This is a genomic window from Marinilabiliales bacterium, assembly GCA_007695015.1.
Classification (GTDB): Bacteria; Bacteroidota; Bacteroidia; order Bacteroidales; family PUMT01; genus PXAP01.
The window spans coordinates 1-57,671 of the sequence record REEN01000052.1 but is presented as its reverse complement, the minus strand read 5'-3'; the positions used below and the strand labels follow the sequence as shown (position 1 = coordinate 57,671).

The following is a 57,671-nucleotide window of genomic DNA, read 5'->3' as shown; positions in this document are numbered from 1 at the left end:
AATAGATACCGGGTGTGAGACCATTATCCAATTCAAATTCAGGGCCGGTTAGTTCACCTGAGTAGATCTTACGTCCATTCAGGTCGAATAAGCTGATTAAAACATCTGAATATAGATCGATTCCATATATTGTAACTACTGCATTACCACTTTTCAGCGGGTTGGGATATATCCTGAACTTATTATCTCCCTGGCATACATCCGTAAACCCTTTTATTTCTGATACTCCGACAGGTTCATACACTTTTGCCGTTACGGCAATACGGTTCATTATACTATTGCTGCCATTGTAAGAAGCTTCAATATAGTAGGTGGTTGTTTCAGAAATTTCAGGAGTAATGAACCTTTCACCTGTATGTAAAATCTCACCACCGGCCGGTGCTGCATACCAGTTTACTTCGCCAAAATTGGATTCAGCCCCCAGTGTCGCTGTTCCTGAATTGCAAACTGATCCGTTTGCAGTGCTCAGAATCCTGGGAAAGGTGTCTTTTTCGATGGTGATGACACGAGGATTGTTGTAAACCTCTATGAGGTGATCATCTGAATTCTGTTCAAAGACAAGATTGTACCATGATGCGAAAAGAGCCCAGGGTGCATCATAATCGAGAGAAGTATCAATGTAGGGGATCGGGCCGTTTTCAGTCATTGCCACTATTTTTTTACCACCTGCAAGTTCGTGGTAAATATCGAATATGTTCTTTTGTGTTGAGTAGTTATAGTTTCCTGGATATGAATCATGTCCTACAATATCAACCTTATCATTACCCGGGTACCAGTCAGTTTCGGGAGTTGACCATACCCAGATCAGATTGTCCAGCTGATGGTGATTTGTCATCCGGTCAAAGATTATATCATATAATTTCAGGCAGGCTTCGGGTCCCTTTGCTCCCCACCAGAACCAGCCACCACCTGCTTCGTGCAATGGCCTCCACAATACAGGAATATTGGCTGTCCGGAATTTCTTCAATTGAACAGCAATGGCATCAATATCCCTTATAATCAGGTCATATTCGGGTGTACCCTCTTTAACAGCTTCGCGCACATCAAAAGTAGTCTGACTGGTGTAAAAGGTGTTGGTGCTTACCTGACCGCCGGCTGGTGAATGCCAATGCCACTGAAAACCAACAATACCCTTCCTGCCGCTGTTATTATACCAGTCTATGGCATTTTCGACGTTCCTGGCATTGGGATTTGCTCCAAAAGTGTGACCCCCGTCACGCCACAAGTATGGATATCCTTCCGTGTATTGTTGGAAATCCCATGTTTTATAAAGTGGCGACTGACCAGTGAGTTCTTTAACCTGATAATAAGTTGCACCATCGGTCTGCCCTGAAATAATACGTTCACCGTAATGAGACAAAATATAGTTGTAAACCGATCTGGCAGCAACGGTTGAGTTTTCAACAACCAGTTCAGATACCAAGTCGTCATAATTGTTCAATGTTGTGGCATGAACATCGAAACGGTCAATTTCAGTCCATCCCCAGTTGTGTGTCAGCTTAATTGAGTTTTTACCTTCGTTGAGCATATATTTACCAGCATCGGCAAATTCCCATCCGCTTGAGCCCGGAAATTCAACCTGCGAGTCCCCAGTGTCATTTATATTAACATTCTGAATTTTCCTGGTTGCAGAATGATACCTGATAAGAATCTGATAGAAAGCAGTTTTGGGTACAGAAACAGTTACGGTAACACCATCGCCGCTGTTTCTGATATTGCCAACGTAACCTGTTCCCGAATATCCGGAAATTGAAGTTTGTATGGCACTTCCGCCAAGGAGTTCGCCATCTTCGGCTTCAGCCGAATCGACCAGTGTGTTGTTTTGTGAGAATCCCGGAAAGTTTAATGCCAAAAAAAATGCAATCAAAATACAGGGAGACATTATTGAAGAAATGCATTTGTTGATATTTGTATTTGTCATATGGTTGTTTGAAGTGAAAAACACTCATTTAAACAGAGGCTATGAAGTCGGCGCAAATGGCAAATTTAAACAGAAAAAAGTATCTTTGCCGTCAAAACCCGGGAACTATGATAAAAGCTGTGATTTTCGACATGGATGGGGTGCTGATAGATTCCGAGCCGCTGTGGCGTGAGGCTGAGATAGAAGTTTTCCGGAAAGTGGGTATAAACCTGAATAGTGAGCTGTGCCGCCAGACCACCGGGCTCCGTACCGACGAGGCCGTGGCGCACTGGTACAGCTACAAACCATGGAAAGGAAAATCACAGGAAGAGGTAGGCAGGGAGATCGAAGAGGCCGTATGCGATATCATTGATAAAAAGGGTGAAGCTGCCCGCGGCGTTACCGGGATCATTGGCTTTTTCAAAAGCATGGGGCTACCCATGGCACTGGCCTCGTCGTCATCACCCGGAGTGATCGGCCGGATTTTAAACAGGCTGGGACTCCTTGATCAGTTCGGGATAATCCATAGCGCCGCACATGAGGATTACGGCAAGCCTCATCCTGCCGTCTATATTACCACGGCCGTGAAGCTGGGTGTTGATCCTGCACACTGCCTGGCAATTGAAGACTCACTTGCAGGGCTTATAGCAGCAAAAGCGGCAAGGATGAGAGCCATGGCCGTACCTGAAGAAAGTAACCGCACCAACCCCAGGTTCGGTATTGCCGATATCTGCCTCGACAGCCTTGCCGATTTTACAGCTTCGCACTGGGAAATGCTTAACTCGCTAAACGGCCTGAATGAATAATCCAACCGGAAACTTAATGCCGGCTTTCGCCTGAACAACATCATTCCACAGGTTCAAGCTGTATCGTAAAATGCCGCATTATAGGCGCCTCCTTAACGATCCTGTATCCCCTCTTTATCTCATCCCGTCTGTCGTATATATTCTTCAGTGCTGCTGCAACCACATCCATATGGTTGTTCGTATATACACGCCTGGGAACGGCCAGCCTTACAAATTCGACTGCCGGATAACGGTTCTCTCTTGTTACCGGGTCCCTGTCTGCCAGCAATGTGCCGATCTCTGTAGCCCTTACACCCGCTTCCCTGTACAGCTCAACCACCAGGGCCTGCCCCACAAACTCCTCCCTGGGCAGGTGCGGCAAGAACCTGCCTGCATCAACAAAAACGGCATGTCCGCCAACAGGTGTCTGAACCGGGATGTTGTAATGCCTCAGCAACCCGTCCAGGTATTCAATCTGCCTTATCCTTGTGCGCAAATACTCATAATCGGTCCCTTCCACAAGTCCCTGGGCAAGCGCGTTCATGTCGCGCCCTGACATTCCCCCGTAGGTAATGAAACCCTCAAACATGATGCTGTATACCGAAGCCCTCCTGAACCACTCCTCCCTGCGGAATGCAATGAATCCACCCATATTGACAATCCCGTCTTTTTTGCTGCTCATCGTCATTGCATCGGCATATGAGAACATCTCGCGCACTATCTCATTAATACTTTTATCGCTGTAGAGCTTTTCCCTCTCCTTTATGAAGTATGCATTCTCGGCAAACCTTGCAGCATCGAATATAACAGGAACCCCGAAGCGGTTGGCCATTTCTCGTACAGCCCTCAGGTTGTCCATCGATACCGGCTGTCCTCCGCCGGAATTGCAGGTAATGGTAACGATAACGAATGGAATTCGTTCGGCCGGGTAGCTGCTGAGCACATCTTCGAGTTTCAGCAGATCGATATTGCCCTTGAAGGGGTGGTCTAGTGTGGTATCTTCTGCAGCATCAACAGTGCAGTCCGCCGCCGCCGCCTTCCTGAATTCAATATGGCCTTTTGTTGTGTCAAAATGGGAGTTGCCGGGAACAATGTCCCCCTCCTTAACTAGTGCTGAGAACAATACGTTCTCGGCAGCCCTGCCCTGGTGTGTCGGCAGGAACCATTCAAACCCGGTTATATCTTTGATGACATCCTTTAGTTTGTAGTAGCTCGATGCACCTGCGTAACTCTCGTCGCCAACCATCATGGCCGACCATTGCCTGTCGCTCATCGCGCCGGTGCCTGAATCGGTAAGCAGGTCTATATAAACCTGCGCACTGGTAAGGTTGAACACATTATATCCGGCCTCCCTGATCCATTTTTCACGTTCATCGCGGGTACTTCTCCTGATGGCCTCGACCATCTTTATCTTATATGATTCTGCAAATGGAAGTTCCATATAATTAATCGTTTGTAAAGGTTTTAAATTAAAACGGGCGTCGGTTTCCGGCATGATCATAAAGTAAGCTGCCGGGTGGCTTGTCAGAAGCGCAGGAAGTGACAGGTATCCCTCTTCTTTATATTGAGATAAAGAAACTTGGGGGTCGTGTATATATAAATAAACGGGACCATTTCTGCAAATTTATTACAAATTTCCAGATTTCAGTTCACGCTGAACCGGAGTTTCATGGTTTTTCGAGTGCCCTGAAAACCTTTGATTCGCTGGTTGTACCCTTTGCCAGCGCCATTGCCGATTCGATGAGTGCAAGGTGCGAATATGCCTGCGGAAAATTACCGAGCAGCCTGTGGGTGCCGAACTCAATGTCCTCGCTGAACAGTCCCACGTGGTTACTGTACGTAAGCAACCTGTTGAACATCTCTTCGGCCTCGTCTCTCCTGCCGATCCTGCACAGGCTGGTCACAAGCCAGAAATTGCAGATTGTGAATGAGGTTGTGGGCAACCCGAAATCATCCTCATTCCTGTACCTGTACATAAGTCCGTCATTCAGCAATTCCCTTTGGATGGCCTCTACCGTGCTTATAAATTTCGGATCCGATGCCTCCAAAAAGCCGTATGTTTCCATCAGCAGGTTTGACGCATCCATATTATCGCTTCCGTAGGATTGTGTGAAGGCCTGCAATTCCGGGTTCCAGGCTCTACTGTGTATCTCGTCGCTTATCGTGCGCTTCAGACTGGTCCAATCCCTTACATAATCACCCATTCTCAGTATCTGCGCAATTCTGATGGCCCTGTCAACCGCTACCCAGCACAACAGTTTTGAGAAGGTAAAGTGGCTGCCCTCCGAACGGATCTCCCAGATCCCCTTGTCAGGTTTCTTCCAGTTAACCTCTACCGATTTGACTATGCTGCGCACAATCGTCCACAGCTCTTCGGCATGTTCGGTTGATACCTGGTACATCGTCATATCCTGGTAAATCACATCCATCAGCACCCCGTAAATATCATGCTGCTTCTGTTTGTAGGCGGCATTTCCTATCCTGACCGGTTTTGATCCGAAATAGCCGTCGAGGTGATCAAGGAAACGCTCCTTCAGCCTTCTCTCTCCCCTTATGCCGTACATTATCTGTATCCGTTCATCCTTTGCCGGGGTAACGTCGATGATGAACTTCAGAAAACCCAGGGCCTCGTTTGTGTGGGCTATCTTATTGAAGATCCTTATGGTCATTGCTGCATCCCTTATCCAGCAGAACCGGTAGTCCCAGTTTCTCACTTCACCAATTGCCTCGGGCAGTGACGTTGTTGCTGCAGCAAGAACAGCGCCGGTCTTTTGAAAGGTGAGCAGTTTGAGCACCAGGGCGCTCCGGTTTATCTCCTTGTCATACATGTTGAGGTGGATGGTCCTCTCCGACCAGTTGAGCCAGTATACCTTAGTCCTTTCATATTTGAGATATACCCTGTTAATATCCTGTGCACGGATCTTCTGGTTGTATGACATCAGGAAAAATGCATTTTGCTCCAGGGTGATCTCCCTCCTTTCGATTATACTCTCTTTATCAAAGTCCGTATAAAGATAGACCGATTCATATTTTCCTTCTGTGCTGAAGCTCTTGATATAATTATCGTTTGCAAAGGTCTCTGTTTTCCCTTTTGCATAGTTCAGCCTCGGGTCATACACTACCCTGAACCGGGGTTTCCCGGAAATATGCACGACGTAACGGACAATATCGGGAGGAGCGTAGTATCCCCCGTCTTCATTGTAATAACGCGGCATGAAATCGATCACCTCGAACCTGTCAGCGCCCTTCTCAAACCTTGTAACCAGTATATTGGTAGAAGGCAGGTATTCCTGTTCTGTTTGGTAGCCGCTGTCGCATTCAAAGCCGAATGTGCCTCCCTTCCCGGCATCGAGTATTCTCGCAAAAACCGATTGCGATCCGAAATCGGGCAGGCAGCACCAGTCGATCCATCCATCCCTGGATACCAGTGCTGCACTCATGCAGTTTCCTATAGCACCGTAATCAAGATTATTCATAATGCCTCTTTTTGAATATTTTCTGTACACTGTAAATTTAAAGGAAATTTAGGGCTTTTGAAAGAAACTGACCGTTAAGCTTGTTATCTTTACATCGTAATGGATAAGCCCGGAACCGTTAAGGAAAGCCTGTTCGGAAAAACCCTGGAAGAGCTGAAGTCAGTTGCAAAAAACCTGGGAATGCCCGGATATTCTGCTCTGCAGATAGCAGAATGGATATACGGAAAGAGGGCTGCATCTGTCGGAGAGATGACCAATCTTTCAAAAGCTTTCAGGGAAAAGCTTTCGCAGCAATATGAAATGGGGGTGACCCCTTTCAGCAAGTTTGTCTGTTCGGCCGACGGCACAAAAAAATATCTCTTCCCCACCAGGAGCGGCAAATTTATCGAAGCAGTCTTTATCCCCGAAAAAAACAGGCACACACTCTGCCTGTCAACCCAGGTTGGGTGTAAAATGGGGTGCCTGTTCTGTGCCACCGGCAAACAGGGTTTTCAATGCAACCTCACAGCAGGTGAGATACTCAACCAGCTCAGAATGATTGAAGAAAGCAGCAGCATAACCAACATCGTATACATGGGCATGGGAGAGCCATTTGACAACACTGCCGAGGTAATGAAGAGCCTGGATATACTTACTTCTCCCTGGGGCTTCGGCTTTGGTGCCCGCCGGATTACTGTTTCCACTATCGGGATAACCAGCGGGATACGAACTTTTCTCGATCAGAGCAACTGCCATCTCGCGGTCAGTCTTCACAGCCCCGTTGAGGAAGAACGCCGCGAACTGATGCCGGTAACAAAAGCATTCCCCCTCGGGACAATGATTGGGATGCTGAAATCATTCGAAGCCGGCAGGCAGAGGAGAATTTCGTTCGAGTATATAATGTTCGGGGGACTGAATGATACACCCTACCATGCCAGGGAACTGGTCAGGCTGCTGAGCGGACTTCGCTGCAGGATCAACCTTATCAGGTTCCATCCCGTGCCGGGTGTGGAGCTCGTACCGGCAGACGAAAGGACCATGGTAAGCTTCAGGGACCGGCTCAGCAGGAAAGGTATCACCACAACCATAAGGCAGTCACGCGGTGAAGACATCCTTGCCGCCTGCGGTATGCTGTCAACCAAAGAACTTTCCGGATAGTAAATAAGGGCGTGAAACACTTTACTGCCAGGAACCTGGCGGACTGGTACCTCGGCAAAGCTTTTTGGACTGACACCTCGGCAATTATTTTTGCATCAAAAAAACCCCTTCCGCGAAAGCTTAACGGAAAGGGTTAAAACATGAACTGCTCATGATGTCAAGGGCCGGCAAAATGCCGGTTATATATAGGAATAGATCAGTACATACTGTTTATCAGTTCGCCGAAGGAGTTTCTCTGCTTCACCCTGAACCTGAATTCCTGTCCCCCCTTGAGGATCAGGTTGAGTCCGTTCGGAGAGAGAAACCCGGTGTTGACAAAGTGCACCTCCCTGATATCCGAGGGCATTATCTCGAGGTCATACTTGCCTGCATTCCCGTTCAAACCCTTAAAGTAAATTCTCTGGTTTGTTACAATGAACTTGCCGTCAATTTTGCTTCCGTTTTCAAGCCTGTCGGAGTTCCCGGCTTTTACAACCATTTCGTTGGGTTTCAAATCTATCTGCATCTTGTTTCATTTTAAGGTTTGGTCTCAACTCTCTTTTTAACAGTTTTTGTGCCAAACTACTTATTAGACTGTATTTAAATTACATAACCTCATCTTGTTAATAACTATGGTGTCCGGTTACGAAACAATGTTGTACGTTTTTGAACACCTTCTGCATATAAGACCGCTCAGCGGACAAAATGTTACAGTCCGGGTAATATTTTTTTTGATTTGGATCACCGCACCATTGTTTGACCGGGAATTGAATTTCTATTCCAATTAGCCTATATTTGAATATATACTCTATTATTAGGATCATTTACTAACCAAAAACCCTATCAGTTATGAGCAGAAAAATCATTACCATCACTATTGCAGCAGCGGCAATATTTGTTTCAGGATGCAATGGCGATCATGGCAGTCCGGTTGGCTCAGAAGGATGGCTTACCGGCGATGTAACCGAAAAATTTGAGACTGTGGCCGACCACCTTGGCGGGTTTGGAAAGGCAATGTGGGAAGTTGATTACCGGTTCCAGGAGTTATGGTGGGCGGGACAGGACGGTAACTGGGAATATGCCGCCCACCAGATCGAAGAGCTTGAGGAGACGCTGGAACTCGGACTTGAACGGAGACCCGCGAGGGCGGCATCGGCGCAGCAATTCATGACCAAAGCCATTCCCGATGTTGAAGAGGCCATAGATGCCAGGAACCCCGAAATGTTCGACAGGCGCATCAACCTGATGCTGAATACCTGCAACTCATGCCATGCCCTGGAAGACATGCCGTTTTTGACGGTCAAGCCGCCGCTTCAGAGAAAGTCCACGATCAGGTAAGCAAAAAGCTAACCGGCCACAGGCCCGGGCACCTGCCCTTCAGGGACAGGCATCCGGGCTGACAGTGGAAAGGCGTAAATTCATTCAATTGCGTCGTCCCATAAAGATCCAGATATAGTACAACAATGTAGCGAGCGACGACAAAGCTGCAACTACATAGGTGTATGCCGCCCATTTGAGGGCATCCTGTGCCTGCGGATGTGTCGATCTGGTTGTTATATTACTGTGATTAAGCCATGCAAGTGCACGCCTGCTGGCATCTACCTCGACCGGCAGCGTAATAAAGCTGAATAGCGTGGTAAGTCCGAACAGGACTATACCTGCAAGCAGGATCCCAGGTTGTGCCTCAACCATCAGTATCCCGGCGAGCAATACCCAGTGGACCCATTTGGAAGCAAAGCTCACAGCCGGCACGAGCGCCGACCTCATCTTCAGAAAAGCATATGCCCGTGCATGCTGCACTGCATGCCCACATTCATGAGCTGCAACGGCAGCAGCAGCCACGCTGTTACCGTTATATACATCACTGCTCAGGTTAACTGTTTTCTGGAGCGGATGATAATGATCTGTCAGCTTGCCTGCGACAGATCTCACCTTGACATCGGTAATTCCATTGTCATGCAGCATCTTCTCGGCAACTTCCCTGCCTGTTATACCATAGTTCACCGGTATCTGCGAATACTTCCTGAACCTTGATTTGAGCTGGTTTCCAACAAGCCAGCTCAGCAGCATGAAACCTATAAATATTATCCAGATTGGAGCCATTTTCAAAAGTTTAATTGTTAATGTCAGATCAGTTAAAGAAACACCATTTTTAAGAGTTTATTTTGTTTCTGTCAAAAAATCTACCAAACCCCTTTTAACGTCAGGATAGCGACAATTTGTCCGATATCTCCTCAATACTTGTCTGAGAATGCTGACATAAACAATTTTCAGGCCTAAAAGGTTAAAAGAATTCTGCCATTTACGATATTATGTTAATATTTTGTACATTTCTGCCCTGAAAGTCTCATTTACCATTGTGAGCAACAGGCCTGGAATTATGTTGACAAACCAAACATCTGATACCGAAGATATTTATAACCGGGAAATCGTTAAAAGTCTTCGCTATGCTGGTATGATCCAGAGAGCCTTGCTCCCTTCGGCTGCACGCATGGAGAGAATACTGGGGGAACATTTCACCCTGTTCATGCCTAAAGATGTTGTGAGTGGTGATTTCTACTGGGTATCCCGCAAAGGCAAATGTATTTTTGTAGTAGCAGCTGATTGTACCGGGCATGGTGTGCCCGGCGCACTGATGAGTATACTCGGGATATCTTTTCTGAACGAGGTTGTCAAAACCGACTGCACCAGCAAGCCTAACAGGATACTGAACAAGCTCAGGGAAAAAATAATGGAAGCGCTTAACCAGACCGGCGACCTGAGTGAGACTAAGGATGGCATGGACCTCTCAATGTGTATAATAGACTGTGAGAAGCAGGAGCTTCAGTTTTCAGGGGCGAATAACCCGCTTTACCTGATCAGGGACAATGAACTTATTGAGATCAAGCCTGACAAGATGCCGGTCGGCGTCAATGCAGTTGACGAGGAACCTTTTTCAAACAACATAATAAATATAAGCAGGAACGACCGGATCTACATGTTCACTGACGGGTTTCCCGACCAGTTCGGCGGGCCCAAGGGAAAAAAATTCAAGTACGGACCCTTCAAGAATCTTCTTCTGGATATCCATCAAAGGGAGATGAAACAGCAACTCAATATTCTCACCGAAACAATAGCTGACTGGATGGGAGGTACTGAACAGATTGACGACATACTTGTTTTAGGCTTTTCTATAACCTGATATTTCTACAATATGCGCCTTACACAATTCAGGATCAGGCATTTCAGAAGCATTGTCGATTCAGGTTGGAACAACCTGTCACCCGACAATATTACAGCTCTTATCGGACAGAATGAATCGGGCAAAACATCTGTGCTTGAAGCTCTTCACTGCTTTCAAAAAGGCACCATATCCGAGGATGTCCTTCGCAGCGACCTGAGCATGCCGATTGTCTCATGCCGGTTCATGCCCGATGATGATAATTTTGATTTTGAAGGAACCGGATCATTGCCCCCCGGTGTGCTAGATTTAATAAAAATGAAAGGCTCTTTCATACTTGAAAGGACATGGACATCCGACCAATCAAGCACTGTTCAGCTGTCAGGTAATGAGATCACCGATGTTTTCATGCAAATAGAGGATGCCGAAAAAGAGCTGGTAATAGCAGCCCTGGCCGGGGCTGAAGAGGTCATAAAGCAGTTTGCTGATAAAGAAAAAGAGATCGGAGAGCTGCAAACCAGAATTACTAACCAGAGAAAAGAAACCGAAGCCGCAGAAGCAAAGCTGAACCTGCTGAACAAGCAGATCAAACGGTCAAAAGATCCCTCAGCAGGCGAGGTGACAAGGCGCAATGCAGAGAAGGTTAAAGAAAAGCTGGCTTCACTTGCACAAAACATAAGTGACAAAGAGAACCGGCTATCTGATCTCAGACTTAAAATAGCAGAGGAGGAGTTAATTAATAACTATTCTAAAGAGTGCCTGACTCTACACGGGAACCTGGAACGGGAGATTGCAGGGATGGAGAAGGCACATTCGGTCATGGCTGACATTGAGCAGTCGATACCCTTTCTGAAGGAGGAGATGGAGAAAAAGGCAGGTGAGGCCCGGTTATTCAACGCAAAGGAAGAATATATCAAAATAAGCCGCAATGTTGAACTGCTAAGGGAAAAGACGGCTATCAGGCTGAGAGCCCTGGCAAAGATCATCGACCAGGCAGAACCGGAAACAGCGGAGGAAGAAGCCGCAGATGATTATAAAAGCTTCAGCTCGATGCTGACCTGCGAAGAGGCAGGTGACCTGTTCTTTGAGTACATACCACCGTTTGAGTTTTTCGAGGACTTCAGCAGTTTACTGCCCAACAGGATAGATCTTGAAGACATCTTTGAAGACAACGCAAGGATTGAAGGGTACAAGGCCGTCCGCAATTTCCTGCTGGTTGCCGGACTTGATCCGGGCTTTTTCAGGCAGACGAACAACAGGATACTCAAGCAGAAGATAGAAAACCTCAACAACGAGGTGACTGTTGACTTCCAGGAATACTGGCGGCAAAGCCTTGGCAAAACCAACAAGATCAGGATTCATTTTGAACTTGAGCATTACGACATATCAAATCCCGACAAAATGGGGCGGCCCTACCTCGAATTCTGGATCAAGGACAGGCACGAGAGGCTATATCCAAAACAAAGAAGCAGGGGTGTAAGGTGGTTCCTTTCGTTCTATCTTGAGCTTAAGGCCTTTGCAAGGAAGAACCACACCAGGAACAGGATACTTCTTATAGACGAACCCGGTCTCAGCCTTCATGCCCGCGCACAGGAAGATGTACTGAAAGTGTTTGAAGATATTAAGGAAAATATCCAGATAATTTATTCGACACACTCACCGCACCTGATAGATACCGGTAAGCTCTACAGACTGCTGGCCGTTCAGAGATCCGGCGAGGACAGGGAGCAGAGTGAAACGATCATCTTTGATGCCTCTCACCTCCATTCAGCAACATCAGACACCCTCTCACCCGTCAGTTCACTACTGGGGGCAGGCATAACCAGGAGAGAGGTGCCTGACAGAGACAGAAACATTATAGTTGAAGACGTTACGACCTTCTACTATTTGTCAGCTTTTGCCGCAATAACAGGGCATGAGCCCAAAATGAGCTTTATTCCTGCTGTCGGCCCCGCAGGAGTATCCGTACTGGTCAACCTGCTGACCGGATGGGGTTTAGATTTTGCCGTCCTGCTGTTTGACAACCCCGATAACAGCATTACACTAGAGGAACTGCAGTCATATCTTCACAATTTTGACAAGGATGCAAACGAATCACGACTGGTATATGCCACATCCTTTCAGACAGCTGAAGATCTTTTGTCGAACCTGGACTTCAAGAAGCACATCATCAGGAAGAGAGTTGGCATATCGGGCACCAACTCGGCCTATATAGCTGACAACAATATTTCCCGCCCGGTAATAGCGGCCTCATTCATGCAGGAAGCTTCTGCGGGAACTATCACCCTCAAGGATATTGATGAGGAGACCCGTGATAATCTTAAAGCAATCTTTTCCTCCCTTGAGTTAAAGCTCAGGAGCGCGGGTGGAACCTGATAATGGCATCCCTCAGGTATTCGCGGTCCAGATGTGTGTATATTTCAGTGGTTATAATGGACTCATGACCCAGCATCTCCTGCACCGCTCTCAGATCGGCCCCGCCCTCTATCAGATGTGTTGCAAATGAATGTCTGAATGTATGGGGGCTGATACTCTTTTTCAGCCCGGCTTTCATGGCCAGCTGCCTTACAATGGTGAATATCATGACCCTTGTAAGTTTTTTGCCCCTGCGGTTAAGGAACAGAAAATCCTCATGCCCCCTTGCCACCGGCAACCTGTTCCTGTCCCCCATCCAAACATCTATCGCTTTGAGCGCCTGTCTTCCTACAGGTACCAGGCGCTGTTTATCTCCCTTGCCGGTAACCCGTATGAACCCCTCACTGAAAAAGATATCGCTTATGCGCAGATTAACCAGTTCTGACACTCTCAGGCCGCCGCTGTAGAGGGTTTCAATAATCGCCTTGTTCCTGGTGCCTGTTTCTGTGCTGAGGTCAACAGAGCCGGCAACAGCATCGATCTCAGCCACCGTCAGTACCTCGGGAAGCTTGCGCTCTGTCCGCGGCATCTCAAGCAGAGATGAGGGGTCGCTTTCGATCATTTCCCCGAGAAGGAGAAACCTGTAAAAAGCCCTTATACCGGAAATGATCCTTGCCAGGGTCCTGCCTGAAACATTAAAGTCGTCAAGCCACTGCAAAAAAGCGTGAAGCTCTGCAACACCTATCCTGTCAGGGTCCGGCTTGCTTTCGATCATTGAGGCAAAGCTTTTCAGTTTTGTGATATCGCTTATGTAGGCCTCAACAGAATTGTCAGATAATGCTTTTTCAAGTTTGAGATATCCCCTGAACTCCTTTATTGCGGGATCCCATTCCATTGCAGTGTAATTTACCGTTTATTAAGTATTGTAAATATAGTCCATTTTTTATATGACCGTTAAGGCTAATATTGTAACTTTGGGTTTATTTTGACAATCATTGAGAATCAACACAAGATGCTGAACAAGAAGACTAAGATCGTTGCCACTATCTCTGATAAAAACTGCGGAGTTCCTTTCCTTACCGACCTTTTCAATTCAGGCATGAATGCCGTCAGGCTCAATACCGCCCACCAGGAACCTGAGGACACCCTCAAGGTAGTGAGAAATGTAAGGAAGGTATCTGACAGGATAGCTATACTTTTGGACACCAAAGGGCCTGAAATAAGGACCAATCCCACAGAGAAGGGGCTACAGGTGAAAAAGGGCGATCAGGTGATAGTCAGGGGTGAACCCGGAAAAAAATCATCAGGAAATACAATTTACATGTCCTGCGAAGGTCTGGTTAATGAAATCCCAGCCGGCAGCCGGCTGCTGATAGATGACGGAGATGTTGAACTGATCGTCAGATCGGCAGAAAAGGATCATCTCGTTTGCGAAGCAGGTAACCCGGGCATTATCCTTGGCAGAAAAAGCGTAAACATTCCCGGCATTGACATAAACCTGCCAGCGCTGAACGACAGGGACAGGGAGTTCGTGCAACTGGCAATAGACGAAAATATCGATTTCATAGCCCACTCATTCGTCAGGAACAAGGAAGATGTAATAGAGGTACAGGAGATCCTTGACAAGCAAAACAGCAAGGTCAAAATAATAGCCAAGATCGAGAACCAGTCGGGTGTCAACAATATCGATGAAATCCTTGACCATGCCTACGGGATAATGGTTGCAAGGGGCGACCTTGCAATCGAGATACCCTACTCTAAGATCCCGGGCATCCAGAAGATGCTGATAGATAAATGCATTGAAAGAAGAAAGCCTGTGATAATCGCCACACAGATGCTTCACAGCATGATAACCAATCCCCGTCCCACAAGGGCTGAAGTAAGCGACATTGCAAACGCCATCTACAGCCAGACCGACGCAATAATGCTGAGCGGCGAGACAGCTTACGGCTCATACCCTCTCGAATCGGTTATAACAATGGCATCTGTTGCCGAGGAAGTTGAAAAAACCAAGGATACGATAAACGACATCCCCGTTGTAGTCATTAACAACCGCATATCCGCATTCCTTATCAAGGCCGCCGTCAGGGCGGCTGTCGACCTGTCGGCAAAGGCTATCATTGCCGACACCATGTCCGGCAGAACCATCAGGGGACTTTCAGCCTACAGGGGCAATAAGATGGTATGGGCAAAAGTCTACGACCGAAGAGTAGTAAGGGAGCTTGCCCTCTCATATGGTGTAAATGCACATTTTATGAAGCCTAGCGAAACCTCGCACGAATTTGTGCAGCAGGCGGTCAACTCTCTTGTACGCGAAAACGTGGTGAAAGATAGCAGTTTGGTGGTGGTGATTGCAGGAAATTTCGGCCACAGCACCGGCGCGTCATACGTCGAAATAGGCACAGTGAAAAACCTGCTGAGAGAGGAGGCGTGACTGCTATGACTGAACGGTGGAGACTTAAAGGAATGCGTGCCCTGGTAACAGGGGGAACAAAAGGGATCGGACTGGCTGTAGCCACTGAGCTCGCATCACTTGGTGCCGAAGTATTCATAGTTGCAAGGAAACAGGATGATATCATCGCCATTACAGGCAATCTCGGGAGTTCTAGCGGGATGGCCTGCGATATAAGCGACAAAGTGCAGCGGAAAAAACTTGTAGCAACCCTGATGGAGAAATGGGACAGTCTCGATATCCTGGTTAACAATGCAGGGATGAACATCCGCAAACCGACAGTGGAGTATTCGGATAAGGAATATGATACTATCGTCAACACCAACCTCCGGTCAGCCTGGGATCTGTGCAGGAAGCTCCACCCCCTTCTGAAAAGATCACAGCAGGGTAATATTGTCAACATCAGCTCGGTCGCGGGACAGACCAGCGTCCGTACCGGAGTAGTTTACGGGATGACCAAATCGGCAATGATACACATGACGAAATACCTCGCGGCTGAATGGGCTCCGGACAATATCAGGGTAAATGCCGTTGCCCCCTGGTATATCAGCACCCCGCTCGCCGGGGCGGTTCTGGGCGACAATAAATACAAGGAAGAGGTACTATCCCGCACCCCCCTTAAAAAGATTGGCGACCCCGCCGACGTAGCCGCAGCTGTAGCTTTCCTTTGTATGCCGGCTGCTTCCTACATTACCGGGCAGACAATAAACGTTGACGGAGGGTTTACAATAAACGGATTCTGAGATTGGCTGCCCACGACTCCGGCAAAAATTGATGACATACCAGGAATAAATCATGACGGTTGAAGATCACCAACCGGTCATTCGTTGTTCATAAATCCCTGCTCTTCGATCACTCTTAGAAATTCCTTCGAAAAGTGGACATTATCCTGCTTTTTGTAACGGTTGTCAGTAAATATCTGAGCCAGCGTTTCTTTCTGATTTATCTCCAGCAGCTCCCTTGTCAGGTCAGATGCCTCCTTCTCCGCATATATCCTGTCAATATCATCAGGTTCATAGTCGCTGTACTTTTCATAGTGAACGACGCCCTCAAGCGGCAACCTGTCCGTCAGGTCCGGCTCCTCATCAGGGTAGCCCATTGCGATGGCGGCAACCGGCACTACTCCACGGGGAAGGCCCAGAATATCAATGATCTTCGCTGCATTATAGGTTGCCGTACCCAGGTAACATATGCCAAGACCCTTTTCCTCGGCAGCCAGGCATACGTTCTGCGAAACAAGAAGCGCATCAATAGCTGCTGTAAAAAATGAAAGGTAGTTATCATACCCCGGCACAGCCCTGCGCTGTTCACACCATTTGTTGAACCTGTTAAAATCGGCACAGAAAGTGATGTGCACCGGAGCCTGCATAACCATCTCCTGCTTGAAATGGCACTCCCATAACTTCTTCCTCAGCTGCTCATCCCGGGTCACAACCATGCTGTAAACCTGCATGTTGCCGGTGGTGGAAGCCCTTGTGCCGGCCGAAAGGATTGTTTTCAGCAGATCCTCGTCTACAGGGTCCTTTTTATATTTTCTTATACTGCGGTGATTGAATATCGTGTCATGCATAGTGGTATAATTTTTGTTTGCAATATTACAAAACACCGGCGGTTTCACATAATCAATAACCAGGAATTTGCCGAAACCTTACCATAAGATATAGCGTATAATCATTTATCTTAAATTGAAAACTTTCAACCTATGAAAAAACTACTACTCTTCTCTGCTGTAATCTTTTATGGATTAACAGCATTGAACTCACAACCGCTTATTCCCAACGGAAACTTCGAAAACTGGGAAGAGAAATTCCTTTTCACCAGTCCCGCGAACTGGCTTACAGATGAGTATCCTGCCACTGCAACTTTTACAACGATAAAGTCAGACGACAGTGTTGATGGGGACTATTCGCTCAGGCTGACGAGTGTTCCTGAGGAGGGATACGATTATGTGGCAATTGGGTTTGCCGTGTTCGGTAAGTTTCCAGGACAGGCAAAAAAGGGCTTCGCCACCACTTTCAAGGGAGATGAAGATGATTATGATGATGAGGGAGACATGCCATTGCCCAGGCCCTGGGTCAACACGGTCGATAAGGTCCATTTTTCAATGAAATACAATATTGAGGATGGTGATGCCGCGATTGCATGGATACAGTTATTAAGCGATGGCGAGGTAGCTTGTGACACCATGATGTTCTTTACAGGACAGAATGACAGCTGGTGGAACATTGAAATTGATCTCCTCGAAGGCACGGCAATAGATGTTGATGAACTTCTGGTAATCTTCACCAGCTCCTTTATATTTGGTGACCAGGATGATGAAGATTACAAACAGGGTGATGGCCTGCCCGATTTCTCCCCTGTCGCGGGAAGCTGGATAATGGTCGATAATTTCTATTTCACCCTTGATGGTTCCGTAGTTCCCGGTCACGACCTCAATGGCAGCTTTGAGGAGTGGGATGATATGACTGCATATGACCCTGAAGGCTGGACATCAAGCAACACTTACCTTGCAGCCTATGATATGGAAAACGTTACAAGGACCGAAGACAGCTATTCGGGCGATTATGCTGTAAGGCTTGAGTCCGTTCTGTTCGATGTATGGGATGAAGGCAATATCGTATCTGGCATGCTTTCGCTGGGAGAAGGGCTTTGGGACGACGGCGGAATTCCGTTCACCGGAACGCCCCAGTTTATAGGAGGAGCATACAAATACCTGTCCCCTGAAACCGATGCTTTCCTTTCCTACCAGTTTTTGGCCGGTGATTATGATGTCGGGGGCAACTTCCTTCAACTACCGCCGGCAGATGAGTACACCCGGTTTATTGCATGGCAGAATTACTATCACGCTGACCCGGATTTTATGCGCCTGGACATAAGGTCAGGTGAGAACGAGGGTGCAGTGCTCTACATAGATGATCTGCGTTTCATGCCAGGCAGAGATGTGTTTTTCGAAGTGACTGACCAGTCCGGTAACCCGGTCAGCCAAACAGGAATTCAGATTGAGGGGATCAGTCCCGTTATTCTCGGGCCCACACCCTATCTCCATACTGACCATGAGGGTCATCTGAATATATTGCTTCCCGAAGGCAGTTACAAATATTTTATTGATGCACCGGATTATGATCCGGTGGACTGGATGCCCTTTGAGGTTGATGAAGATGGCGCACTTATCGAACTTGTATTGGAGGGTGGTGATCCGGGTGATCCGGGAGACCCAGATGCACCCTCAGTTTTTTTTGCTGATGACAATCACGACAGGATATATTTTGCCGGGAACGAATTTCAAGTGAATATATATCATCCCAACTTTCCTGACGGACTGACTCCGCAGGTAACAGAAGGAATATATACCGGCCCTGACCAGTTCGATGCGGAAGCGGTGCTTGACAACAGGAGCATAAGCAGTATCGACGGCGGAAGCTTTACAGTAACGGGTACGATAAGGGATGGTCTCTCCCAGGGGGTGATAGGTTTTGACATATCTATCGGAGGATTTCCGACAGGACCCTTTCCCATTGCTGACGAGGAGTATGATCCGCATTCAGGTTCGGATTGGGGACTTGCAATCGTGGGTGTGGAGATTCCCTTCGGCGACATATCAGCCGTACCCGCCCTCTATGATTTTGACAACCTTTACAATACCGAAAAAGATATTGAATTTACAAGGGAGGATCACGGCACCATTAAATTCGGTCCGGGTCTCAACATTATTGACAACAGGCAGGAGCTGACGTCGCTGCATGAGGGACTGGCACTGGTAAGCAACCCCGCAGAGGGCATCTACTACGTAGAGATCGATCCGGCATCGCTTACATTTTTGGCCGGCCGCGAAGCAGAGATCCTGATAGAAGGCTATGAGCTGAGCTCATTTACGATCAGAAAAACCGAATATGGTGTCGAAGCCGATTATGAAGCACCTGAGGATGTCAGGGCCAACACAACTGCAGAGCTTGTTGACAATGTGCTTACATTCACTGTTGACGGGTTCAGCAGATACACCGTACTGGGAGAACCAGAATATGAACTGACGCTCGAGGCCGAACCGGCAGACGGCGGAGTGCTGAGCGGACAAGGATCCTACCCTGCCGGTGAAGAGGTCAGCCTCGATGCCGAAGCCAGTGCAGGATACGAGTTCGTGAGCTGGAGGAAAGAGGGTGTGCAGGTAAGCGGCAATGCTGCCTTTGATTTCACAATGCCTGCACACGATGTCACTCTTACGGCAAGTTTCGTAACCGAAGGCACTGGCATATACGAGCTCACCATACTGGTGAATCCAGAAGGCTCAGGGATTGTTTCAGGTGAAGGCAAATACACTGAAGGCGAAGAGATTGCTCTATCCGTAGAGCCGGCAGAGGGCTGGGTGTTCGTGGAATGGACAGATGAAGATGGAGATCCGGTTGACCTGGCAGACGGCAAATTCATAATGCCGGGATCTGATGCCACCCTCACCGCTGTATTCAGGGAGATCATGGGGGCAACCATTGACCCCGATGAGTTTACGTTTGCGGATTTCTCCGATGTCACTGAATTTGAAACGACAATAACGTGGAATGATGCCTCCGAAGTTGAACGGGTTTATGTGCTGATAGACGGAGATGAGCTCGATATGTACTTCTCGGTAGAAGATATAGACCAGGAAAGTGCAACTCTGAAGATCACCCCGCCCGCCAAAAAGGGTAGTGCGAGAAAAGGTGATGATTATGTAGTTAACGGGTATGTTGTGTTTGATATGGGCGAACCTGCACCCTATAAAGTAATTATTACCGATCCCACATGGTGGGTAAGGATAACCATTGAAGATCCGGACGGTCCTAGCACCCGGGTTCCGGGGGCAGTGATCAGCATAACCGATAACAGCGACACGGATGTCACGGTGGTAACCGACCAGCATGGCATCGCGGAACTGTCACTCCCTTCCGGTTCGTATGACCTCCAAATAGAGGCCTTTGGATACATTTCACGGGATGAGACTATAATTATTGAAGAGGCGCATGACGGTAACAGGTTCAGCTTTGTTCTTGAGAGAGATGACCAGGTGTTCGTTGTGGTTCAGGAAACGATACCGGCCGACAACGATACTGATGTTTCACCTGCAACCGATATTGTGGTCATCTTTGAACGTGACATAAGCGAGGGTACTATGAACCGAGGGTTCCAGGAGATATACCTGAAGAGCGCAGACGATGAATACTGGTCATTGCAGGTAACAGTCATAAATGGCAATGAGCTCCACATTATCCCTGACTGGCCACTTGTAAATGAAACATCCTACAGCCTCTTCATACCGGCCCACTCAGTGGCAGATGCGGTAAACAACTACATTGTAATGGAGGATGCCCTTGTAATAAACTTCACTACAGGAGTTTACCACAAACCTATCCTGACACCCGACGTTTCGGTATTCGGACTGGCTGAGGAGGAGAATGTAGAGATATCGATCGACTGGGGCAGTGAATCTGAGATAGCTGCAGTGTTGCATATGTTCCATGATGCCGGGTCAGATGAATACATTTCAGTCGAGCTTGAAAAGGATATCGATTATACCATAGACGGTGACATACTCACATTATCAGCCGGTTTCATAACAGGGCTGGAACCTGAAGCAGGAGATGTTATAGGTTTCATGGTCGAATTCGGGACCGGTCACCATGAATGGTTTGGTGTTTACATAGTTCCTTCTGTAAGGGCATATTTTGATCCTTCAGAGCTGGTATATGACCTGTCCAATCCGGGTGACCTGAACACCAGCCTTCTGTCGGTTACCGGGGCCGGTATTATCGCGGTAGAGGAATCAGGCAGTGCACTTTCTGAAGATGATGACTTCCGGGTTGAAGGCATATGGCTCTTTATCCACGAAAGTTATCTCTCCGGCATGCTGCAGGCTGCAGACGATGAAATCGAGCTTACCGTCACATTTGATGACGGTAATGATGCACTGCTCACAATTACTGCAATTGAAAGCGGTATTGCCAACGCCACCATTGATCCATCCTCGGCAACTTACTTTGAATTTGAGATGCCTGAATACTTTGAGACCATTATCACATGGAACGATGCTTCAGAGGTTGACAGCCTGATGCTTTTTATAAACTACGGATGGTCCTTTGAAAAGTTCAGGTATGATGACTGGGAGATCCTTGAAGATGACGGTACAAACGCCGTTCTGCGTATTTATGTAGGCGATGATAACGACAACGGCAAAGGTGCCGGCATTTCCGGTGCAACCGGGGTTTCGAAGGGTGATTTCCATATCTACATTAGCATTGATATCCACTTTGATACGGGAGCGCCTGCAAAATTCCTGCTCACCATCATTGACCGCGATTTCAATGTACATGTAGATATCAAGCCAGACGGTGCAGGATCGGTGACCGGAGAACGTGAATACCAGTTCGAAGAAGAGGTGTACCTTGAGGCCTTCGCCAATGAAGGATATGAATTCAGCGGCTGGTGGAAAGACAATGAGAAGATGAGCGACGACAACCCCTATATCTTCGAAATGCCGGCTGAAGATCTCCATCTTACCGCATGGTTCATTGCAGAGGGCGCAGTTACGTACACCCTCACCCTCAGGGCCGATCCGGCAGGCGCCGGGACCGTGACCGGGGGCGGAGAATATGAAGAAGGCGAAGAGATCGAACTTAGTGCTGTTGCGGTTGAAGGTTTCGCTTTCGTTAACTGGACAGATGAAGATGAAGAAGAGGTGAGTGATGAAGCCGGCTTCACATATACGATGCCCGGCTCAGACATCACACTGACCGCAAACTTCATAAAGACAGACCGGACGGTCACCTTTACAGTGCTTGCAGCTGACGGCACTCCCTTTGAAGGAGCAGTAATAGCTGTCCTGAAAGATCAGGACGAGGTAGCATCCATCACAACCGGAACGGACGGAAAAGCAGATGCAACATTGCCGGCGGGCGATTACACCTTTACCGTATCGGCCGAAGATTATGAGGATGACAGCGGCACATTCACGATTACCGATGCAGATGTTGAGATAACAATCAATCTCATCCCTGTAGGTTTGACCCTGCCTGACAGTCCGGGCACCCGGATACTTGCATACCCAAACCCCAGTGACGGGTTGTTCAACCTCGAATATGGCGGCAGGCCCGGAGCAGCGATAACCGTTGAAGTGATAAGCGTTACCGGAAACATCGTTTATGCAAGGGAGTACCAGGGCGCCGGAGACCTCAGGGAAACCATTGACCTGAGAACCGCCGCCAGGGGCATCTACTTCCTGAGGATAAGAGACAACGGAACCGTCAAGACAGTCAAGATGGTGTTCAGGTAACACTCCACTGCCCCACCGGCAGAAGAACCACCAAAAAAAGCGGCAGCAACCTGCCGCTTTTTTTATTCCGCTTCCCCCCGCATCAGCCCTCACCACCTTTGGCACAGCATCACCCCCCTCCTACCCATCCACCTTTTTAACAACGCACCCCTCACCCCCCCCTGTTGCATCATATACATAAAAGCCCTAAATTTGATTGTGCATTCCAAAAATCAACCAATTATCCACCCACACACAACACCCTCAGATGCATAAATACCTTTCTCCAACATATAAACAAGTTGGAGGTAATGCCAAGAAAACCCAACCCTCTTTCTGATAGTTCCTAGTAGAATTATTGATATATTTGCTATATACATCTGGGGCATGGAAAACTCAATACGCGCTGAAGAAGTCATCAAAACCACGGCAAGGAAATATTTACCTGATGCTGAAGTAGTATTATTCGGTTCCAGAGCTAGAATGACTCATGATTCAGAAAGTGATTACGATATCCTAATAATTACCCACAAAAATCTGTCTCCCAAGCAAAAGCTGCCATATAAGACAAAAATTCGGAAAGAATTATTGCAATCAAATATTAGAACCGATATTCTCATCCAAAGTCATCAAGAAATTGAAAAGAAAAAAAAGCTGCCCGGCCATATTATTAAAACGATCCTTAATGATTCAATCTTCTTATGAACCTGGAAAAACTTGAATATATTAAAAACTGGCTTTTCAGAGCAAATGAGGATATTGCAGTAATAGATAATTTGATTAATGCTGGAATTGAGAATTATACCAGCACAATTTGTTTTCATGCTCAACAAGCATCAGAAAAATTTTTAAAGGCCTTTTTAGTTCATCATGATGTCGATTTTCCTAGGACGCATGATTTGGATTTTCTATTAATAGAGTGTCAAAAGATTAATAAAGAGGCATTTCAGGATATTAATCTAAAAAGCTTAAGCGAATTTGGTGTTTCAGTAAGGTATCCAGATGACTTTTATATTCCGACAATAAGCGAAACTGAGGAATATAACCAAGTGGCGAAAGAAATAAAAGAAGTAGTTGAAGGATTGATTACTCCCAAACCCTAGTAGGCACTACCTCCAACAAAGTGTATATTCCAGGCGGGTTTTTCATAAAATTCGGTATCTTGCTCTAAAGTGAATTCGGCGGACAGTCAAAATGAAGTAGAAATAATTCCCGCCCGGAAACATACACTCGACCGTTACAGGGCATTTAATTGACAGTACACTGCCGTATAAAATCGTACAACAAATATTCAGAATATGAAACCGAATGCAATATTATTTTTTTGGTTAATTGTTTTAATGGCAGGGTGCGAAAAGGAACCTGCAGATGAAATTTATTATGAATATTCATTTGAGCATTCACTGATAATAATCAACAAACAGGATACTTTGCTGCAATTGATTTATACTGATTCTTTGATTATTTCATATAAAACTATGGAGAATAATATAATTGAGGAAACTGAATTTCATTATGATTCAAGTGGTTTACTAACTGGATTGACAATATACAATTTAACAAATAATCGCCTTACCCACAAAGACTTTTCATATGATTCATTAAACAGGATCAGTTCAATATATGTTAGCCGACCTCCGATTCGTATCCTGGAAACTCGGACTTTAATATATAATGAAGCAGGAAAACTAATACAGATTAAGGCGTTCTTTCCTGAGGCTTTTGAATATGCTGGCAATAATGTGTCAAAAAATGGCAGGGTAGATATAGATATAGGTGTATGGACTGAGTTTGTCTATTCATACGATAGCATGATCAATCCGGTTTACAATATTGGATTACCGTTAATTTCTGCAAAACAGTTATCTCAGAACAATAGAAAATCGAAGATTGCTTTATGGGATGAGTATCCTGATTGTATGCTGGAAGATGATCCGCATTGTAATATAATAAATCATGTTGACACTATTTATACTTCAACATTTGTTTACAATCGTGAAAACAAGCCGAAGACTGAGTTTAGAAAATATAAAAACCGCGTTGACACCCTGGTTTATCTGTATAAAACAACAGCCCGCAAAATTGAGTAATCTGCTGCCCGGCACAACTGGTGGAATCTTGTCACTGCTTCTTCCTGACCATCTTCTGAGGGGCGATCATGTTCTCGGGTAAAAGCAGGGTATCGAGTTCCTCTTTTGACAACAGCTCCTGCTCCAGGACCAGGTCGTAGACGCCCCTGTTGGTCTCGAGTGCCTCCTTTGCCAGCTTTGTGCACACTTCGTAGCCAAGGACCGGATTGAGGGCGGTAACGAGGCCGATGCTGTTCTGAACCTGTGCACGGCAATGCTGCTCATTGGCCGTGATGCCGTCAATGCACCTGATCTTGAGCGTCCGCATTCCGTTCTTGAGCATCTCGACCGATTCGAACAGGCTCTGCACCATGACCGGCTCCATCACGTTCAGTTCGAGCTGTCCTGCCTCGGCTGCAAGGCTGACGGTAAGGTCGTTGCCGATGACCTTGAAGGCAATCTGGTTCACCACCTCGGGTATGACGGGGTTGACCTTGCCGGGCATGATCGATGAGCCGGGCTGCATGGGCGGCAGGTTAATCTCATTAAATCCGGCACGGGGGCCAGAAGAAAGAAGCCTGAGGTCATTACATATTTTGCTCAGCTTAATTGCCGTCCTTTTAATTGCCGATGAGTACATTACGAAAGCTCCTGTATCCTGGGTTGCTTCTACAAGGTTGGCGGCATTGACTATCTTGAGGCCGGTAACGGACTGAAGGTGTTTTATGACCTTGCCGGGATAGCCTGGATCGGAGTTTATTCCTGTACCGATTGCAGTAGCCCCCATGTTCACCTCCAGGAAAAGGTCGGCGTTCTCGTTCAGCCTGAGTATCTCCTCCTCCAGGGTGGTGGCATAGGCCTCAAAGGCCTGTCCCAAAGTCATCGGGACGGCATCCTGGAGCTGGGTCCTTCCCATCTTGATAACACCGGCAAACTCCTCCCCTTTCTTCCTGAATGAACCGATCAGCTCCTTCAGCACCTCAACCAGGGTCTTATTGCTGTTTATCAGCGCTATCTTGATAGCGGTGGGATAGGCGTCGTTGGTGGACTGCGACAGGTTGACGTGGTTGTTGGGATGGCAGTATTCATACTCCCCTCTCTCATGGCCGAGTATCTCCAGCGCCCGGTTCGCTATAACCTCGTTGGCATTCATGTTTGTAGAGGTACCTGCCCCGCCCTGAATCATGTCGACCGCAAAATTGCTGTGGAACTTGCCGTTCCTGATCTCATTGCAGGCACGCACTATTGCGTCGCAGACCGATTTATCGAGCAGACCCAGATCATAATTTGCCTTGGCTGCCGCCATTTTTACCATTGCCAGGGCATTTATCAGTACCGGGTAGAAGTTCAGGGTGATGCCGCTGATATTGAAGTTCTCCATCCCCCGCAGGGTCTGGATGCCGTAATATACCTCGAAAGGCACGTTCCTGTCACCCAGCAGGTCATGCTCCTCCCTGGTCCTGCCCGATTCGTACTGCGCTCCAACGTCAACGATGCGGTTGTTGGCGTTGCGCATCCTGCGCGACATGACACGTGCAATGTTTGAGAATATCTTGAGGGCCGCAGAGCTGTTCTCCAGGAAGAACTGCTGGTCGATCGCAAGTACCCTGGTCTTAGCCAGGGCACGCGCCGATGTTGAATGGGGCGATTTGCTGCCCCAGGAGCCCTCACCAAGGAAATCGCCCCTGCTGAAGTATGTGAGCCTCTTTTCAAGTCCGAATGGCGTTGTCTTGAAAAGTTCCACCTCTCCGCTGTAGATAATAAATATATTGGTCCTGGGAGCATTCTCCCTGAAAAGCAGTGAGCCCTCCCGGATCAATTTCTCTGAAACTGCCTTGTAGAGTGCATCATATTCTGCTTCTTCAAGCTCACGGAACAATTCAATCTCCTTTAAGAATTCCTTTATTTCTGCGCCTGCCATGATATCAATATTTGTTTTAACATTGCCAATAACGGAAAATACAAAATTAGGCATTCTCACCGATTTATCCGGTGCTCTATAATTCTCCTGGCAATAAATAACTGCATTATCCCGGCTCCGGCAGGTCGCCGGGGGTATTGATGTTGGTAAATGATCTCCTGATCTTCTCAGTATCCGGCATTTCTATGTAATCTGCATTGAGCCCGGCAATGAAATGGCGGACAGAAAGGTCGGGTGAGGAGGCAAGGAAATTCTCCAGGTCACCGGCAAGGCCTGTCCGGTAAATCGCATGGAGCGGCTCTGGGAATCCGCCTGATACAGGAATGACAGCATCTGCTCCGGGCAGTTTCTCATATCGTGTGATAAGCATCCCGATAACGTCTGTATCGACAAAAGGCATATCGCATGGCACAACGAATATCGCAGGCGCGGCGGCCCTTTTCATGGCCGCGTGAATTCCTCCCAGGGGGCCCTTGTCAATGATTATGTCTGTAACAGTAACGATTCCCTCAATGCCGGCATACCTGCCGGGTGTGTTGGTCACTACGACTATTTCCCCGAAAAGGTTATCCAGCTTACGGGCAAGTACCTTTATAACAGGCGTTCCGTCAATGAGCATGAAAGCCTTGTCATCTCCGCCGAAACGGACATTCTTCCCTCCTGCGAGGATCACTGCGGTGAGTTGTTTTGCTGAGGCAGACATATCTGTTTTAAGAGGAGCAATATATCAATAGTGCAAATATTTTCCTACTTTTGCCGGAACAAAACAGAACAGTCATGGCCAGCCGCAGAGAACTTAAGAAGGACATACACAGCCTCACATTTGAGCTTATATCCGAATGTCTTGTTTACCAGCATTTCCATCCTGAAGTAAAGGAGGAGAAGATCAACAATATTATCGAAGAGATCATTTCCCACCGCAATGAATATATTGCCCGGGCCAACCGCCCCGACGGCAAAGACAACCCGGCTCTGGTCAGGAAACACTACCGGTCGATAATAGACGACATCAAAAACAAGACCATACCGCTGCTGGACAAACTCCAGAAGTAACACACACCTGGCCGGGCAAGCTCCAGGAATAAGGCCCTGCTGAGCGACTGAGGCCATGCACTAACTGGCAGGCCGGTCAAAGGCAGGCAAGTGAGGGTGTACTTCCGTGGCGCGGGAAGAAGGTCTCGCTAAAATCACGTCTTAACCTTTCCTGCGCCTTATGCGCGCCCTTATCCTGATCACGGCCAGCCGCACCAGCAAAGAGAGGATAAGCAATACAATTATAATAACGGTCCATGCCCACACGGCAAGAGGAACACCTTCGCGTGAGGTAATCCTGTCACCGGTTTCGGCATAGTAGGCAGGCACCAGAGGCAGTCCGTCCTCTCCCGGCTCAAATGATGCGCCATACCGTGCAAGGGCTTCCCATACCTTGAACTCTTTCCCATCGTGCACCAGGATGGTCTCATCGGGAGTGAGTGGGTTGCCATGCTCATCCTTCAGTACCAGTCCGAGTCGCGGCAGTATATCCCCCACCATCGGCAGAAACGAGGTGAGATAGTGATCGGTCACCACGTGGTAGAGCCTATCTTCTTCAACGGGCACATAATTGCCGTTATACTGAATTCCCTCTCCGGCATACATCTCTGCGCTGATCACCGAGCGGTAGGCCGGAACCGGTATCCCTGCAAACGGTATTCTGAGCCAGGTGGCCTTGCCGGGGTCATAGGTGTAACGCAGTCCGCTAACCTGCAAAAAGTACATATCACCCATCAGCTGCGAAAGCAGTGAGGTAATTTCGAGAACATTCAATATCTCACGGCCGGTAAGCCAGAAAGAGACAAGGGGATAGCCTGCTTTCCCATCCAGTCCCGATCCCAGGCCTGAAACGGTCACCAGGTCAAAAAACGAGACCTGGTTGCGCGACCACTCCATCGTGCCGGGCACGATGTCGGCCCTTACAACGCCGTTCGCCTGCACTGCAAAGTCAACCCTGTGCCCGGTCAGCCGCGCTACCTCCTGCCTCATGGCATCGGTAACGAAGTTGCCGACCGTGGTTTCCCTGAACGGTCCCGGACTGATCATGCTGAAGCCCGAGCTGAAAACAGGATCCTCAACTCCAGTGAACATGCCTTCGGTGTGCTCCGATACAAAGAGGTTCAGCTTCTGCGTGTAACCGTCTATCATCGCCAGTATCTCAGGGTCCTCAGGCACAGAGTTGTCAAGGGGAATGAGGAACGGACTATTGTTCCTTTCGTTAACAACCGACAGGGCTCCGGTCTGGGAATCCCACTCCAGGTCCAGTCTCCCTAGATTGGAAAGGTAATACCCCGGATGCAGGATAACAGTGTTGTTTATCCTCAAAGGTTCATGCGTCAGGTGATGATCGTGCCCTCCCATAATAACATCAATGCCGTCAACAGCCGCTGCAAGCTCCCTGTCCTCTCCTACGCCTGAGTGTGTAAGCGCCACAATTATATCGGCGCCCTTCTCCCTGAGCAGCGAGACCTGACGCGCGGCGGCCTCATGCTGGTCGCTTACGGTAACGGGCTCAATGTAACTGGCAACACTGTATGCTTCCCGGCCCAGCAGGCCGAACACCCCGATCTGTAAACCGTTTGGCAGTCCGATCATATGATGTTCGCGTATACCCACATCCATGAGCGGGTTACCTTCAGGTATAACCAGGTTTGAAGATACCAGCGGCATGGTGTCGTTATACCCGGGGTAACCGGCATTCATGAAGTACTCTGCAATCTTGCCGGGCCCGTAATCAAACTCATGGTTTCCGATGGTAAGCACATCGTAGCCTATATTCTTCATTATCCCGATCTCGGCAGAATAGCCTTCAAGTATCAGCCATGCATACGGGGTGCCCCCCACAAAGTCGCCGGCCGACATCAGCAGTACCGGGTCGCTGCCCGCCTCCTCCCTTATCGAACGCACAAGTGTTGCCAGCCGGGGAAAACCGCCGACCGAGGGGTTAGCCACATCAGGGTGGTAGTCAACCAGGGGCAGGGGCAGCAGCGTGGAGTGCTCATCGGTGGTATTGAGCAAGGTAACCCTTTTGACCTGGGCAGTTAGGGGGGACTGCAACGCGAGCAGGATGATAAACAGCGGAAGGTACAGCAAAGGCTTTACGGTTAATTTTCCGCTGATATATTCATTAATACGCAGGAAGCCTGCAGGAACAGTCCGGTTTAACAAATTCTGGTTTCTCATGGCAGTATTTGCATTTTTAATTATACCACAAAATACAACATTTTTCCAGACCAGATAAAAACATACCGTTAAGTTTTTATTAACGCACCGTGCGGCATGGCCATGGTAATGCAGGAAATGGTATGGTGCAGTTACTAACGAAGCCGGGCCGTGTTTGTAAAATGCCTACCGGTTTATGCCCAGAAGGTATTCCTTCACCGCACCGGCATCGCATGGAATCCGGGCATACGTCTCCTCAGTGCCGGGCATCCTTAGCTGCGGCGGCACATACTCATATTTGCCGAGTATCTCTCCCATCGTTTCCGGAAACTTGGCAGGGTGGGCAGTCTCCAGAAAGACACCCGGCCCCTCGTACCCGGTTTCACGGGCATATCTCTCCAGTCCGAGCCATGCCACGGCCCCGTGGGGGTCCATTATATAACCGGTTTCGTTCGCCACCCTTCTTATCGCATCTGCAGTCTGTTCATCGGTAAAGGACCAGGACATTACGCTTTCGCGGAAATTAACGGCCTGTCCCCCCATCAGCATATCGAGCCTGGCAAAATTTGAAGGATCACCCACATCCATGGCGCTGCTGTATGTGGGCACCGAGGGGGCAGGCCTGTACTGCCCGCTTGCGAGGAATTCAGGGAATACATCGTTAATGTTCACCGATGCTATGAATTTCCTTACGGGCAATCCGGCACTCCGTGCCATCACGCCGGCAGTAAGGTTCCCGAAATTGCCGCTCGGGACGCTGAATACCGGTTCGCCAGGCTCCTTACCCAGCATGGCATAAGCATGGAAATAATAGAAGCACTGCGGTATAAGTCTACCGACATTGATGCTGTTGGCCGATGTAAGGGTCAGCTCGCCGTTCAGCTCCTCATCAGCCAGGATGGTGCGAGCCAGCCTCTGGCAGTCATCGAAGTTCCCCTCAACCTCGAGCGGGTGTATATTCCCCCCGAGGGTGGTTATCTGCAGCCGCTGAAGCCTGCTGACCCTGCCTTTGGGAAACAGCACAACCACATTTATGCCGTCCACCCCGTAAAAACCCGAAGCCACTGCCGACCCGGTATCGCCCGATGTGGCGACTATTACATTCAGCGGCTTCTCCCTGTTACGGTAGAGAAAGGACATGAGCCTCGACATGAAGCGCGCTCCCACATCCTTAAAGGCCATGGTGGGGCCGTGATAAAGCTCCAGGCTGAAGGTAGCCGGCTGCACCTCTGTGAGGGGAATGGGAAAATCGAGGGCCTCGCCAACGATCCCTTCAAGCACATCAGGCGGTATGTCGCTGCCCAGAAAGGCCGTCGCGACATCAAAAGCTGTTTCGACAAGGCTCCTGCCGTGTAGCGAACTGATGAATGATCCGTCGAACCGGGGCAGCTCTTCAGGCATGTAAAGTCCCCCATCCGGGGCCGGTCCCCTTAAAACAGCCTCCCTGAGAGAAACTGCCGGTGCTGTGCCTTTGGTGCTGTAATATAACATAGAGATAATAATTTTAGCATTTGTTTCGAGTGGTGCATTTGTTGGCTTTGTTGACTGTGTTGCCTGTGGCAGTCCGCCAGACCGGACCCGGACCGCTACCGGCGCTGCCGGGTTATTTCAGCACCACCGCCCCTTCACTGTTTATTTCAGACACCCACGAGGTTGAGGCCACCCCGTTGCCTGCCAGCTTTTTCACCAGCGCCTTTGCGGCGGACTCTGCGCAGGATTTGTTCATGCACAGGCTGAAGACCGTGGGCCCCGACCCCGATATGCCAAATCCCAGGGCGCCGTTAGCCACGGCAGTCTCCCTGAGCCCGTCAAACCCCGGTATGAGCATCTTCCTTACCGGCTCAACAATAACATCCTCGAGACTCCTTCCTATCAGTTCCGGGTCGTCCCTGTACAGGCCGGCAACAAGGGCCCCCACGTTGCCCCACTGTCTTATGGCATCTGTCATCGGTATGTTCCTCCTGATGATCTGCCGTGCCGCCAGCGTGGGTATCTCAATATGGGGATAGACCAGTGCGCAGCAAAGATCTTTCGGTACGGGAAGCTGGATCACATCGAGGGGATCATATGACCGTATCAGCACGAATCCCCCGAGCAATGAGGGAGCAACATTATCGGCATGGGCATTTCCGCATGCGAGCCTTTCACCCTCCATTGCAAAAGGGAGCAGATCCTTCCTGTCAAGGGGGTTTCCCATTAGCTCATTCACTGCAACAAGTCCACCGACAGCACTTGCCGCGCTGGAACCCAGTCCGCTCCCGAAAGGCATTTTCTTGTGCAGGCTAATGCCGACACCCTGCTTTGAGCCGATATGCTCAAGGTAGCTGATGACCACCGAGCTGACAGTATTCTTCTCCGGATCGAGGGGAAGCCTGCCGTCGTCGCCCTCAACCCGGTCGAGGGTAACCTTCCCGCTGCCGGTCAGGCGCGCGGTAACCTCGTCGCCCGGACGATACAGGGCAAAACCGAGCACATCGTAGCCGCAGCCAACGTTAGCAACTGTTGCAGGAGCAAAAACCCTTACCTGATCCATCTGTTCGGAATTTGAATTAAAGTATACCCTATGCCGGCTGACAACATTGGCCGGTTCAATCCGCTCCCACTCTCACCAGGTCGGCAAGCACCCCGGCGGCGGTAACCTCAGCCCCTGCTCCGGGACCCTTGATAACCATCGGGTTGTCAAGATAACGGTTGGTGGTGAATGAGATTATATTGTCGCTTCCGGTCAGGTTGTAGAAAGGATGTGAAGAGTCGAGCATCATCAGCTCGGTCCTGGCCTTTCCGTCTGCCAATATACCCACGTAGTGTACAACCTTGGTTTCGGCGGCAGCCTTGTTCTTGAGCTTGCCGAAGTGCTCCTCGGAGGCTTCAAGCTCCCGGTAAAAATCCTCTACCGTTGCTGCCTTAAGGCAGTTATCGGGCAGTATGGGCTGCAGCTCCATATCATCAAATTCGGTCTCAAGTCCGGTCTCCCTGGCCAGAATGAGCATCTTCCTTGCAAAATCGAGTCCGCTCAGGTCATCCCTGGGGTCAGGCTCGGTAAAGCCCTTTTCCTGCGCTTCACGCACCACGCTGGCAAAGGTCCTCTCCCCCTTATATTCATTGAACACGAAAGAGATGGTGCCTGAAAGGATGGCCTCGACCCTGAGTATCTCATCGCCGCAGACAAGAAGCTCCTGCAGCGTCTTTATTATGGGCAACCCGGCACCAACTGTTGTTTCATAAAGATAGTCAACGCCGAACCTGGCGGCGGCATCCCTGTTGAGCCGGTAGCTGTCAAAATCACCTGTATTACCTATCTTGTTGCAGGTAACGACAGAAAAGCTCTTCTCAAACAACTGCCGGTAGAGCCCTGGCACCTCCCTGCTTCCGGTATTGTCGACAAAAACGGAGTTGGGAAGGTTAAGGTTGAAGGCATATTCAATGAATTCGTTAACCGTCCCCGGCACACCCCTGCTGCTGAGATCCTCTTTCCACGCTTCCGGATCGACCCCCTCGGGGTTGAAAAAGAAGCGTTTGCTGTTGCATAACCCCACAAGGGAGAGCCTGATGTGCCTGTTCTCCTCCAGGAACCTATGGTGGCCGGCTATCTGCCTCAGGAGGGTGCCGCCTATGTTCCCGACACCGCAGAAAAATACGTTAAGCGTCTTTACGGGCGAGAGGAACATCGCGTCATGCACCGAATTCATCGCCTTCGAAAGGTCTTTCCTGTCAATCACCACCGAGATGTTGAGCTCCGACGACCCCTGCGCTATGGCCACCACGTTGACCCCGCTCCTGCCGAGCGAGCTGAACACCTTGCCGGAGAGACCCCGTTTATTCTTCATGTTCTCACCCACCACTGCAATAATGCTAAGGTTGTCATCAAACAGGGGGCGGTCAAGGCGGGCGGACTGCAGGTCGAGCTCGAACTCGCGGTTGATAACCTTTCTGGCCAGCGGTATGTCCTGGGGTCCGATAGCCAGGCTGATGCTGTGCTGGGAACTGGCCTGGGTTATCAGGAACACATTGATCCCTTCTGAGGCCATACGGCTGAAGAGCCTGCCGCTGAGTCCCTTCTCGCCTACCATGGCACCGCCTGATATGGTGATCAGGCATATTTCAGATATGCAGGAAATACCCTTGATAAGCGACCCGTTTTTGTCGGCCTCCCCCGTGATGATGGTTCCCTCGAATGAGGGGTTGAAGCTGTTCTTTATCGTTATGGGTATGTTTTTCGCCCTGGCCGGGAACATGGTTGGCGGATGGATCACCCTTGCACCGAAATAGCTAAGCTCGACGGCTTCGCTGTAAGAGAGGCGCGGAATGGAAAAAGCCTTTTTCACCATCCGGGGGTCGGCCGTCATTATGCCGTCAACATTGGTCCATATCTCTATCTCACCGGCATCGAGCGCCGAGGCAACTATTGCCGCGGTATAGTCCGAGCCCCCGCGTCCCAGGGTGGTGGTGATACCGGCCTCATTGGAAGCTATGAAACCGGTGAATACCGGTATGGCGCCTTCGTTCTCCTTTACGAAATTTCTGATCAGCGTATTGCTGAACTCCTCAATGACGTTGGCCTGGCCGTAACTGCTGTCGGTCTTTATGAGCTGCCTGGTATCGGCAAAGACTGCCTTTCCAAAGGATTGCGACACGAATGCAGTGAACATGAATGCCGAGCAGAGCTCTCCGTAGGAGAGCGCCCGGTCGACCGTCCGCAACGAAACCTCCCCCAGTGCCGATATTCCGGCCAGCATCTCCTCAAGCTGGTTAAAATAGAGCTTGAGTGTGAGCAGCACTTCGTTCTGCCTCGTCACCTCAAGGCGTTGCCTGACAATGCTGTAATGCAGCTCTTCAAGCTGCCTGATGGCGGGGGACAGGTCCTTGCCGGCAATCGCCTGTTCGACGAGGCCGTTAATCTGGTTGGTAACACCTTCAAGTGCGGAGCATACAACTACCACGTCACGCTTTTCCTCCTGGTTGGCTGAAATGACATCCAGCAGGGTGTCGAGTGTGCCGGGATCGCAGAGTGAGCTGCCGCCGAATTTGAGAACCTTGATCATATCTCTATTTGTTATTAACTCTTTTCTATCCATCCGGCCAGCCAGTCCCCCACCTCATCGGTCGAAGCCGGGTCTGTGCTGTCGATATCGCCGGTAACGACACCTGCCTCAAGAGAAGCTTCAACCGCCATCCTGATCAGCCTGCCGCCCTCTTCGCTGTCAAAGGCTTGCTCGAACATCATGGCGGCCGACAACACCGTGGCCACCGGGTTTGCAATATTCCTGCCCGCAGCCTGGGGATAGGAGCCGTGAATTGGTTCGAAGACCGAGGTATGCACCCCGATGGATGCCGATGGCAGCATTCCCAGGGAACCGGTTATGACGCTGGCCTCATCGGTAAGTATGTCGCCGAACATGTTCTCGGTAACTATCACGTCAAACCTTTTGGGCCACTGAATTATCTGCATTGCGGCATTATCGACAAACATATACTCAACCTCTACCTCCGGGTAAGATGGCGCCAGCTCCTGCATCGTCTCCCTCCACAGCCTGGATGTGGCAAGCACATTCGCCTTGTCAACCATCGTCAGCTTCTTACGTCTCTTCATGGCGAACCCGAAGGCCAGCTTGCAGATGCGCTCTATCTCATACTTGTGATAGACACAGGTATCGTAGGCAGTGGTGCCGTCCTCAGACCTCCCCTGGGGCCGACCGAAATAGATGCCGCCGGTCAGCTCCCTCACAGTTATAAAGTCGGCACCGGCAACAATATCCTCACGCAGGGGTGACTTATGGACCAGGGATTCGAAGGTCATCACCGGCCTTATATTTGCATAAAGGCCAAGTTTCTGTCTCATCTCCAGCAGCCCCTTCTCTGGCCTCACCCTGGCTTTGGGATCATTGTCAAACCTGGGGTCGCCTATGGCCCCGAACAGGACCGCATCCGATGCCATGCAGAGGTTATGGGTCTCGTCGGGATAAGGATCGCCGGTTTTGTCAATTGCAACTGCGCCGACAAGGCCTTCGCCGTATCCGGGTATGTGCCCGGTCTTCTTGCAAACCTGGTCAATGACCTTGACCGCCTGCCGTGTAATTTCAGGTCCTATGCCGTCGCCGGCAAGCACCGCAATTTTTATGTTCATCTTGCAAAGATAATATGTTATTGATCGTTATTTGGTCTGAACATGACCGGTAATCGTGGCAGTTTTGGACGTTTTCGTTTTAGCCGGCCGGTTCCCGATTATGTTGAGCATCTTCATGGTAGCCTTGATGGCAGCGGTCGTCTGGTCTGCATCCAGTCCCCTTGTCCGGTACTCTATCCCTTCATATTCCCATGTGATGATCGTTTCAACAAGGGCATCGGTCTTGCCACCGGGGGGTATTGTCACCAGGTAATCGGTAAGCGCCGGAACGGGCCTGCCGAGGTTTCTGTATATCTTCCACATGGCTTTCATGAATGCATCGTATTGTCCGTCACCTACCGACGTTTCGGAATAGGTCTCACCGTCTATCGACACGCTGAGCGAGGCCACCGGCTTCATCCCGCGTGCAACCGTGAGGTGGTAATTGACCAGGCAGATTGATTGCTCCTTTGATCCATTCCTGAGCACGTCTGAAATGATGTAGGGCAGGTCGCCCGTGGTGACAGTCTCTTTCTGGTCGCCCAGCTCAATGACCCTGCGCGTCACCTTGTCGAGGTCCTCGCGCGACAGGGTGATGCCAAGCTCATCGAGGTTCTTCTTTATGGAGGCCTTGCCTGAAGTCTTGCCCAGGGCGTAACGCCTGAACCTGCCGAACCTCTCGGGCAGAAGCTCATTGAAATAAAGGTCTCCCTTGTCGTCGCCATCGGCATGCACGCCGCAGCACTGGGTAAAGACATATTCGCCGGTAAGCGGCTTGTTCTGAGGAATCCTGATCCCGCTGAACAGCTCGACCATCTTCGAGACCTTTGAAACCTTCGATTCTACAAGGGTGTTCCCGGCTTTAAGGTGGTCGTTCAGCACCCCTATCACACTGGCAAGAGGCACATTCCCAGCACGTTCACCCAGTCCGTTCACGGTGGTATGAACCCCCCTGACACCTGCCTTTACGGCCGATATGACGTTGGCAGTGCCCAGGTCATAGTCATTGTGCGCATGAAAGTCGAAATGGATATCCGGCCATCGCTTAACGGCCCAACTGCAGAACTCCAGGGTCTGGCCGGGGTTCAGTATCCCCAGCGTATCGGGAAGCATGATCCTTTCAACTTTCCTGGTGCTCAGGTATTCGATCATGTTCTCAACATACGCGGGTGAGTGTATCATGCCATTGGACCAGTCCTCCAGGTATACATTCACCTTCAGCCCCCTTCCTGCAGCCTCTTCGATCACACTGTCGATATCGTCAAGGTGCTGCTGCGGTGTTTTGCGCAGCTGCCCCTCGCAATGCTTCAGCGACCCCTTGGTAAGCAGGTTCACAACCCTGACGCCCACTTCACAGGCCCAGTCCAGCGACAGCGTGCCATCGACAAAACCAAGTACCTCGACCCGGTCAAGATAGCCTTTTGCAGCCGCCCATTCGGTGATCCGTTTTACCGCGCGGTACTCTCCCTCCGAAACCCTGGCCGATGCCACCTCAATACGGTTAACCCTGATCTCATCGAGCAGCAGCTGCGCTATTGCAAGCTTTTCACCATCATTGAAAGATACACCCGTGGTCTGTTCACCATCCCTGAGCGTTGTGTCCATTACTTCAACATTTATCATAGCTCTCTTTTTTGCTCCCATTCTACAATTCTTTCCTTCATGCTTAACAGGTAGTCTATGTCGTCGTACCCGTTAAGCAGGCATTTTTTCTTGTATGCACTTATTTCAAAGTTTTCAGACAACCCTCCAGCCTCCAGGCTGACAGACTGTTGTGCCAGGTCAACCCTCACCTTCACCCGCGGGTCTTTCCTTATACGGTCGAAAAGCAGCGACAGGAAATCGCCGGTTACCTGCACCGGCAGCAATCCGTTGTTCAGGGCATTATTCCTGAATATGTCGGCAAAAAAGCTGGAGACCACCACCCTGAAGCCGTAATCCTTTATCGCCCAGGCTGCATGCTCGCGGCTGCTCCCGCTGCCGAAATTTTTTCCGGCGACAAGTATCCTTCCCTCGTACCTATTGTCATTCAACACGAAATCTTCCCTGGGACGCCCGGCATTGTCGTACCTCCAGTCCCTGAAAAGGTTCTCGCCAAACCCTTCACGTGAAGTGGCCTTCAGGAACCTTGCCGGTATGATCTGGTCGGTATCCACATTCTCTGCAGGCAGCGGAACGCATGTTGACACAAGTGTTGTAAATTTATCTAAAGGCATTTCTGATCTTTTTATTATTAATTATAAAAATTCACGCGGATCGGTTACCACGCCAGTGATCGCTGCAGCGGCGGCGGTGAGGGGACTGGCAAGCATGGTGCGTGCACCAGGGCCCTGCCTTCCCTCGAAATTCCTGTTGGAAGTCGAAACCGCATATTTTCCTTCAGGGATCTTATCCTCGTTCATCGCCAGGCATGCTGAACAGCCCGGCTGGCGCAACTCAAACCCTGCCTCTTCAAGGATATCCCGTATGCCTTCCCCGGCAGCCTGCCTTTCAACCTGCCTGCTCCCCGGCACTATCCATGCCGTTACTCCTTCTGCCTTTTTCCTGCCTTTCACAAATTGCGCAAAGCTCCTCATATCCTCTATCCTACCATTGGTGCAGCTGCCTACAAAGACGTAGTCCACTCTCTTGCCCGCCAACGGCTCGCCGGGATTAAACCCCATATAATCGAGCGATTTTCTGAAAGATGCCTCAGATGTGTTACCTGTATCGTCCTTCCGGGGAATAGGGGCAGTGACCGGTATTCCCATACCGGGATTGGTGCCCCAGGTAATCATCGGCTCAATAGCTGCGGCATCAAAATAAAGTTCTTTATCGAAAGACGCATTACTGTCCGATGCAAGTTTTCTCCACCTCTCAACATATCTGTCAAACTCCTTCTCTGCAGGAGCAAATTCCCGTCCCCTGAGATATTCAAAAGTAACCTCGTCCGGGGCTATGAGTCCCCCGCGTGCACCCATCTCAATACTCATATTGCAAATGGTCATCCTGGCCTCCATAGAGAGCGACCGCACCGCTTCACCGCTGTATTCCACGAAATACCCTGTTGCCCCTCCTGTTGATATCTGCGCTATTATGTACAGTATGATATCCTTTGAGGTAACCCCTTTTCCGGGAACACCGTCAATATTGATCCTCATGGTTTTAGGACGTGCCTGCATTATGCACTGGCCGGCGAGAACCATCTCCACCTCGCTGGTGCCTATGCCGAAAGCGATGCTGCCGAAGGCGCCGTGGGTCGATGTGTGGCTGTCGCCGCAGACTATCGTCATGCCGGGCTGTGTTATACCCAGCTCGGGACCGATCACATGGACAATTCCGTTATAGGCATGATTCAGCCCGTAAAGGGTGATGCCATGCTCGCTGCAGTTCTCTGCCAGTTTTTCTACCTGAACCCTGCTAAGCTCCTCCTGGATGGGCAGGTGCTGATTGGTTGTCGGTACGTTGTGATCGGCCGTGGCCACCGTATTGGCCGGACGGAATACCTTTATACCTCTCCTTTTAAGTCCCCCGAACGCCTGGGGACTGGTAACCTCGTGGATAAAGTGCCTGTCGATATACAGCACATCGGGACCTTCGGGAACGGTGCTTACCACATGATCGTCCCATATCTTGTCAAATGTCGTCTTGCTGCTCAATGTTCAATGGTTTTAACTTTTTGTCCAACTATGATATTTTTCCTATTGCATCGAGGAATGCCTCCACGGATGCGGTAACGATATCGGTATGGGCCGAAAAGCCGTAATAGTTGTCACCCTTGTGCTCTATCTGCACGTGGACCTTCCCGAGATCGTCGCTGCCCCTGGTGATGGCCTGTATAAGAAACTCCTCGAGTCGCACCCTCCTTTTTACAAGGTTCTTGACGGCGGTGAATGAGGCATCAATAGGGCCATTACCGGAAGCGGTCTCGGTAAAGACGTCGCCCTTGAAGCTTACCTGCACCGTTGCCGTGGGGATGGTGGACTTGCCGCACATCACCTGGAGGGAGACAAGCTCAATGGGCGGCTTACCTTTCTTCTCCCTGCCCGCAAGGATCTCAAGATCCTCATCGCCGATATCCTTTTTCCTGTCTGCCAGGTCAAGGAACCGGCTGTATACATCTTCCATCTCTTCGTTACCGAACTCGTAGCCCAGTATCTGAAGACGGTGCTTCAGGGCTGCCCTTCCGCTGCGTGCGGTAAGCACTATGGCGGACTCTTTGACGCCGACTTCTGCAGGATCAATGATTTCGTAGTTTTGCCTGTCTTTCAGCACACCGTCCTGGTGAATGCCGGAAGAATGGGCAAAGGCATTGCGGCCGACTATCGCTTTGTTCGGCTGTACCGGCATGCGCATAAGGGTAGACACCAGCTTGCTTGTTCTCATGATCTGCTGTGTGTCGACACCCGTTTCATAGTCAAGCGTATGATGGCTTTTCAGCGCCATGACTACCTCTTCAAGAGATGTGTTGCCGGCCCGTTCGCCAATGCCGTTTATGGTGACCTCCACCTGGCGGGCACCGTTAATGACACCTGATAACGTATTGGCCGTGGCCATGCCGAGGTCATTATGACAATGTGTTGATATCACCGCCTTGTCGATGTTGGGCACATTATTCACCAGGAAGGCTATCTTTTCGCCGTACTCGCCGGGCAGGCAGTATCCCGTGGTATCGGGAATATTGACAACAGTGGCGCCAGCCTTTATAACGGCCTCGATAACCCTTGCGAGGTATTCGTTTTCGGTCCTCCCGGCATCCTCGGCGTAAAACTCTACATCGTCGACAAATTTCCTTGAAAGCTTTACCGCGGCAACGGCTCTTTTGAGTATATCTTCCCTGTTCGAGTTCAGTTTATTCTTTATGTGGAATTCAGAAGTGCCGATGCCTGTATGTATTCTCTTCCTTTTGGCAAACTTCAGTGAATCGGCCGCAACCTCAATATCCTTATCAACTGCTCTTGTAAGGGCACAAACAACCGGTTTTTCAACTGTTTTGGATATTTCCACAACTGAGTTGAAATCACCGGGTGAAGAGATAGGGAACCCGGCTTCAATAATATCGACTCCAAGCTTTTCAAGCTGCCTGGCAATCTCAATCTTTTCTATGGTGTTGAGCTGGCAGCCCGGGACCTGTTCACCGTCTCTCAGCGTGGTATCAAAAATGTGAATCTTTTTGTCCATATCAGAATCTGTTTTATTGGTTACAATTTTATGGTTCTTTTATCTTTTCTTTAAGTGTATTATAGGTTTTCGGGACGCAGTTTTCTGACCTCGGCACCGGCCCTCCACATCTCAGAGTCACGCAGCTCGCCAAGCTCCTTTTCAAGTCCGGTCCTGTAATCGGGTTTTGAATTTGCCTCGATGGCCTTGCGGGCCTCGTTGCCTTTGGCCACCTCCGAATAGAGCTCCCGGAAAACCGGCAGGTTGGTGTCCCTGAATTTTTTCCACCAGTCCAGCGCACCCCGCTGGGCAGTGGTCGAACAGTTAGCATACATCCAGTCCATTCCGTTCTCTGCAACCAGTGGCATAAGGCTTTGGGTAAGCTCCTCAACAGTCTCGTTGAAAGCTTCTGACGGCGAGTGGCCGTTTTCACGCAAAACCTGGTACTGTGCAGCGAACAATCCCTGGACTGCTCCCATCAGCGTACCCCTTTCGCCTGTCAGATCGCTGTAAACCTCCTTTTTGAAAGTGGTTTCAAACAGATATCCGCTGCCAACCCCTATGCCGAGAGCAATGACCCTCTCCTCTGCCCTGCCTGTTGCATCCTGGAATATGGCATAGCTGCTGTTAAGTCCCCGTCCCTCCAGAAACATCCTGCGGAGACTGGTACCCGAGCCTTTGGGAGCGACAAGCACTACATCAACATCTTTGGGGGGGATTATCCCTGTCTGCTCCTTATAGGTAATGCCGAACCCGTGTGAGAAATAGAGCACCTTGCCGGGAGAGAGGTTTTTTTTCACCGCCGGCCACAGCGCTATCTGGCCTGCATCTGAAAGCAGGTACTGTATTACCGTGCCCTTTTCCAGGGCTGCCTCTATAGGGAAGAGGTTTTTGCCGGGTTCCCAGCCGTCAGCAACAGCTTTTTCCCAGGTTTTGGATTCTTTCCTCTGACCCACTATCACATTGAAGCCATTGTCTTTGAGGTTCAGTGCCTGTCCGGGTCCCTGCACCCCGTAACCTAACACGGCAATGGTCTCGTCTTTCATTACTTCAAGCGCCCTGGACAGGGGAAACTCTTCACGGGTTACTACATTTTCAGTTACTCCGCCAAAATTGATCTGTGCCATAGTTCTGTTTTATTGGTTTTTAAAATGTTGTATATATTCATTCGTTTTAAATCCTCATGTCACGGACTTGCACGGCGCAATGACGGGGGGTTCAGTTTCCTGGATTAACGCCATTTTTTGCAAGTTTGCGCAGGTAGCTGTTCAGCGGCTCCTTCTTCAGCTTGTTCACGGCTACCCGCCCTGACCTGGTAAACTGGGTGACCCCGTAAGGGTCAAGCTTGTTGAAAAGCTCCTGAGTCTCGTTCTTGTGGCCGGTCTTCTCAATGACGGTATATTCGGGCGTCATCTCCAGGATTCTTGCACCGAACTGGCGTACCAGCTTTTCGACCTCGTTCCCTTCGAAAAGCGAGGCTGTAGGTACCCTGTATAGGGCTATCTCCTGGTAGACTATCTCATCCTGCGAGAAATAGTAAGCTTTCAGGATGTCGATGCGCTTCTCGATCTGACGCACGAGTACGTCAATCTCCTCTTTCGTGGCATAAACCACGACAGTGAACTTGTGTATGCCTTCTATGGCCGACTCCGACGTGGTAAGACTCTCTATATTGATGTGCCTTCTCGTAAAAACCGAGGTGACCTGGTTCAGTATGCCGACACGATTTTCGGTATATACGGTAACAGTGAACTCCTGCTTCATTGTGTTGTTATTTGTAATTAACTGGTTTGCATTGTTATGTATCTCCTCCGCCCGGCCGGCAGTAAGGCGCCGGCTCATGGGAGATGCTGTTATTCAAGTATTATCTCATCGACTGAGCCCCCTGCCGGCACCATCGGGAAAACATTGCCCTCTTTCTCGACGGCAACCTCGAGCAGGAACGGGCCTTCAGCGCTGACCATCTTTTTTACCGCCTTGTCCAGCTCCTCACGCCTGGTCACCTTGACCGCGGGCACGTAGTACCCTTTGGCAATTGTCTGGAAGTCGGGATTTATGAGGGAGGTATGTGCATAACGGTGGTCAAAGAAGAGCTCCTGCCACTGCCTTACCATTCCCAGGAAGTTGTTGTTGAGCAGTACTATTTTTACGGGTACCTTGGACTGGTATATGGTGCCCAGCTCCTGGATCGTCATCTGGAACCCTCCGTCACCCACAAAGAGGCAGACCGGCCGGCCGGGCATTGCCAGCTTGGCCCCGATGGCAGCCGGCAGTCCGAAGCCCATCGTACCGAGTCCCCCGCTGGTGATTACCGAACGTGACTGCCTGAATTTGAAATATCTCCAGGAGATCATCTGGTGCTGACCCACATCGGTCACCATGATGGCGTCGTCATCATAGGCATCGGAAACCCTTCTAACAACTTCTGCCATGGTGATCTCGGGCTTGTCGGGGTAAATTTCCCTTTCAACAAGCCGCTTGTACTCAACCCTGTCGCATGCCCTGAACTCCTCAACCCAATTGCCGTGGTCGTTTTTGCTCACCTTTCCGGTAAGCATGGGCAGACTCTCCTTAACATTCCCGAGAAGTGGCACATCGGCATGGATTATCTTGTTGATCTCGGCAGGGTCTATCTCCATATGGATCACCCTGGCGCTGGTGGCATACCTCTTCGGATCGGCAGTCACACGGTCGTCAAACCTCATTCCTATGGCAATCACCAGGTCGCTTTGATTCACCATTACATTGGGACCATAGTTACCATGCATACCAAGTCCCCCCACATTAAGGGGATGACCGGAGGGTATGGCAGACAATCCCAGGAGCGTTTGCGCTGCCGGTATGCCCGTCTTTTCAAGAAATTCTATCAGCTCCTTTTCGGCACCTGCAAGCACCACACCCTGTCCGACCAGGGCCATTGGCCTGGAGGATAGGTTTATGAGCCTTGCGGCCTCTTCTATCAGTCCGGGATCAACCGAAGGATACGGGGTGTAGCTTCTGACAGATGTCACCGGCTTATAGCTGTAATCCAGTGAACCGAACTGTGCATCTTTCGTGATATCCAGCAATACCGGTCCGGGACGCCCGGTACGGGCTATGTAGAAAGCCCGTGCAATCGCCCACGGGATCTCTTCGGCGCGTGTTATCTGGTAGTTCCATTTGGTAACCGGCTGGGTCACACCAACCACATCGACCTCCTGGAAGGCATCGGAACCCAGCAACACCGATCCCACCTGTCCGCTTATGACAACCACGGGTGTAGAATCGATCATTGCATCGGCAATACCTGTAACCGCATTGGTAGCGGCCGGACCAGAGGTCACCAGGCACACGCCAACCCTTCCTGAGGCACGTGCGTATCCCTGGGCGGCATGTACCGCTCCCTGCTCATGTCTTACCAGGATATGGTTAATCTTTTCCCGGTATGAGTAGAGTGCATCGTAAACCGGCATGATCGCACCGCCGGGGTAACCGAATATCAGGTCGACGCCTTCGCGGACGAACGATTCCATTACCGCCTCCGAACCTGTCATCTTAACAGTCTCTTTTTTCTGATCTTCCATCAATAATTCATTTTGTTTTTGCATGGCTGTAATTATTGTTGCTGCCTGTACTCCAGGCCTGAATTCTCATTTTCATGGCTGCAGGCAGTATTACCTGCACCGGTAAGCATTCTTACGGCTCCCCTGTCGGCCGACGACACTACCGAGGCATAAAGCCTGAGCGATAAAGAGACATTCCTCTTTCGCACGGCGGGGGTAAATGCATCAGCGTTACGCTGCAGCTCCTCTTTGCGCCGGGCTGAGAGCTCCTGATCAGGCACACCTGCATTTATCTCCCTTCCTGGTATATCGATCACTATCCTGTCGCCGTCCCTTAAAAGAGCAAGAGGGCCTCCTGCGGCAGCCTCGGGCGAAACATGTCCGATTGACAGTCCGCTTGTACCCCCCGAGAACCGACCGTCGGTGACAAGGGCACATGAGGCGCCCAGTTGCGCGGACTTAAGATATGAAGTGGGATAGAGCATCTCCTGCATGCCCGGTCCGCCGCGTGGTCCTTCATACCTTATGATCACCGCCTCTCCTGCCTTTATATCACCATCAAGTATTGCCCTGCATGCATCATCCTGCGATTCAAATACCCGGGCAGGACCTTCAAAGTGAAGCAACTCCGGGTCAACACCGGACGTTTTCACTATACACCCGCAGGGTGCGATATTGCCGTAAAGAACTGCAAGTCCCCCATCAACTGACCATGCACTGGAAACGGACCTTATACAACCATTCTCACGGTCAAGGTCAAGGTTCTCGTAAACGGTACGTTGCGACCCCAGCACCAGGTTATGAAAGCCGCCGGGTGCGCTTGCGTATATGTCCCACGCCTTCTGTATGGCCGACGACGACTTCAGGTCGTAATCCCTCAGCGCATCGCCAAGGGTGGGATAGTCTATTCGGGGCACATCCGTATCAATCAGCCCTGCATCGCGGAGTGCAGCCATGATACCGAACACGCCTCCCGCCCGGTTTACATCCTCTACATGGTAGCTGCTGCTGGGCGCCACCTTGCACAGTACAGGCGTTGTGCGCGAAAGCCTGTCGATATCCTTCATGGTAAAATCAACTCCGGCTTCATGAGCGATAGCCAGGAGATGGAGAACGGTGTTTGTCGATCCTCCCATGGCAATATCGAGCCTCATAGCATTGAGAAAGGCATCGCGAGTTGCTATGGACCTGGGCAGGACGGTCTCATCGCCGCTGCCATAATACCTCTCCGCCAGCGAAACTATAAGCGAGGCTGCCTCCTCGAAAAGCGATAAACGGTTGACGTGGGTGGCAACCACCGTACCGTTCCCCGGAAGGGCAAGTCCGATAGCCTCATTAAGACAGTTCATCGAATTGGCTGTGAACATACCCGAACAGGATCCGCAGGTGGGACAGGCATTTTTTTCGATATCATATAAGTCCTCGTCAGCAGCCGAAGGGTCGGCCGCGGCGACCATGGCATCGACCAGGTCAACTGCCCTGCCGCGGTGCCTGCCAGCCTCCATGGGTCCGCCACTGACAAACACGGTCGGAATGTTCAGCCGCATGGCTGCCATCAGCATGCCAGGGGTTATCTTGTCGCAGTTGCTTATGCATACAAGTGCATCGGCACAATGTGCGTTGACCATATATTCAACGCTGTCGGCTATAAGCTCGCGCGACGGCAGCGAATAGAGCATTCCATTATGTCCCATGGCAATGCCGTCGTCAACTGCAATGGTATTAAACTCGGCAGCAAAGCATCCCTGTTTCTCTACAAGTTTCTTCACTTTCTGCCCGATATCATGCAGGTGCGCATGGCCTGGAACAAATTGTGTGAATGAATTTGCAATGGCCACGACAGGTTTGCCCATCTGTTCATGCCTCATCCCGTTTGCCCTCCAGAGGCTTCTTGCGCCGGCATTAAGTCTGCCCCGGGTAGTGGTGTCGCTTCTCAGTTTCCGCTGCATAGCCATTTAACTTAAAAAGCCCCCTCACTTTTGAAGTGAGAGGGCTTTGTTGTTTTTTATATTGTGACTATACAAACATCGGTCTCACTTCTTCCCGTGACAGGTAAGAATAATAAAGATGATCGATGTTAGCATGTGTCGCATATGTTTTATAACATAAATTCGGGACAAATGTAGGAATTATTAATTAAGTTCAAAGAGAATTCATGAAAAAAATCATATTTTTTCGTTATTTCTTTCACCGGCCCTGTATTCACCAAGTATCTGCAGCTTGTCAATCAACGGCTTTACAGCCTCAAGCGATTTTTTGTACATTGACACGTCGTCGTACAGCAGGTCCAGGTAAAAGAAATACTCCCATTCCTTTCCAACTACAGGCAGTGACTGTATCTTGGAGAGATTTATGCGGTAGAAGGCAAAAACGGAAAGGACCTGTGAGAGGCTGCCCACTGCGTGGGGAAGCGTAAAGCAAACTGATGCCTTATCAGTATGTTTGCCCTTGTCATCAATTCCGGGTTCGGTAACATGTTCAGCGACAGGTTCGGCTATCAGGAACCTTGTGAAGTTCCGCTTGTTGCTCTCGATACTTGCGGCAATGATCTCCAGTCCGTACATCCCGGCAGCCAGATCACTGGCGAGTGCTGCCACCCCGGTCTTGCGGTTCTCGCTGATCCATTTTGCACTTAGTGCGGTATCGATCGACTCAATCACCTTCACTCCCCTGCTGCGCATAGGCGCAAGATATTCCTGGCACTGCAGGATCGCCATAGGATGCGAATGTACCTGGGTGATATCCTCCTGTTTTTGTCCCGGCAGTCCGATCAGGTTCTGGACGATCCTGAGGTACACCTCACCAGTTACAGTCAATCCGCTGCCACTGAGCAATGCATAATTGGGTATAAGCGATCCTGCAACCGAATTCTCAATGGCCACTACTGCTGCATCCGAACCGCCGCCTGCCACCGAATCGAACAGGTCTATAAATGTGTCGCACGGCACAATGGTCAGTTCCCTGTCACTGTAATATTTCCTGGCGGCAATCTCATGGAACGCCCCGTAACCGCCCTGGATGGCGACCCTTAATGTACGCTTCTTCTTGTCTTGCTCTGTCATGGTTACTCAGGTTTTGGTTAAAAAAAAGTCCCGGAGATCCGGGACTTTCCAAACAATATTGTAAACAGCAATATCACAGTCCCTTTTCCGGATCGCTCCTGAAAAAGAAAAAGAAAAAGCTGTTGTTGATAGTTATCATCATATCCGGCAAATATAATCAAAAAACTTATTTTTGAAACAACAATATAATACAACTGCTGTTTTTAATTTACAGCGAAATATTATTTTCGGCAATTCGTCAACTCATTCCGGAAGGGGAAAAGTGCAGGATAATAAAAAACACAAATCGCCATCAATTATGGCTCTGGCAGGCAATACCGGTAACATCAGGATATTTCGTTCGCTTCGCGTGCAAGTCGCTGCAATCTTTACCTGGTTTCTCCTCTTATCAGTCATATTCGCCCCTTCCTGCTCTAAACAGACCGGCCCAGTTATCATTGCAACCGGCGTTATAAGCGAGATCACCTCCTCCACAGCAGTAAGCGGAGGCACCATAGTTTACGGCGATAATAATGGTATAACGGGGCGGGGACTGGTATGGGATACGTTGCCCGACCCTTCAGTAAGCAGGCATGCAGGCAAGCTGAACTCAGAGGGGAGCGACCCTGTGTTCAGGATGGAGATTCAGGGACTCCGGCCGGAGACTGTCTACTATGTAAGGTCATGGGCATCCCACAGTGGCGAGGTGGCATACGGCAATGAGTTCCGGTTCAAAACATTCTGGGGATCGGTGACTGATATCGACGGCAACACCTACAATACCCTAAGGGCGGCCGGACTGGAATGGACCGCCGCCAACCTGTCTGTTTCAAGATATAACAATGGTGACGTAATACCCAACCCGGAAGGGGTGCATGAATGGAGGTCGGCAACAGAAGGTGCATGGACATACTATTTTCACGATGATAAGCTAGGTGAGGTCTACGGCAAGCTTTACAACTTCCATGCGGTTGCAGATGAGAGGGGCATTTGTCCGGCCGGCTGGGAGGTACCATCAGACAGACACTGGCAACGGCTTGAAACGGAGCTTGGCATGTCAGCCGCAGATGCCGGGAGTACCGGGTTGAGGGACAGGTATGCAGGAGGCAGCCTGAAGGCAACGGGTACAGTTTACTGGCGGGATCCCAATACACTGGCGACTGACCGGATTGGCTTCTCAGCACTGCCCGGAGGGTACAGGCATCCTGACGGCAGGTCATACATGCTTAGAAGGTCTGCCAATTTCTGGACATCCACCACTGCTGGAGAAGGACATGCATGGTACAGGAATATCAGCAGCAGCAACGGGGGAGTATACAGGCACATGTTCATGATCAACAGCGGCTTCTCGGTTCGTTGCATCAGGCAGGGCGATTAGTTTCCGGGAATTTTCGTATTTTTGTTTCATTCAGCATGAACATTTCCAGGATAAAAACCCTAAAATAAAAAGTTTATGAGCCAGAAAAAGAGAAACGTATTATCAAGGCGTGATTTTATGCGGCTTTCTGCAGCTGCTGCGGCCGGCATGACCATTATGCCGGCACTCTCATGCAGCGTGGACAGATTTCCTGCCCCGCTGAAAAGAAGATTTGGAAGAATAAACTTTGATGTAACAAGCATGGCACTCGGGGGACAGGGTTCCATTCAGTGGACCCCTGATGACGTCAACCCCGTTGACATCATTCTTAAGTCATTTGACCTTGGCATCAACTACTACGACACCTCCAACGTTTACGGCCCGAGCCAGCTCAATTTCGGGAAGGCTTTCAGGAAGCTCGACCTTGTCCCCGGAATGGAAGGATACAACAGCCAACTGAGGGAATCGATATTCCTTACGACAAAGACCATGATACGCTGGGCAAAGGGCGGTTATCCCGAACTCCCCAACGTAAGGAACAGCAGCCAGGGTGATCATGGCGAGGGTGCGGTTGCCGATCTCAAAAGATCACTCTCGCAGATGTTCGGCAACGACGACGGGACATACCCCGAAGGTGCATATGTAGATATGATAATGATACATAACCTGGTCGATTTTGAGGAGGTGGATGTGGTATATCAGGGACTGGAAACACCGCTGGACAAGGATGGCAATTTCGGGGCCCTGGTAGCACTGAGGGACTACCGCGACGGCACCAATATTACCGGACTGAACCCGAAACACGAAAAGCTTGTCCGCCACCTGGGTTTCTCGGGCCATCACAATGCCCCTGCAATGATCGACATGATACAACGTGACAAGTGGGATCTGCTTGATGGCATGCTGGTAACTATAAACGTTAACGACAGGCGCTACCTGAACATGCAGTACAACGTGATACCCGTCGCACAGGCGAGGAACATAGGCGTTATCGGCATGAAGGTATTCGCCGACGGGGCAATGTACACCAAGGAGCCCGGATGGTCAAGGGTTCCCGACGACGTGGTAAGGATAATAGGAACCGAGTCAGTTCCCAGTAAACCGCTTATTGAGTATGCACTTACAACACCCGGAGTACATACACTTATCGTGGGAATAGGCGAAATCAACGAAGACCCGCTGAAATGCCAGCTCGTTCAGAATTACTATGCCGCGCAGATAGAGGCTGATGCCCTGTCGGTGCAGGAAAGAAGGGAACTTGAGAAGATCGGGGAAAGGGCCCGTGGAGGCGAGACCAACTATTTCCAGATGGCTGATCGGGGACTTACACCACCGAGGAATGCAAAACTTGAAAAGACCGACAGGATAAAGCTCTCCTGGGAAACCAGCTATGCGGGAGATGAACCGGTTACCCACTATGAGATACTGAGGGACGGCGAGCTGCTGGAAACCGTCCGGCATAAGCCGCAGGTCTCAAAAGTGCCTTTCAGCTTTGAAACACCTGACGGAAAAGAGTTTAAAATAGTTGCTGTTGATGCCGCCGGAAGAAAATCGGCAACTGAAGCGTTGACAGTATAGCGAGGCTCATGGCACTGAAAACTGATGTCTTAAATCCAACTGAGAGCCGGTATCAGATGATGGCGGCTTTCAGTTTATTGTTTATATTATCTATTTCAACCATTAATCTGATGGCAGCACCAGAGGCTCAGAGCAGCAGTAAAACGAGTTACCTTGAAATCCTGCCTGTAACCGATTTTGAGGTTACGGGAGACGGCAGCTCTCCTGAGTGGAACAGGGCAGAGTGGGAGATCATCCCCCAAAGGTCGAATGACAGGATCAGCTACGAAACCCGGCTGAAAGCCCTCTATTCCCCGAAAGGGATATATTTTCTATTCCACTGCGAAGACAAGGTGATAAATGCAACCATGCAGGGCGATAACCTCAACCTCTGGGAAGAGGATGTGGTAGAGGTATTCCTGATGCCTGAAGAAGATTACCCCGTATATTTTGAATACCAGATTTCGCCGCTTAACCAGGAGCTGACACTGCTTATACCAAATGTTGACGGAGACCGGCGTTTCCTGGGCTGGCTGCCGTGGAACTATGAGGGAGACAAGAGGACACGCCGCCAGACCACAATTCATAAAGATGTTGAGGGGAACGTGACAGGATGGACGGCCGAGTTCTTTATCCCCTTTAAGCTGATGGATCCGCTTGTTATTGAACCCCCGGAACCGGGCACAGAATGGAGGGCAAACTTCTACAGGCTCGACTACGATGAGGGACCGGCCAGGTTCTCATGGCAGGAGACCGATGTCCATTTCCATGAGCCGCATAATTTCGGAACCATCATATTCAGGTAACGTGACAGCCTGAGCCCGGATGATTGACTCAGCCAACTGATTACCCGAGCCTGACAGAGTACTGACCTGAAAACAAACTCACTGTTAATGCACCTGAAAATTTCCATTTCGCTCCTGCTGCTGCTTTTCAGCATCAAAACAACATCTGCACAGACCGGCACAGCAATTCCTGCCGCTTACACCAAAGACCTGATCGTTATCGACGGAAGCCTCGATGAAGATGACTGGGAAAAGGCTGAGGTGATAACCGGCTTTATCAGGCTGGAACCCTCGGAGGGATCACCCGCGTCAAGAAAGACCGAGGTGCGCATACTATTTGGCGAAGACGACCTTTATATAGGTGCCAGGATGTACGATGACCCTGAAGAGGTTGAGAATATTCTCGGCAGAAGGGATGAGTTTAACAGGGCGGACTGGTTCATGATATCGATCGACTCCTATTTCAACCGCAGGACGGCCTATACATTTGCGGTCAATGCCGCCGGCGTGCAGCTAGATGGCCAGCAAGGCGGAAGGAGGGTCTATACTACCGGACTTTTTGACGGACTCGACACCTCATGGGACGCCATCTGGTTTTCGGCTGTAAGCATAACCGAAGATGGCTGGGTTGCTGAATTGCGCATCCCCTACAGCATGCTCCGTTTTCCCGGGGCAGAGGAGCAAACCTGGGGCGTACATTTCACAAGGCGCATACCACGGCTGGGTGAGATCTCGGAGTGGCCGTATATACCCCGTACCGAGAGAGCGAACCTGGTTGCCAGGTACGGGCAGATAACCGGTATACGCGATCTTGAGCCAAGAAGAAATATCCAGGTCCGCCCCTATATTCTTTCGGGTGTTGATTTCTTCGAAAACCCGGCAGAACCGGGAAGGGGAACACACGACACTAGATTTGATATAGGCGGCGACATAAAGGTCGGCCTGGGTACCAACATAATGATGGATGCCACTATAAATCCGGATTTCGGACAGGTTGAAGCCGACCCGGCAGTGCTCAACCTGACGGCATTTGAAACATTCTTCAGAGAAAGACGCCCGTTCTTTATTGAAGGGGCCGACATCTTCCATTTCGGGATCGGCATAAGCAGTCTGTTTTATTCACGAAGGATCGGGGCTCAGGATCCGATATCGGGAGCGGCAAAAGTATCAGGACGCTCTGAAGGGGGGCTGTCATTCGGGATACTGGGCGCAACGGCGGGCCGGAACTTCAACCCGTCCCACAATTACGGCGTGGTGCGGGCCACACAGCAGATAGGGCAGTATTCGTCAGCCGGCGGCATCATCACAGCCTATCACAGTCCCCGTCAGGATGGCATAGGATGGCAGAGCATGACCGGGGGAGCGGACTGGGACGTGAGGTTTGGCGGCAACAGGTACAGCTTCGAGGGAATAACCGCTTTCGCGGAAAGAAGATCAATTGTTCCCGGGCGGGATGATGAGAGCGGGTTCATGAGCGGACTTGTAATGAGGAAAAGGGAGGGGACGGTGGACGGCCATATCACGTACCTTGTCTTTTCAGACCGCTATAATCCCAATGATATAGGGTGGACCAGCTTTGAGCGGAACTTTCACGAGATCTGGCCGGGACTGAATTACAATATAAACGACGGCCAGCCCTTCGGACCATTCCAGAGGGCCCAGGTCAGCATGTCAGGGCGGCAGAGATTTTCATATGTTGAAGGGTGGAACATGGGTGACTTTCTAAGCCTGAGGTCAGAATGGGTGACCAGGGGGTTTCAGAGGATAAGGTCCGGTGTAGCCTTTTCTGAGATCATGGGAGGTTATGATATATGGGAGACGCGGGGACTTGGCAGATGGGCGAGGCCCCATCATGTTGCCGTAACCCTGGTATATAATTCAGATGAACGGGAGAGCTGGATGTTGACGCCGGAGGCAGGCTACAAGGTATTCGGCGACGGGGGAAAGGTGTACAACCTTGCGCTGGGCGGCAAAATTGATTTAGGAACACGATTCTCGTTTACCGGAGGTATTGACGGGGAATGGGAACGCTCCTACACAGCCTGGGCCTCAAATGAAACATTCACCAGAACCAACGGGCAATGGGCAATAGGAAATATTTCAGCTCCCCCGGAAGCATTGACGTCCGGAGACTTCACCGGGTTTGATGACGGGGGGCTTCTGGATCAAATAACCGGGAGGGTTGATGAGCATTTAAACGGGTACTGGTACCTGCCCCTGTTTGGTGAACGCGACACCAGGGCGCTGGACCTGACCCTGAGAAGTGCAGTTACACTAACAAGTAACCTCTCCTTCCAGCTCTATACACAGATGTTCCTGGCCAAGGGAACTTATGATAATTTCAGTATCCTGGTCAGTCCCGATGAACTTGCCGGGTTTGATCCTTTCCCGAAAAAGAGGGACTTCAGTTACCGGAACCTCCAGTCCAATTTCGTGACCCGCTGGGAATACCGCCCGGGGTCAACGCTTTACCTTGTATGGAGCCACAGCCGGAGGAAAAGGGATGAGATGAACCCCCTGGCGCCATGGGGAGCATCACCATATGACAGTCCGCTGGGCAAACAGGTAGGCGACCTCTTCGCCGTCTTCCCGCACAACACCATCATGCTAAAGTTCAATTATGCCTTTTTCTGATATTAAACAAGCCTCATCACCCTGTCTACAGCATCATCAACCTCTTCGGGGGACTCCATACCAAGGGTTATGCAGTGTACATTCGGACTTTTTGTAACGTACTCAATTGATCTCTGCCGTTCCTCAACAGAGGTGTTGTCACCATTTCCGAAGATCTTCATGCCGATGATACCCTTACCGTTCTTCCTTGCGGTTTCAAGAAGGCCCATAACATCTTCAGGGGTGCCGTCCATATGAGTTCCAAACGGGTTGATCCGGGCAAGTATCACATCTACCCAGGGGTCATTGACTGCAGCCTTCATGGCATCCCAGTCGTGACATGAAACCCCGACGGCTTTGATCGCTCCCTGTTGCTTTGCCTTAGAGAAACCGTCAATGATCTCCTGTGATGTCTCCTGCCAGTCGCCCCTCATAAGGCAATGCATAAGAACAATATCAAAATAATCACTTCCTGTCTCCAATCTGAACCTGTCAAGGGTCTTTTCGACCGGCTCGGTCTTGTACCAGCTTGTATCGGTCGTCCAGATCTTGGTAAGCAGTGTTGTCTCCTCCCGCGGAACCTCCTTCAGCACTTCACGGACATAAGTATGTGAACCGTAGGTGTCGGCCATGTCAAAAAACTTCAACCCACGGTCAAAAGCGTGACGTGCAAGCTTGACAAACCCACGCGTACCGAGCCTCGTCTGGTTTGACTGACTTCCCCCGGCATGCGAACCAGTTCCGAAAGCAATTCGCGGAACCATCAGTCCGCTTTCGCCCAGGGCTACCTCATCCACTCCTGCCCTGACGACAGGATTGTAGCTGATATTGAAAAGCCCTGCCCCAATGGCAGCGGCACCTGCAAGACCGGTATGCAAAAACTGCCGGCGGTTGATCTTTGCCATGATAAAGATTATTTAATGAGCATCCAGAAAATAACTACACGTAAATTTCAATGAGCTAAAATAGGAAAATTATTTTATTTCATCCAACGTATTTAAATATATGCATCATTAAAATAAGGTGTCAGTACTTCAAAATCTTATGTACTGATTTCAACCGGTTATCCTCAAGTATCCGCAAAACGTAGATCCCAACAGGCATAGCTGAAATATCCAGTCGTACATCGCCCGGGAGGTTTCCTTCCCTGAGGGCAACACCCCTGATATCAAGAAGTTCAAAATGAAGTCCGGTTGCCGTGCCGGTTATTATGTTTATTATGTCCCGTGCGGGGTTCGGATAAACCTGCACTTCGACTGCCGGTTGTGCAGGTGTCAGGCCGGTATCAGGATCCGTGTATTCATAGTCACATGACTCCGCAATACCGGTGGAATAGAACCCGAGTTCAGCGTCTTCATAACATCTCAGCCCCCCGGATATCGGGCCATCATATTGTAAAGTGCTGTATGGCGTATAATTGAACATATAATGGATGTCGCCTATTTTCTCGATGATGGTAGAACTGTAAGGCTGTGAATGCTCAACAGAAACCATCTGATAGGTAACATGCAGCTCCTTGAGCATTTGATCGTTTATCTCAATCCAGGAGACTGAATCAACAGTTACTCTGATTGTATCACGTTTATTGTCATTATGGGTATCCAGCACCTCAAATTTCCAGTACTCACCTTCCCCCTTTGTCAGATCATAGAGGATTTGGAATTTTTCAAATGTCTCATCCCAGAAATATACTACACTGTCCTCCTGGTACATATATTCAATATCAGGCCGCCCGGTATATTCAAGATTTTTCTCCTTCTCAAGTATCCTGCACTCAATGCCATCAACTATCGTATCACCCGTTGCAATTATCTTCAGGTATGAAATATCATCCGAATACATGGGATTGTGTTTGGTATAATACCAGGTGGCCCCAACCGGGGCAAAATCGGGTGCTTCGGGCTCCGGGTCGGGGTCGGGCTCCGGATCAGGTTCGGGTTCTTCATCTGGCTCGGTTATATCAACAAATTCGACCCTGTCAATATAAATGCAGGGCTGGCCATTGCCTGCATAAAATTTCAGTTTGGCGGTTGCATCAGTGACCGACGGCGAAAACACCCGGCTGAATTCCTGTACCTCTGCCGTAAGATCAAAGGACCTCTGATAATGAGTTGTCCACGGACTTCCTTCCTGCTGTACAGCAACATCCATAACCCGGTTAGTGTCGGCTTTTGCCATAAAAGCGATCCTGTACTGCCTTCCGGCCTCGAAGGGCGCATTCTGCCGTACCTGGATGTGCCAGTTGGCAGTGCCTGGATTGACCGGACATATTCTCAAAGCATTGGATCCTGACATTTCTGCCCCGGTAACAACTTCCATCGTGGCGTGGGCATCGAAATGAAGCTGGATATCCCATCCCGTTGTGCCGTAGTTAAACTCTCCGTTGTATATCAGGTTACTATCCGGTTCATGTTCAATTCCGTAATGAGGATAACCGGTATCAGGCTGTTCATCCATATATTCCTCCAGCCATAGCATGGCGGGCCTTTTAGTGCCATCACTGTTTATCAGGCCTGTGCCCTCCCGCCAGGTCTGCCCGGTCACATATCCCCACAGGGTGATGCCCGCAACAGCAGGATGCTCCCAGAAGACCGGGAAAGTACGCTGATAGCTGAAAAGCTGGGATGCATCATCATTTGAGCTGCCCCTCAGATCCAGCTCGGTTACGTATACTGGTATACCACCCGATGCCATCAGGTCAATTCGCGATTTCAGTGTATTTGGCCGGGTCGCCATCTGGTCAACATTGAAATAATGGGCCTGCGTACCAAATCCGTCTATCAGTCCCCTGTCCCTTAGTACTCTCACCAGTCCGAGCATCTCATTGATGGCAGTTGCATCATTTTCCAGACCGTAGTCATTAAGAACAAGCTTTGCATCGGGAAAATAGTGCCGGGCCTTCTCAAATATCCATATCTGCCAGTCATAGCCGGTCTCTCCGGCACCACCGAGTGCATCCCTGAAGTAAACCGTGCCGGCAGCATGTGTCCGGAGCTGTTCATTAAGAACATCAACCTGGTCAATCATCGGGTACCTGTCTGCCACTGCAGCCATATACTCCTCAAGCTCCTGCTGAAACTCCTCCGGCTCAAGTTCCGTAATCCATTGAGGATACTGGCTGCCCCAGGCAATCGCATGATACCTGTACATCATATTGTGGTGATATGCATGATTATAGGCATAGTCAGCCTGCGTCCAGTTCATGACATCACGGGTGCCTTCCACAACCCCCCACTTGGCACCATTCTCTGCCGTTACCCCGTTCCATAACTCATTGAAATCACTTCGTATGCCATGATGGCCTATAATATTGCCAAGGTACTTCCCTTTACCTGCACTCATGCCTTTACGTATAACCGGATCAAGTCCGACATTTACAATAACACCGGCAGAGGTAAAGGTGGTTCCAAGATCATCGGTGGCAATGGCAGTGATCCTGTAGGTACCGGCCTGAAGGTCTTCCCACACAAAGGAATAGGTGTGGCGGTCATGTCCGGAAGTTTCATGGATCTTCAGGGAATCTGCAAAGAACTCAACTTTAACAATTTCAGCCGGATCATTGGTTCCCCCTAAACCGGTTGAATAGACCCTGATAACCAAATCGGTGCCTTCCTGGTAATAGGCGTTATTGTGAGGATAGGTTATAACACAGGAAGGAAGGGTAATTTCAGAATTAGCGTGTAAATAAAATACACCGCAAAACAGGATAGCTGGAAGAACAATACGCTGGAAGATTCTTTTTAACATAGAGGAGAAATATTCAGTGATTCCGCCAGAATTACTCGCACCCAAAAAAAGGCCTGCCTGCGACCCGCTCGTGATCCTGGCT

General features: G+C 49.9%; 41 protein-coding genes (1 of these 41 running past the window's edge). 16 read left to right on the top strand and 25 right to left on the bottom strand.

All coding sequences use genetic code 11. The annotated features are described in order from the left end of the window. On the bottom strand, positions 1 to 1,945 hold the 5' portion of the coding sequence (locus EA408_06010) for a T9SS C-terminal target domain-containing protein (protein TVR72919.1). It extends 56 nt beyond the left edge of the window; only the first 1,945 of its 2,001 coding nucleotides appear in the window; its start codon is at positions 1,943 to 1,945; its stop codon lies beyond the left edge, outside the window. Positions 1,946 to 2,028: 83 nt separating this feature from the next. On the opposite strand from EA408_06010, the gene hxpB reads away from it, so the two are divergent. Then, the gene (gene hxpB, locus EA408_06005; protein TVR72918.1) at positions 2,029 to 2,706 is read left to right on the top strand and encodes a hexitol phosphatase HxpB; all 678 of its coding nucleotides are present in this window, start codon (positions 2,029 to 2,031) and stop codon (positions 2,704 to 2,706) included. 40 nt (positions 2,707 to 2,746) lie between these two features. Here hxpB and EA408_06000 read toward each other — a convergent pair whose 3' ends face one another. After that, positions 2,747 to 4,126: a tryptophanase gene (locus EA408_06000; GenBank protein ID TVR72931.1), complete on the bottom strand. Its 1,380-nt coding sequence runs from the start codon at positions 4,124 to 4,126 to the stop codon at positions 2,747 to 2,749. A 226-nt stretch (positions 4,127 to 4,352) separates the two neighbouring features. Beyond that, positions 4,353 to 6,161 (bottom strand): glycoside hydrolase family 15 protein, encoded by a 1,809-nt coding sequence (locus tag EA408_05995; protein TVR72917.1) that lies wholly within the window; start codon positions 6,159 to 6,161, stop codon positions 4,353 to 4,355. Between the two features lie 99 nt (positions 6,162 to 6,260). On the opposite strand from EA408_05995, the gene rlmN reads away from it, so the two are divergent. Then, a complete protein-coding gene (rlmN, locus tag EA408_05990) occupies positions 6,261 to 7,298 on the top strand; it encodes a 23S rRNA (adenine(2503)-C(2))-methyltransferase RlmN (GenBank protein ID TVR72916.1) in 1,038 nt (345 codons plus the stop codon). 196 nt (positions 7,299 to 7,494) lie between these two features. On the opposite strand, the gene EA408_05985 is transcribed toward rlmN, so the two are convergent. After that, positions 7,495 to 7,803, bottom strand: coding sequence for a hypothetical protein (locus EA408_05985; protein ID TVR72915.1), 309 nt, complete (start codon positions 7,801 to 7,803; stop codon positions 7,495 to 7,497). A 323-nt stretch (positions 7,804 to 8,126) separates the two neighbouring features. On the opposite strand from EA408_05985, the gene EA408_05980 reads away from it, so the two are divergent. Then, positions 8,127 to 8,615 (top strand): hypothetical protein, encoded by a 489-nt coding sequence (locus EA408_05980; GenBank protein ID TVR72914.1) that lies wholly within the window; start codon positions 8,127 to 8,129, stop codon positions 8,613 to 8,615. 84 nt (positions 8,616 to 8,699) lie between these two features. On the opposite strand, the gene EA408_05975 is transcribed toward EA408_05980, so the two are convergent. Beyond that, on the bottom strand, positions 8,700 to 9,380 hold the full coding sequence (locus EA408_05975; GenBank protein ID TVR72913.1) for a zinc metallopeptidase: 681 nt from the start codon (positions 9,378 to 9,380) through the stop codon (positions 8,700 to 8,702). Between the two features lie 277 nt (positions 9,381 to 9,657). Between EA408_05975 and EA408_05970 the strand changes: the two genes are divergently transcribed. Both EA408_05970 and EA408_05965 read left to right on the top strand, forming a co-directional pair. Further along, the gene (locus EA408_05970; protein ID TVR72912.1) at positions 9,658 to 10,458 is read left to right on the top strand and encodes a hypothetical protein; all 801 of its coding nucleotides are present in this window, start codon (positions 9,658 to 9,660) and stop codon (positions 10,456 to 10,458) included. Between the two features lie 12 nt (positions 10,459 to 10,470). Next, complete coding sequence (locus tag EA408_05965; GenBank protein ID TVR72911.1) at positions 10,471 to 12,813, top strand: hypothetical protein; 2,343 nt, start codon at positions 10,471 to 10,473, stop codon at positions 12,811 to 12,813. Here the strand turns inward: EA408_05965 and xerD are convergent. Further along, positions 12,791 to 13,687 carry a site-specific tyrosine recombinase XerD gene (xerD, locus tag EA408_05960; protein TVR72910.1) on the bottom strand — a complete coding sequence of 299 codons (897 nt, stop codon included), beginning with the start codon at positions 13,685 to 13,687 and terminating at the stop codon, positions 12,791 to 12,793. The two genes, EA408_05965 and xerD, sit on opposite strands and share 23 nt — an antisense overlap. A gap of 120 nt (positions 13,688 to 13,807) precedes the next feature. On the opposite strand from xerD, the gene pyk reads away from it, so the two are divergent. Further along, a complete protein-coding gene (pyk, locus tag EA408_05955; GenBank protein TVR72930.1) occupies positions 13,808 to 15,226 on the top strand; it encodes a pyruvate kinase in 1,419 nt (472 codons plus the stop codon). Between the two features lie 5 nt (positions 15,227 to 15,231). Continuing rightward, positions 15,232 to 15,987 carry an SDR family oxidoreductase gene (locus EA408_05950; protein ID TVR72909.1) on the top strand — a complete coding sequence of 252 codons (756 nt, stop codon included), beginning with the start codon at positions 15,232 to 15,234 and terminating at the stop codon, positions 15,985 to 15,987. 77 nt (positions 15,988 to 16,064) lie between these two features. On the opposite strand, the gene EA408_05945 is transcribed toward EA408_05950, so the two are convergent. After that, positions 16,065 to 16,814 (bottom strand): NADPH-dependent oxidoreductase, encoded by a 750-nt coding sequence (locus EA408_05945; protein ID TVR72908.1) that lies wholly within the window; start codon positions 16,812 to 16,814, stop codon positions 16,065 to 16,067. A 132-nt stretch (positions 16,815 to 16,946) separates the two neighbouring features. Between EA408_05945 and EA408_05940 the strand changes: the two genes are divergently transcribed. The 4 genes from EA408_05940 (at position 16,947) to EA408_05925 (ending at position 24,610) form a co-directional block, all read left to right on the top strand. Continuing rightward, complete coding sequence (locus EA408_05940; GenBank protein ID TVR72907.1) at positions 16,947 to 22,541, top strand: T9SS C-terminal target domain-containing protein; 5,595 nt, start codon at positions 16,947 to 16,949, stop codon at positions 22,539 to 22,541. 366 nt (positions 22,542 to 22,907) lie between these two features. Beyond that, positions 22,908 to 23,225 carry a nucleotidyltransferase domain-containing protein gene (locus EA408_05935; protein TVR72906.1) on the top strand — a complete coding sequence of 106 codons (318 nt, stop codon included), beginning with the start codon at positions 22,908 to 22,910 and terminating at the stop codon, positions 23,223 to 23,225. Continuing rightward, on the top strand, positions 23,222 to 23,623 hold the full coding sequence (locus EA408_05930; GenBank protein TVR72905.1) for a HEPN domain-containing protein: 402 nt from the start codon (positions 23,222 to 23,224) through the stop codon (positions 23,621 to 23,623). Before EA408_05935 ends, EA408_05930 begins: the two co-directional genes overlap by 4 nt. A gap of 237 nt (positions 23,624 to 23,860) precedes the next feature. Next, on the top strand, positions 23,861 to 24,610 hold the full coding sequence (locus EA408_05925; protein ID TVR72904.1) for a hypothetical protein: 750 nt from the start codon (positions 23,861 to 23,863) through the stop codon (positions 24,608 to 24,610). A 31-nt stretch (positions 24,611 to 24,641) separates the two neighbouring features. Here the strand turns inward: EA408_05925 and aspA are convergent, their stop codons facing one another. Together aspA and EA408_05915 are read right to left on the bottom strand one after the other, a co-directional pair. Continuing rightward, positions 24,642 to 26,510 (bottom strand): aspartate ammonia-lyase, encoded by a 1,869-nt coding sequence (aspA, locus tag EA408_05920; GenBank protein ID TVR72929.1) that lies wholly within the window; start codon positions 26,508 to 26,510, stop codon positions 24,642 to 24,644. 106 nt (positions 26,511 to 26,616) lie between these two features. Next, positions 26,617 to 27,213, bottom strand: a complete 597-nt coding sequence (locus EA408_05915) for a molybdenum cofactor guanylyltransferase (GenBank protein TVR72903.1) — start codon at positions 27,211 to 27,213, stop codon at positions 26,617 to 26,619. A gap of 74 nt (positions 27,214 to 27,287) precedes the next feature. On the opposite strand from EA408_05915, the gene EA408_05910 reads away from it, so the two are divergent. Continuing rightward, positions 27,288 to 27,563, top strand: coding sequence for a hypothetical protein (locus EA408_05910; protein ID TVR72902.1), 276 nt, complete (start codon positions 27,288 to 27,290; stop codon positions 27,561 to 27,563). 141 nt (positions 27,564 to 27,704) lie between these two features. Here the strand turns inward: EA408_05910 and EA408_05905 are convergent, their stop codons facing one another. The 14 genes from EA408_05905 to EA408_05840 form a co-directional block, all read right to left on the bottom strand. Beyond that, entirely contained in the window at positions 27,705 to 29,726 is a 2,022-nt protein-coding gene (locus EA408_05905; protein ID TVR72901.1) for a bifunctional metallophosphatase/5'-nucleotidase, read from the bottom strand. Between the two features lie 165 nt (positions 29,727 to 29,891). Then, on the bottom strand, positions 29,892 to 31,196 hold the full coding sequence (locus EA408_05900) for a threonine synthase (GenBank protein ID TVR72900.1): 1,305 nt from the start codon (positions 31,194 to 31,196) through the stop codon (positions 29,892 to 29,894). Between the two features lie 112 nt (positions 31,197 to 31,308). Beyond that, positions 31,309 to 32,238, bottom strand: a complete 930-nt coding sequence (locus tag EA408_05895) for a homoserine kinase (protein TVR72899.1) — start codon at positions 32,236 to 32,238, stop codon at positions 31,309 to 31,311. A gap of 55 nt (positions 32,239 to 32,293) precedes the next feature. Continuing rightward, positions 32,294 to 34,744 (bottom strand): bifunctional aspartate kinase/homoserine dehydrogenase I, encoded by a 2,451-nt coding sequence (locus tag EA408_05890; protein TVR72928.1) that lies wholly within the window; start codon positions 34,742 to 34,744, stop codon positions 32,294 to 32,296. Positions 34,745 to 34,761: 17 nt separating this feature from the next. Further along, positions 34,762 to 35,829 carry a 3-isopropylmalate dehydrogenase gene (gene leuB, locus EA408_05885; protein TVR72898.1) on the bottom strand — a complete coding sequence of 356 codons (1,068 nt, stop codon included), beginning with the start codon at positions 35,827 to 35,829 and terminating at the stop codon, positions 34,762 to 34,764. Positions 35,830 to 35,856: 27 nt separating this feature from the next. Beyond that, on the bottom strand, positions 35,857 to 37,431 hold the full coding sequence (locus EA408_05880) for a 2-isopropylmalate synthase (protein TVR72927.1): 1,575 nt from the start codon (positions 37,429 to 37,431) through the stop codon (positions 35,857 to 35,859). Further along, complete coding sequence (leuD, locus tag EA408_05875; GenBank protein TVR72897.1) at positions 37,428 to 38,024, bottom strand: 3-isopropylmalate dehydratase small subunit; 597 nt, start codon at positions 38,022 to 38,024, stop codon at positions 37,428 to 37,430. Before leuD ends, EA408_05880 begins: the two co-directional genes overlap by 4 nt. Positions 38,025 to 38,045: 21 nt before the next feature. Further along, positions 38,046 to 39,446, bottom strand: coding sequence for a 3-isopropylmalate dehydratase large subunit (gene leuC / locus EA408_05870; GenBank protein TVR72896.1), 1,401 nt, complete (start codon positions 39,444 to 39,446; stop codon positions 38,046 to 38,048). 28 nt (positions 39,447 to 39,474) lie between these two features. Further along, entirely contained in the window at positions 39,475 to 40,968 is a 1,494-nt protein-coding gene (locus tag EA408_05865; protein ID TVR72895.1) for a 2-isopropylmalate synthase, read from the bottom strand. A gap of 59 nt (positions 40,969 to 41,027) precedes the next feature. Then, positions 41,028 to 42,074, bottom strand: coding sequence for a ketol-acid reductoisomerase (ilvC, locus tag EA408_05860; GenBank protein TVR72894.1), 1,047 nt, complete (start codon positions 42,072 to 42,074; stop codon positions 41,028 to 41,030). Between the two features lie 91 nt (positions 42,075 to 42,165). Next, positions 42,166 to 42,711: an acetolactate synthase small subunit gene (gene ilvN / locus EA408_05855; protein ID TVR72926.1), complete on the bottom strand. Its 546-nt coding sequence runs from the start codon at positions 42,709 to 42,711 to the stop codon at positions 42,166 to 42,168. Between the two features lie 89 nt (positions 42,712 to 42,800). Then, the gene (ilvB, locus tag EA408_05850) at positions 42,801 to 44,534 is read right to left on the bottom strand and encodes a biosynthetic-type acetolactate synthase large subunit (GenBank protein TVR72893.1); all 1,734 of its coding nucleotides are present in this window, start codon (positions 44,532 to 44,534) and stop codon (positions 42,801 to 42,803) included. 8 nt (positions 44,535 to 44,542) lie between these two features. Then, positions 44,543 to 46,438: a dihydroxy-acid dehydratase gene (locus EA408_05845; protein ID TVR72892.1), complete on the bottom strand. Its 1,896-nt coding sequence runs from the start codon at positions 46,436 to 46,438 to the stop codon at positions 44,543 to 44,545. A gap of 216 nt (positions 46,439 to 46,654) precedes the next feature. After that, on the bottom strand, positions 46,655 to 47,551 hold the full coding sequence (locus tag EA408_05840) for a prephenate dehydratase (protein TVR72891.1): 897 nt from the start codon (positions 47,549 to 47,551) through the stop codon (positions 46,655 to 46,657). Positions 47,552 to 47,849: 298 nt separating this feature from the next. Here EA408_05840 and EA408_05835 point away from each other — a divergent pair, with 298 nt between their 5' ends. The 4 genes from EA408_05835 (at position 47,850) to EA408_05820 (ending at position 53,863) form a co-directional block, all read left to right on the top strand. Next, the gene (locus EA408_05835; protein TVR72890.1) at positions 47,850 to 48,908 is read left to right on the top strand and encodes a hypothetical protein; all 1,059 of its coding nucleotides are present in this window, start codon (positions 47,850 to 47,852) and stop codon (positions 48,906 to 48,908) included. Between the two features lie 75 nt (positions 48,909 to 48,983). After that, a complete protein-coding gene (locus EA408_05830; GenBank protein ID TVR72889.1) occupies positions 48,984 to 50,465 on the top strand; it encodes a twin-arginine translocation signal domain-containing protein in 1,482 nt (493 codons plus the stop codon). A 110-nt stretch (positions 50,466 to 50,575) separates the two neighbouring features. Further along, positions 50,576 to 51,250, top strand: a complete 675-nt coding sequence (locus EA408_05825; GenBank protein ID TVR72925.1) for a hypothetical protein — start codon at positions 50,576 to 50,578, stop codon at positions 51,248 to 51,250. A gap of 87 nt (positions 51,251 to 51,337) precedes the next feature. After that, on the top strand, positions 51,338 to 53,863 hold the full coding sequence (locus EA408_05820; protein ID TVR72888.1) for a hypothetical protein: 2,526 nt from the start codon (positions 51,338 to 51,340) through the stop codon (positions 53,861 to 53,863). Positions 53,864 to 53,865: 2 nt separating this feature from the next. On the opposite strand, the gene EA408_05815 is transcribed toward EA408_05820, so the two are convergent. After that, the gene (locus tag EA408_05815; protein ID TVR72924.1) at positions 53,866 to 54,738 is read right to left on the bottom strand and encodes an aldo/keto reductase; all 873 of its coding nucleotides are present in this window, start codon (positions 54,736 to 54,738) and stop codon (positions 53,866 to 53,868) included. A gap of 130 nt (positions 54,739 to 54,868) precedes the next feature. Beyond that, a partial coding sequence (locus tag EA408_05810) for a T9SS C-terminal target domain-containing protein (GenBank protein TVR72887.1) occupies positions 54,869 to 57,671 on the bottom strand: 2,803 nt, incomplete at its 5' end.

Bases quoted from the DNA above. Each gene is read 5' to 3' on its own strand.
- rlmN (TVR72916.1), top strand. From the start codon at position 6,261: ATGGATAAGCCCGGAACCGTTAAGGAAAGCCTGTTCGGAAAAACCCTG.
- ilvN (TVR72926.1), bottom strand. From the start codon at position 42,711: ATGAAGCAGGAGTTCACTGTTACCGTATATACCGAAAATCGTGTCGGC.
- EA408_05840 (TVR72891.1), bottom strand. From the start codon at position 47,551: ATGACAGAGCAAGACAAGAAGAAGCGTACATTAAGGGTCGCCATCCAG.
- EA408_05830 (TVR72889.1), top strand. From the start codon at position 48,984: ATGAGCCAGAAAAAGAGAAACGTATTATCAAGGCGTGATTTTATGCGG.
- ilvC (TVR72894.1), bottom strand. From the start codon at position 42,074: ATGGCACAGATCAATTTTGGCGGAGTAACTGAAAATGTAGTAACCCGT.
- EA408_05845 (TVR72892.1), bottom strand. From the start codon at position 46,438: ATGCAGCGGAAACTGAGAAGCGACACCACTACCCGGGGCAGACTTAAT.
- EA408_05970 (TVR72912.1), top strand. From the start codon at position 9,658: ATGTTGACAAACCAAACATCTGATACCGAAGATATTTATAACCGGGAA.
- EA408_05940 (TVR72907.1), top strand. From the start codon at position 16,947: ATGAAAAAACTACTACTCTTCTCTGCTGTAATCTTTTATGGATTAACA.
- EA408_05935 (TVR72906.1), top strand. From the start codon at position 22,908: ATGGAAAACTCAATACGCGCTGAAGAAGTCATCAAAACCACGGCAAGG.
- EA408_05980 (TVR72914.1), top strand. From the start codon at position 8,127: ATGAGCAGAAAAATCATTACCATCACTATTGCAGCAGCGGCAATATTT.
- EA408_05865 (TVR72895.1), bottom strand. From the start codon at position 40,968: ATGGACAAAAAGATTCACATTTTTGATACCACGCTGAGAGACGGTGAA.
- EA408_05905 (TVR72901.1), bottom strand. From the start codon at position 29,726: ATGAGAAACCAGAATTTGTTAAACCGGACTGTTCCTGCAGGCTTCCTG.
- xerD (TVR72910.1), bottom strand. From the start codon at position 13,687: ATGGAATGGGATCCCGCAATAAAGGAGTTCAGGGGATATCTCAAACTT.
- aspA (TVR72929.1), bottom strand. From the start codon at position 26,510: ATGGCAGGCGCAGAAATAAAGGAATTCTTAAAGGAGATTGAATTGTTC.
- EA408_05825 (TVR72925.1), top strand. From the start codon at position 50,576: ATGGCAGCACCAGAGGCTCAGAGCAGCAGTAAAACGAGTTACCTTGAA.
- EA408_05965 (TVR72911.1), top strand. From the start codon at position 10,471: ATGCGCCTTACACAATTCAGGATCAGGCATTTCAGAAGCATTGTCGAT.
- leuD (TVR72897.1), bottom strand. From the start codon at position 38,024: ATGCCTTTAGATAAATTTACAACACTTGTGTCAACATGCGTTCCGCTG.
- EA408_05880 (TVR72927.1), bottom strand. From the start codon at position 37,431: ATGATAAATGTTGAAGTAATGGACACAACGCTCAGGGATGGTGAACAG.
- EA408_05985 (TVR72915.1), bottom strand. From the start codon at position 7,803: ATGCAGATAGATTTGAAACCCAACGAAATGGTTGTAAAAGCCGGGAAC.
- EA408_05950 (TVR72909.1), top strand. From the start codon at position 15,232: ATGACTGAACGGTGGAGACTTAAAGGAATGCGTGCCCTGGTAACAGGG.
- EA408_05835 (TVR72890.1), top strand. From the start codon at position 47,850: ATGGCTCTGGCAGGCAATACCGGTAACATCAGGATATTTCGTTCGCTT.
- EA408_06000 (TVR72931.1), bottom strand. From the start codon at position 4,126: ATGGAACTTCCATTTGCAGAATCATATAAGATAAAGATGGTCGAGGCC.
- ilvB (TVR72893.1), bottom strand. From the start codon at position 44,534: ATGCAAAAACAAAATGAATTATTGATGGAAGATCAGAAAAAAGAGACT.
- EA408_05930 (TVR72905.1), top strand. From the start codon at position 23,222: ATGAACCTGGAAAAACTTGAATATATTAAAAACTGGCTTTTCAGAGCA.
- EA408_05820 (TVR72888.1), top strand. From the start codon at position 51,338: ATGCACCTGAAAATTTCCATTTCGCTCCTGCTGCTGCTTTTCAGCATC.
- EA408_05925 (TVR72904.1), top strand. From the start codon at position 23,861: ATGGCAGGGTGCGAAAAGGAACCTGCAGATGAAATTTATTATGAATAT.
- EA408_05915 (TVR72903.1), bottom strand. From the start codon at position 27,213: ATGTCTGCCTCAGCAAAACAACTCACCGCAGTGATCCTCGCAGGAGGG.
- EA408_05945 (TVR72908.1), bottom strand. From the start codon at position 16,814: ATGCATGACACGATATTCAATCACCGCAGTATAAGAAAATATAAAAAG.
- EA408_05900 (TVR72900.1), bottom strand. From the start codon at position 31,196: ATGTTATATTACAGCACCAAAGGCACAGCACCGGCAGTTTCTCTCAGG.
- leuB (TVR72898.1), bottom strand. From the start codon at position 35,829: ATGAACATAAAAATTGCGGTGCTTGCCGGCGACGGCATAGGACCTGAA.
- EA408_05995 (TVR72917.1), bottom strand. From the start codon at position 6,161: ATGAATAATCTTGATTACGGTGCTATAGGAAACTGCATGAGTGCAGCA.
- EA408_05975 (TVR72913.1), bottom strand. From the start codon at position 9,380: ATGGCTCCAATCTGGATAATATTTATAGGTTTCATGCTGCTGAGCTGG.
- hxpB (TVR72918.1), top strand. From the start codon at position 2,029: ATGATAAAAGCTGTGATTTTCGACATGGATGGGGTGCTGATAGATTCC.
- EA408_05895 (TVR72899.1), bottom strand. From the start codon at position 32,238: ATGGATCAGGTAAGGGTTTTTGCTCCTGCAACAGTTGCTAACGTTGGC.
- EA408_05910 (TVR72902.1), top strand. From the start codon at position 27,288: ATGGCCAGCCGCAGAGAACTTAAGAAGGACATACACAGCCTCACATTT.